The organism is Luteimonas colneyensis, assembly GCF_014836665.1.
In the GTDB taxonomy this organism is placed as follows: domain Bacteria; phylum Pseudomonadota; class Gammaproteobacteria; order Xanthomonadales; family Xanthomonadaceae; genus Luteimonas; species Luteimonas colneyensis.
The window spans coordinates 114,256-170,228 of the sequence record NZ_JACSQJ010000001.1 but is presented as its reverse complement, the minus strand read 5'-3'; the positions used below and the strand labels follow the sequence as shown (position 1 = coordinate 170,228).

Below are 55,973 nucleotides of genomic sequence, written 5' to 3'. Positions count from 1 at the left end.
TGGGCCGTCCGCGACGAGCAGCTGGCCGCGCCGGAGGAGCCGCCGATCCAGGTGGCGGCGCTGGCCGCGCGCCCCGACGGCCGCCTGCTCGGCGTCTACGGCACCCCCACGCACATCGAAGTCCGGATCCGCGACGCGAGCGGCCGCTGGAGCGATGCCACGGTGATCGACCCGGACAGCGATGCGCTCCTGTCGGGACCGATGCTGGCCACCGGCGAGGACGGCGTGGTGCACCTCGCCTACACCGACCGCCGCGGCAACGCCTGGTACCGGACCATCGGCCACGACGGCCGCCCCGGTCCGCGCCAGCACGTGGCCGACGGGCTCGGCCGCGCCGAAAGCGACGTCGGCTCCATCCTGCCGCTGGTGTACCTGCCCGACACCGACACGCTGATGGTCATCTACCGCCTGGCCAACGGGGCGCTGCATGAACGCCGCTCGGTCGGCGGCGCGCCGCTGGGCGAGGCGCGCGTGGTGACCGACCGCGTCGTCATCCAGGGCGCGGTGGACTCCGACCAGACCGCCGCCGACGCGATCGCGCTGGACGGCCGCGCGCAGGTGCTGTTCGTCGACGCCGACTCCGGCAGCCTGTTCCACGTCGCCACCGGTGCCGACGGCGAATGGGGGCCGGCCACGCTGCAGGTGGACGACATCGACGGCCAGTGGGTCCGCGGACGGCCGGTGCGGCGCGCCGACGGCAGCCTTGTCTACGGCTATGTGTATGACGCCGGCTCCAACGGCGGCTCGGGCCTGAACCGCTATGGCGAAGTGGAGCCGGGGGCGTCGCGGGCGGAGTGAAGGCCGCTGGGCGCGCGAGCGACCGCCGCCGCAGCGCCTCCGGCACCCGACCGGCAAGCACCGTCATACTGGTCCCCGCGGCCCTGCTGGCGCACCCTGCTTCACGCGCACCCCACGCATCCCAAGGAGACCCCCATGACGATCAAGGCCTACGGCGCCCACGCCGGCGACAAGCCGCTGGAGCCCATCGACATCACCCGCCGCGCCACGGGCGCGCACGACGTGCGGATCGACATCGCCTTCTGCGGCGTCTGTCATTCCGACCTGCACCAGGTCCGCGCGGAGTGGGCCGGCACCGTCTTCCCCTGCGTGCCGGGCCACGAGATCGTCGGCCGGGTGTCGGCGGTGGGCAGCGAAGTCTCCGCGTTCAAGGCCGGCGACCTGGTCGGCATCGGCTGCATCGTCGACAGCTGCCGCGGCTGCGACGAGTGCGCCGACGGGCTGGAGAACTACTGCGACGGCATGGTCGGCACCTACAACTCCCCCACGCCGGACCCGCCCGGCCACACGCTGGGCGGCTACTCGCAGCAGATCGTGGTGCACGAGCGCTACGTGCTGTGCATCCGCCACGCCGAGGACCAGCTGGCCGCGGTCGCGCCGCTGCTGTGCGCGGGCATCACCACCTGGTCGCCGCTGCGCCATTGGCAGGTCGGCCCGGGCAAGAAGGTCGGCGTGGTCGGCATCGGCGGGCTGGGTCACATGGGCATCAAGCTCGCGCACGCACTGGGCGCGCATGTGGTCGCGTTCACCACCTCGGAGTCCAAGCGCGAGGCGGCGCTGGCGCTGGGCGCGGACGAGGTGGTGGTCTCGCGCAACAAGGTGGAGATGGCCGCACACCGCAAGAGCCTGGACTTCATCCTCAACACGGTGGCCGCGCCGCACGACCTCGACGCGTTCCTGGCGCTGCTCAAGCGCGACGGCGCGATGACCCTGGTCGGCGCCCCGGCCACGCCGCACCCCTCGCCAAACGTCTTCAGCCTGATCATGAAGCGCCGCTCGCTGGCAGGCTCGCTGATCGGCGGCATCCCGGAAACCCAGGAGATGCTCGACTTCTGCGCCGAGCACGGGATCGTGGCCGACATCGAGATGATCCGCATGGACGAAATCAACGCCGCCTACGAACGCATGCTCAAGGGCGACGTGAAGTACCGCTTCGTGATCGACAACGCGTCGCTGGCCGGCGATGCGACGACGCGCACCGGCGACGAGCGCAGCTGAGGGCCACGCCCGCCCGATCGCCATGATCCCCGAGCCGCACGCCGCCCTCGAACTCCAGCGCAGCCTGGTGCTGGTGCTGGACCTCTGCGGCACCTTCGCGTTCGCGGTCAGCGGCGCGACGGCCGCGGTGCGCCGCCGCCTGGACATCTTCGGTGTGCTGGTGGTGTCGTTCGCGGCCTCGACCTTCGGCGGAATCAGCCGCGACCTGCTGATCGGGGCGACGCCGCCGGCGGCCATCCAGGACTGGCGTTACCTCGCGGTCGCGATCGCGGCGGGCGTGATCACGTTCTTCTGGTCGCAGCTGGTGGAGCGGCTCCGCAACCCGGTCCGGCTGCTCGATGCGGTCGGGCTGGCCTTCTTCGCGGTCGCCGGCACCGAGAAAGGGCTGGCGTTCGGGCTCAGTCCGCTGATGGCCGCGCTGATGGGCATGCTCACCGGCATCGGCGGCGGCATTGCGCGCGACGTCCTGGTGGCCGACGTGCCGGTGGTGCTGCGCGCCGAACTCTATGCGGTCGCGGCGCTGGTGGGCGCCGGCATCGTGGTCGGCGGGCATCTGCTGGGACTGCCGGTCGTGGCCACGGCGGTGGCGGGAGGGCTGGCCTGCTTCGCGCTGCGGCTGCTGGCCCTGCGCCGGGGGTGGCGACTGCCGGTGGCCGGCGGAGCGCCGCCGCCGGACGGGGATGCGTGACCGCCTGTTGATCCGGGACAGGTCGGGTACGGGCGCCAGGCGCTAGACTTGGCCACCATGCGCCTGTCCTCCCCTCTCCTGCGGATCCTGCTGGCCCTGGCCCTGGTCGTGAATGCGATCGGTGGCGCGGTGGCCGGCGTGGCCGGCAGCGCGGCCATCGGGCACGCGGAGGCGGCTTCCGTGGACGTCGCCACTGCGGCATCCCACTGCGGCGAAAGCCCGTCGGAACATCCCGTCGTGCCGGAGCGCCCCGTTTCCCCGGGCGGCCACCCTTGCCCGTCTTCCGGCGAGGACGACTGCAGTGACGACGCGCAGTGCCTGCAGGCCTGTACGCATGCGTGCGTGGCGCTCCCCCCGCGCTTCGCGATCGGCGTGCAGGTGAACGCGGCCAGCCCGCTGCATCCGTTCACCCGGGGACTTCCCTCGCCGCCCACGCGCAGCCCGATCCGACCTCCCATCGCCTGACCCCGGCGCCTTGCACGGCGCTTTCCGCGGCCGCCCCGTCGGGTCGGCCTTTCCATCGGACGTCGGGCCGCGCATGCCGCGGCGACGACGGGTGAACAGGAGATTCCATGCACCTTCCCCATTTTCCGGGCGATACGCCCGCCCCTGGCCGCCGCCGCTTCGTGCAGGGCCTGGCCGCCGGCGGCATCGCCGCGGCGCTTGGCCTCAGGCCCGGCGCCGGCCACGCCGCGCCACTGCCCACGCCGGTGCTGTCGGGTTCGACCTTCGACCTCGCCATCGGCCGCTCGCCGGTGGACTTCACCGGGCGCGCGCGGCTGGCGACCACGGTCAACGGCAGCCTGCCGGCGCCGATCCTCCGCTTCCGCGAGGGCGACACCGTCACCCTGCGCGTGGCCAACCGCCTGCGCGACGCCTGGAGTTCGATCCACTGGCACGGCCTGCTGCTGCCCGCGAACATGGACGGCGTGCCCGGGCTCAGCTTCGACGGCATCGCGCCGGGCGACACCTGGACCTACCGCTTCGACGTGCGCCAGTCGGGCACCTACTGGTACCACGGCCACTCGATGTTCCAGGAGCAGGCGGGCCTGTACGGCGCGCTGGTGATCGACCCGCTGGAACCGCCGCCTTACCACCACGACCGCGAGCACGTGGTGCTGCTGTCGGACTGGACGGACATGGATCCTGTCGCCCTGTTCCGGCGCATGAAGAAGGATGCCGCCTACGACAACTACTACCGGCTGACGGCGGCCGACTTCGTGCGCGACGCGCGCGAGCGCGGCGTCGCGGCGGCGTGGCGCGAGCGGGCGATGTGGGACCGGATGCGGATGACGCCCACCGACATCTCCGACATCAACGGCCACACCTACACCTATCTGCTAAACGGCACTGCGCCCGCGGGCAACTGGACCGGGCTGTTCCGGCCCGGCGAGAAGGTGCTGCTGCGCTTCATCAACGGCTCGGCGATGACCTACTTCGACGTGCGCATCCCCGGCCTGAAGCTGACCGTGGTGGCGGCCGACGGCCAGTACATCCACCCGGTCACGGTGGACGAGTTCCGGATCGCGGCGGCGGAGACCTTCGACGTGCTGGTCGAGCCGTCCGGCCAGGACGCCTACGCGATCTTCGCCCAGGACAGCGGCCGCACCGGCTATGCGCGCGGCACGCTGGCGGTGCGCCACGGCCTGGCGCCGCCGGTGCCGGCGCTGGATCCGCGGCCGCTGCTGACCATGGACGACATGGGCCACGGCGGGATGGACCACGGCGGCCACGCGGCGATGGGGCATGGCACGCCGGCGGCACCGGCAGCCATGGACCACTCGGCGCATGCGGGCCACGGTGGCATGGACCATTCGGCGCACGCGGGCCATGCGGCCGGCGCCGGTGGAATGGAGCACGGCAGCGGCGGCATGCAGACGCATCCGGCGAGCGAGGATGGCCATCCGCTGATCGACATGCAGGCCATGTCGGTGTCGCCGAAGCTGGACGATCCCGGCGTGGGCCTGCGCGGCAACGGCCGCACGGTCCTGACCTACGGTGCGATGCGCAGCCTGTTCGCCGATCCCGACGGTCGTGACCCGGGGCGCGAGGTCGAGCTGCACCTGACCGGCCACATGGAGAAGTTCGCCTGGTCCTTCAACGGCGAGAAGTTCATGGACGCGGCGCCGCTGCGCATGGTCTACGGCGAACGCCTGCGCGTGGTGCTGGTGAACGACACGATGATGTCGCACCCCATCCACCTGCACGGCATGTGGAGCGACGTCGAGGACGAACGCGGCGGCTTCCACCTGCGCAAGCACACCGTCGACATGCCGCCCGGCACCAGGCGCGCCTTCCGCGTGCGCGCCGACGCGCTGGGCCGATGGGCCTTCCACTGCCACCTGCTGTATCACATGGAAGCCGGGATGATGCGCGAAGTGCGCGTGGAGGAACGGGCATGAAGCGCACAGCCACCACGCACGCTGCAGCCGCCATCGCGGCTGCCCTGGCCTTCGGGATCACGGGCCCGGCGGCTGCGCAGGACCACGCCGGACATGCCGCGATGGACCATTCAAAGATGGACCATTCAAAGATGGACCATTCGAAGATGGACCACTCGGGAATGGACCATTCCGGGATGGGCGATCCGGCGACCGGACACCCTGCCAGCCATGCCGGGCCGCACGGCACCTCCTCCACGCCGATTCCGCCGCTCACCGACGCCGATCGCGCCGCCGCCTTCCCGACGCTCACCCGCCACATGCAGCACGCGCCCAAGGTCAACCGCTACCTGCTGTTCAACCGACTGGAAGCCTGGGACGAGGATCACGGCAGCGGCCAGGCCTGGGAGGCGCAGGGCTGGATCGGCACCGACACCGATCGGCTTTGGCTGCGCTCGGAAGGCGAACGCGAAGGCGGCGACACCCACGCGGCCGACCTGGAACTGCTCTATGGGCGCAGCGTGTCGCCCTGGTGGGACCTGGTCGCGGGCGTGCGCCACGACTTCGCCCCCGGCGACTCGCGGACCTGGGCCGCGTTCGGCGTGCAGGGGCTGGCGCCTTACCTGTTCGAGGTTGCCGTCACCGGCTATCTCGGCGAGTCAGGCCATGCCGCTCTGGCCGCCGAGGCCGAGTACGAACTGCTGCTCACCAACCGACTCATCCTGCAGCCGGTGCTCGAGGCGACCGTGCATGCGAAGGAGGACGTGGCGCGCGGCGTCGGCGCCGGCCTGTCGACGGTCGAGGCCGGGCTGCGCCTTCGCTACGAAGTGAACCGCCATGTCGCTCCGTATCTCGGCGTCAGTCACGAACGCGCCTTCGGTGACACGGCCCGCCTGCGCCGGGCCGGGGACGCGCCGTCGCGCGAGACCAGGCTCGTCGCCGGTGTAAGAATCTGGTTCTAAATCAATAAATTGGAGAATATTCATGACTCTTGACTTCACCAACGGCAGGACGATGATGACGCTGCTCCTGGGCGCGGCCACCGCGCTCGCCGCCTGCAGCGCGGGCAGCACGCCCCCGCCCTCCTCGTCGGCCGGAACGCCGTCGACACAGCCCGCCGCCCCCTCCACCGCGCCCCTGGCCAGCGCCCCGGCCCACAGCCCCCTCCCGGCGTCGGACGCCGACGCCATCGGTGCGCTGATGGTCGTGCACAAGCATCCGAGCTGCGGCTGCTGCGTGCTCTGGGTCGACCACATGCGCGATGCGGGCTTCTCCGTCGAGGTGCGCGACCACGAGGACATGGGCCCGATCAAGCAGGGCGCCGGCGTGCCCTACGCAAAGGGTTCCTGCCACACGGCGGAAATCGATGGCTACTTCATCGAAGGCCACGTGCCGGCCGCCGACGTGAAGCGCCTGCTCGCGGAACGGCCGGACGCGCGCGGCCTCACCGTGCCCGGCATGCCCGCGGGTTCGCCCGGGATGGAGATGCCCGACGGGACCGTCCACCCCTACTCCGTCGAGCTCGTGCACCGCGACGGCAGCACCAGCGAATACGCGCGCCACGGCGAGTGATCGTTCCGGCAGCGGCGGCTCAGCCCATGTGCTGGCCGCCGTTGACCGCGATGTCGGCGCCGGTCATGTAGGCCGCGCCTTCGCTGCAGAGGAAGCCGACCACCGCGGCGATCTCCTCCGGCCTGCCCAGGCGCCCCATCGGCACCTGGGCCACGATCGACTCCACGATCTCCGGCTTCATCGCCATCACCAGCGAGGTGCCGACGTAGCCGGGCGAGACGCTGTTGACGGTCACGCCCTTGCGCGCCAGCTCCTGCGCCAGCGCCTTGGTGAAGCCCTGCACGCCGGCCTTGGCCGCGGAATAGTTGGTCTGCCCGAACTGGCCCTTGGTGCCGTTGACCGAGGAGATGTTGACGATGCGGCCCCAGCCGCGCTCGGCCATGCCATCGGCGAAGGGCCTGGTGACGTTGAACATCGAGTCCAGGTTGGTGCGCAGCACCGCGTCCCACTTCGCCTTGTCCATCTTGCGGAACGTCGCGTCGCGGGTGATGCCGGCGTCGTTGACCAGGATGTCGATCGCGATGCCGGCCTCCTCCAGCCGCGCGGCCAGGGCCTGGCAGCTGTCGTAGTCGGCCACGTCCACGGGTTCGACGCGGACGTCGCGGCCGAGCGCAGACTGGGCGTCGCGCCAGGTGGCCGGGTCTTCGACGCCGTCGAAACAGGTCACGACGACGCGATGGCCGGCGTCGTGCAGCGCGATCGCGATGGCTTCGCCGATGCCGCTGGTCCCGCCGGTGACAAGCGCGGTGCGCGGGGTCGGGGTGTGGGACATTCGATGCTCCAGATGGACGGTCAAGCCGCCCAGTATCGCGCGCCGCGCGCGTCACCGAAATTTCTTTGCAGCAATGTGTTGACGACTCCCGAAAGCGTGCCTACAATTTGCGGCTCCCAACACGTGGGGCCATAGCTCAGCTGGGAGAGCGCCTGCATGGCATGCAGGAGGTCGGCGGTTCGATCCCGCCTGGCTCCACCACTCTTCGAACCAGGCCGTTCGAAAGGTGACCGGACAGATCCAAGTCCCCATCGTCTAGAGGCCTAGGACACCACCCTTTCACGGTGGACACCGGGGTTCGAATCCCCGTGGGGACGCCATACAGCAGAAAGCCCGCCGCAAGGCGGGCTTTCTGTTTGTGCGTCCGGTCACCGGACCCGCGTACTCAGCCGCCGCTGCCCTCGCGCGCCGCGATCTCGGCCCATTCGACCTCCACGCCCTTGCGGTGCCCCTTCTCCACCAGCTTCAGTCCGGCCGGGTCGATGGTGAGGGTGTAGGCCTTGTCGCCGATCTGCACTTCGCGCTTCAGCGGCTTGTCGAGCTTCGTCGTCATGGGTTCACCTTTGGCTGTCGAGGGACCTGCCGGCCGACGATAGCACCGGCGCGGGCCCGGGGCATGAAGGCTCCCGGTGCAGCGTGGCGACGCCATGGCCGCGCTCGGCCAGGTACTGCAGCCATTTGCCCAGGAAGGTGTTCATCCGCATGCGATGGCCGATGAGCGCCGCCGGCGGCGGGAACAGGCCGATCGCGTCCTGCCAGCGGCGGCCGACGTAGCAGTGCGTGGCCTCGACCTGGCGGGCGTCGCGATAGAAGCGCAGGTAGGCCGAAGGATCGGGCTCGCCGGTCACCGGATCCGGCAGCGCCACGTAGGCGAGCCGCAGTTCGCTGGTGTAGGCATGGCGCTCGATGACGTCCAGGCGCAGGTCGAGCCCGTCGCCGACGCTGGAGACGTAGATCCCGGGCGCGAGATCGCCGGGCTCGAACAGGCGCACCAGACGCGCGTGGTTCTCCGCGTACAGCGCCATCAGCCAGCCGAGGCGGCTGAGGCCGGGGAGTTTCGCGCGTCGGGCGAGGAGCTGCGACATGGCCCGATGCTACACGCTCAGAACATGCCGCGGCGGATGCCCAGGGTGCTCATCACCTTGCTCGAGATCTCCTCGATCGAGGTGTGCGTGGTGCTCAGCACCGGAATGCGCTCGGCACGGAACAGGGTCTCGGCCGCGGCCACTTCGCGCTTGCAGGTCTCGAGTTCGGCATAGCGCGAGTTCGGGCGCCGCTCCTGGCGGATCTGCTGCAGGCGCACGGGGTCGATGGTGAGCCCGAACAGCTTGGCGCGGTGCGCGCGCAGGCGCGGCGGCAGGCGGTCGTGCTCGAGATCCTCTTCGGTCAGCGGATAGTTGGCCGCGGCGATGCCGTGGTGCAGCGCCAGGTAGACGCAGGTCGGCGTCTTGCCCGCGCGCGACACCGCCACCAGGATCACGTCGGCGTCGTCGTAGTTGATCGACATGCCGTCGTCGTGGGTCAGCGCGTAGTTCATGGCGTTGATGCGCTTGTGGTAGGCGTCGAAGTCGACCATGCCGTGGGCCTGGCCCACGCGTGGCTGGCGGGTCTCGCCGAGCTCGGCCTCCAGCTGGCTCATGAACGGCTCCAGCACGTCGAGGACCAGCGCCCCGCTCGCCCGGATCGCGGTGGTCAGCTCGCCGTTGACGCAGGAGTTCACCACCACCGGGCGCAGGCCGCTGGCCTCCCCGGCCTCGCGGATGCGCGCCGCGATCTCGTGGGCGCGCTCGACGCTGTCCACGAACGGGATCCGCTCGGTGGCGAAGGCGCTGGCGCGGAACTGGGTGAGGAGGCTGTGACCGATCGTTTCGGCGGTGATTCCGGTGCCGTCGGAGACGTAGAAGACCGGGCGCGGGCTCGACATGCGTGATTTTCCTGCGTGGCCGCGGGCCCCGCGGCGGGATGGCTTGCTAAAATAGCCGTTCCCGCCGTCCGGCGCCGCAGGCCCGGACGGTGTCACCCCGCGACCCGCCTTCCCTCCGGAGCCCGCCTTGAGCGCCAACATCCTGTGGCTTGACGACCTTCGCCTCACCGACCTCGCGCAGGTCGGCGGCAAGAATTCCTCGCTTGGCGAGATGATCGGCAACCTGGCCCGGCTCGGTGTCTCCGTGCCCGGCGGCTTCGCCACCACCGCCGATGCCTTCAAGGATTTCGTCGCCCACAACGACCTGCACCAGCGCATCTTCGACCGCCTGGCCACGCTCGACGTGGAAGACGTGCCGGCCTTGAACCGGGCCGGCGCCGAGATCCGCGGCTGGGTCATCGACGCCCCGCTGCAGCCGGCGCTGGAAGCCGACATCCGCACCGCCTACGCCAAGCTCTGCGCCGACAACGGCGGCACCGACATCGCGGTCGCGGTGCGCTCCTCGGCCACCGCCGAGGACCTGCCCGACGCCTCGTTCGCGGGCCAGCAGGAGACCTTCCTCAACGTCACCGGCGCCGACGACGTGGTGGTGAAGGTGAAGGAGGTCTTCGCCAGCCTCTACAACGACCGCGCCATCGCCTACCGCGTCCACCACGGCTTCAAGCACGAGGACGTGTTCCTGTCGGCCGGCGTGCAGCTGATGGTGCGCTCGGACTGCGGTGCCTCCGGCGTGCTGTTCACCCTCGATACCGAGTCCGGTTTCCGCGAGGTGGTGTTCATCACCTCCAGCTACGGCCTGGGCGAGAACGTCGTGCAGGGGGCGGTGAACCCGGACGAGTTCTACGTCTACAAGCCGACCCTGCGCCAGGGCCGGCCCGCCATCCTGCGCCGCTCGCTCGGCGCCAAGCAGATCCGCATGGTCTATTCCGACCAGCCCGGCGAGCGCGTGCGCAACGAGGACACGCCGGCGGAGCTGCGCGCGAAGTTCTCGATCAGCGACGCCGACGTGCACGAGCTCGCCCGCCAGGCGCTGACCATCGAGCAGCACTACCAGCGCCCGATGGACATCGAGTGGGCGAAGGACGGCATCACCGGCAAGCTCTTCATCGTCCAGGCCCGCCCGGAAACGGTGAAGTCGCGCGCCAAGGCCACCCAGATCGAGCGCTTCATGCTCGGCAGCCGCGGCGACGTGGTCTGCGAGGGCCGCGCCATCGGCCAGAAGATCGGCAGCGGCGTGGCCCGCGTGGTGCGCTCGCTCGACGACATGAACCGCGTGCAGCCCGGCGACGTGCTGGTCGCCGACATGACCGACCCCGACTGGGAGCCGGTGATGAAGCGCGCCTCGGCCATCGTGACCAACCGCGGTGGCCGCACCTGCCACGCGGCGATCATCGCCCGCGAACTGGGCGTGCCGGCCGTCGTCGGTACCGGCAATGCGCTGGACGCGATCGAGGACGGCAAGGAAGTGACGGTCAGTTGCGCCGAGGGCGATACCGGCTTCATCTACGACGGCAGCCTGTCCTTCGAGCGCATCACCACCGACCTCACCTCGATGCCGGAGGCGCCGCTCAAGATCATGATGAACGTCGCCAACCCCGAGCGCGCGTTCGATTTCGGCCAGCTGCCCAATGCCGGCATCGGCCTGGCGCGCCTGGAGATGATCATCGCAGCGCACATCGGCGTGCATCCCAACGCGCTGCTCGAGTACGACAAGCAGGACGCCGAGACGAAGAAGAAGATCGACGAGCGCGCCGCCGGCTACGCCGACCCGGTGAGCTTCTACGTCGACCGCCTGGCCGAGGGCATCGCCACGCTGACCGCGTCGGTGGCACCGAACCCGGTGATCGTGCGCATGTCGGACTTCAAGTCCAACGAATACGCCAACCTGATCGGCGGCACCCGCTACGAGCCGGAGGAAGAGAACCCGATGATCGGCTTCCGCGGCGCCAGCCGCTATGTCGATCCCGCGTTCGAGAAGGCCTTCGCACTCGAGTGCCGCGCCGTGCTCAAGGTCCGCGAGACCATGGGCCTGGAGAACCTCTGGGTGATGATCCCGTTCGTGCGCACGCTCGACGAGGGCCGCCGCGTGCTCGAGGTGCTGGCCGCCAACGGCCTGCGCCGCGGCGTCAACGGCCTGAAGGTCATCATGATGTGCGAGGTCCCGTCCAACGCGCTGCTGGCCGACGAGTTCCTGGAGATGTTCGACGGCTTCTCGATCGGCTCCAACGACCTGACCCAGCTGACCCTGGGCCTGGACCGCGACTCCGCGGTCGTCGCGCATCTGTTCGACGAGCGCGATCCGGCTGTGAAGAAGCTGCTGTCGATGGCCATCCAGACCGCCAAGGCCAAGGGCAAGTACATCGGCATCTGCGGCCAGGGCCCGAGCGACCATCCCGACCTTGCCGAGTGGCTGATGCAGCAGGGCATCGAGTCCGTGTCGCTCAACCCCGACACCGTAGTCGACACCTGGCTGAAGCTGGCGAAGTCGAAGGCCGCGGGCTGAGGCCTGCCGCCGTCGCAAACATGAAAGGCCGGGCTTCGTGCCCGGCCTTTTTTTTTTGCCACGGATTTACGCGGATGACGCGGATTTACACCGATAGAGCAAAAGCTTTTTGCTGGGAGAACGATAACTGCGTCAGGCGGAGCGTGACCTCGCAGCCCCGCACCACCATTCCTGCTCCTGTTCTATCCGTGTAAATCCGCGTCATCCGCGTAAATCCGTGGCAAAGCTTTTGCTCTACCTACAGGTGCGCCCCAAAGGCCCCCATGCCGGTCCGGTAGTGGCGGAGTTCAGCGATCGAGTCGTGGACGTCGCTGAGCGCGGTGTGCGCGGCCTGCTTGCGGAGGCCGGCGTAGAGCTCCGGCGCCCAGCGTCGGGCCAGCTCCTTGACCGTGCTGACGTCGAGGTTGCGGTAGTGGAACCAGCGCTCCAGTGCGGGCATGCGGCGGTACAGGAAGCGGCGGTCCTGGCAGATCGAGTTGCCACACATCGGCGACTTGCCGGCAGGCACCCACTGCCCAAGGAATTCGAGGGTGCGGGCCTCGGCCTCGGCCATCGGCACGCCCTCCTCCAGCACCCGGCGCCAGAGGCCGGAGCGGCCGTGCTGGTTGCGGTTCCATTCGTCCATGGCCTCCAGCAGCGCCAGCGGCTGGGCGATGGCCAGTTCGGGGCCTTCGGCCAGCACGTTGAGTTCGGCGTCGGTGACCACGGTGGCGATCTCGAGGATGGTGTCGTTGTCGGTGTCGAGACCGGTCATCTCCAGGTCGATCCACACCAGCCGTTCTTCGTTGCCCACCCTCGCTCCTTCCTGTCCGCCAGTTGAAACGGGCATGGTACCGCGGCTCAGGCCGGCGGCAGGCCGCGCTTGGCGCGGAAATAGTTGCGCAGGCGCTGTCCCGCTTCTTCGCCCAGCACGCCGCCCATCACGTCCACCCGGTGGTTGTGGCGCGGATCGGCCAGCAGGTCGAAGACGCTGCCGGCGGCGCCGGTCTTGGGATCGCTCGCGCCGTAGACCACGCGCGCCACGCGCGCGTGCACCATCGCCATCGCGCACATCGCGCAGGGTTCGAGCGTGACGTACAGCGTGCAGCCGATCAGGCGGTGGTTGCCCAGCGCCCTCCCCGCTTCGCGCATGGCCACGATCTCGGCGTGGGCGCTGGGGTCGTGTTCGCCGATGTTGCGGTTCCAGCCTTCGCCCACCACCTGGCCGGTCGCGTCCAACACCACGGCACCGACCGGGATCTCGTCGAAGTCGCGCTCGGCGCGATCGGCCAGGGCGAGCGCGTGGCGCATCCAGGCCTCGTCGGTGCCGCGCGCGGTGGTGTCGGCGTGCTTCTGCATGCCACGCATTCTAGTCGGGATGGCGCACGGGCCGGCCACCGGACACCGCGGTCCGCCATCCGTCATCCGCCAGCGCGCCTGATCCGCATCAAGCGCCAAGCGGCAGCCACGGCCTAGAATCACCGGATGCACAGCAACCATGCGAACACCGGCGGACCCGGCCACGGAAGCGGCGCACTGCAGCCGATGCAGGTGGACGTGGTGTCCATCCAGTCGCAGGTCGTCTACGGCCAGGTCGGCAACACCATCGCCGTGCCTACGCTCCAGTCGCTGGGGCTGCGCGTGGCGGCGGTGCCGACCGTGGTGCTGAGCAACACGCCGCACCACCCCACCGTGCACGGCGGCGCCATTCCGGTCGAGTGGTTCCGCGGCTACCTGGATGACCTGGTCGCGCGCGACTGCCTGCGCCGGCTGCGCGCAGTGGTGGTCGGCTATCTGGGCGGCCCGCGGCAGGCGGAGATCCTGGCCTCATGGCTGGAAGATCGGCTGCGGGCGGATCCGGGCATCCGGGTGCTGATCGACCCGGTGATCGGCGACGAGGACGTCGGTGTCTACGTCGACCCGGGCATGGTCGACGCCTACCGGCGGCACCTGTTGCCGCTGGCCGACGGGCTGGTGCCCAACGCCTTCGAGGTCGGCCTGCTCACCGGCCTTCCGGTGGACGATCTCGACCAGGTCATCGCGGCCGCACGCGCCCTGATGGGCGGTCGTACGCAGTGGGTGGTGGCGACCAGCGCCGCGCCCGCGGGCTGGCCCGAAGGCGGCATGCAGGTCGCCGTGGTCACGCCCGACGCGGTGCAGACCATCGACCACCGCCGCCTGGCGACGACACCCAAAGGCACCGGCGACCTGTTCAGCGCCACCCTGGCCGCGCACCGGCTGGCCGGCCTGGCCGTGGTGGACGCGGCGCGGCGCGCCTGCGATCGGGTGCTGCAGGTGCTCGAGGCATCGCTGGCCGCTGGCAGCGCGGAGATGCTGGTCTTCCCCGACCCGCAGGACAGTCCTCCGCCCCCATCGCCCCCGACCAGTCCGACCCGCCGCCTGTAGGAGCAGCTATAGCTGCTCCTACAGGCGGCAGTCAGGTGTTCGTGCGGCTGCGCCGGTGCATCAGCACACCGGCGACGCTCACCCCCAGCGCCACCAGCACCACGATGATCGTGGCGAGCGCGTTGATCTCCGGCGTCACGCCCAGCTTCACCTTCGAATACACCACCATCGGCAGGGTGCTCGAGCCAGGCCCGGAGGTGAAGCTGGCGATCACCAGGTCGTCCAGGGACAGGGTGAAGGCCAGCAGCCAGCCGGCCAGCAGCGCCGGCGCGATCAGCGGCAGGGTGATCACGAAGAACACCCGCCAGGGCCGTGCGCCCAGGTCCATGGCGGCCTCCTCCAGGCTGTCGTCCATGCCGGCCATGCGCGAGCGCACGACGACGGTGACGTAGCAGGCGGTGAGCGTGATGTGCGCCAGGGTGATGGTCACCATGCCGCGGTCCGGCCAGCCGAAGGCCTGCTGCAGGGTCACGAACAGCAGCAGCGAACTCAGGCCCATCATCACGTCGGGCATGACCATCGGCGCGGAGTTCATCAGGCTCAGCAGGCCCCGGCCCGGGAACCTGCCGAAACGCGACAGCGCCAGCCCGCAGGCCGTCCCCAGGAACACCGCCGCGGTGGCGGTGAGCGCCGCGATCAGGAAGCTGCGCTGCACGGCGTCCAGCAGCTGCTGGTTCTCCAGCAGCGCCGAGTACCAGCGCGTCGAGAACCCGCCCCAGACCGTCGCCACCCGCGAGGCGTTGAACGAATACACCACCACCGACAGGATCGGGATGTAGAGGAAGGCGTAGCCCAGCGCCATCGCCGTGTACAGCAGCGTCGGGTTGCGCTTCATGCCTCGGCCTCGCGCTCGTTGCGGCGGTTCTCGAAGTACTCGAACACCAGCGTGGGCAGCACGATCAGCACCAGCATCGCGATGGTCACCGCGGCCGCCAGCGGCCAGTCGCGGTTGGTGAAGAACTCGATCCACAGCACGCGGCCGATGGTCAGCGCATCGGGCCCGCCGAGGATGTCGGGAATGACGAACTCGCCCACCGCCGGGATGAACACCAGCAGTGCGCCGGCGATGATCCCGGGCATCGACAGCGGCAGGGTCACGCGCGCGAACGCCTGCCAGGGCTTGGCGCCCAGGTCTTCCGCGGCTTCGAGCAGCGTGAAGTCGAGCCGCATCAGCGTGGCCGTCAGCGGCAGGATCATGAACGGCAGGTAGTTGTAGACGATGCCGATGTAGACGGCGATGTCGGTATGCAGCAGCGCGAAGTCGGGGCCGGCCAGGCCGACCGCGGACAACGCCTGCGCCAGCAGGCCATTCGCCTTGAGGATGCCGATCAGCGCGTAGGTGCGCAGCAGCGAGCTGGTCCAGAACGGCAGGATCACCAGGACCAGCAGCAGCAACCGCTTGACCGGCGACGCACGCGCGATTCCGTAGGCGATGGGATAGCCGAGCAGCAGGCAGAACAGGGTCGACACCGATGCGAACAGCAGCGACTTCAGGTACGCCGCCACGTACAGCGGGTCCGACAGCAGCATGGCGTAGTTGGATGTGTGCAGCCGCAGCGAGGCGGCGCCGTCGGCCGCGTGCTCGATCAGCGCGGTATACGGCGGCGCCTGCCCGAACACCGCCTGGGCGAAGCTGATCTTGAGCACGATCAGGAACGGCACCAGGAAGAACAGCCCCAGCCACAGCATCGGCAACGCCGTGACGAGGAACCGGCCGCGACGGGTGCGGAACTCCTGCCCGACGCTGCGGAACCAGCCGAACAGGTTCCGCACCACGTCGAACCAGAAGTCCCACAGGCCGGCGTTGCGCCCCGCGCTGTTCATGCCGTCAGCACCACCGCGCTGGCCGCTTCCCAGCTCAGCCACAGGGTGTCGTCCCAGTCGTAGTGCGGCTCGGAGCTGCGCGCGACATGGGTTTCCTGCACGCGCACGATGGCGCCGGCTTCGGTCTCGACCTGGTAGATCGAGACGTCCCCCAGATAGGCGATGTCGCGCACCTTGCCCACCACCACGTTCTCGGTGGCCACGGTGCCGCGCTGCGGCGGCGCTTCGTGCACGTCGATCTTCTCCGGGCGCACCGCGATGCTCACCGCGGTGCCCTCCGGCAACGGGTCGGTGTGGCGCGCGAGCAGCTCGGCGTCCAGCGGATCGCACTGGATGCGCACCTGCCCACTGCCCTCGTCGCTGTCCAGCACTCGGCCCTCGAACAGGTTGATGCCGCCGATGAACTCCGCCACGAAGCGCGTGGCCGGGTACTCGTACAGCACCGCCGGCGTCGACACCTGCACGATGCGGCCGGTGTCCATGACCGCGATGCGCGAGGACATCGTCATCGCCTCCTCCTGGTCATGCGTGACCATGATGAAGGTGGTGCCCACGCGCTCCTGGATGTTCACCAGCTCGAACTGGGTGTGCTCGCGCAGGCGCTTGTCGAGCGCGCCCAGCGGCTCGTCGAGCAGCAGCAGCTTGGGCTGCTTCGCGAGTGCACGCGCCAGCGCCACGCGCTGCCGCTGGCCGCCCGAAAGCTGGTGCGGCTTGCGGTTGCCGAGCTGCGGCATGCGCACCAGTTCCAGCATCGACTGCACGCGGTCGCGGATCTCGCTGGCCGGCAGCCGGTCCTGGCGCAGGCCGAAGGCGATGTTCTGGGCGACCGTCATGTGCGGGAACAGCGCGTAGCTCTGGAACATCATGTTCACCGGCCGCTGGTAAGGCGGCAGGTGGGTGACGTCGAGGCCATCGATCATGATCCGCCCCTGGTCGGGCGCTTCCAGCCCCGCCAGGATCCGCAGCAGCGTGCTCTTGCCCGAGCCCGACCCGCCCAGCAAGGCGAAGAACTCGCCGCGGTAGATGTCGAGCGTGACGTCGTCGCAGGCGTAGACCTTGCCGAAGGTCTTCGTGACCCCCTCGATGCGCACGAAGGGCTGGGTGGCGGGGTCGCGCCAGGGCTCCGCGACCGCGCCGCGCGTGGGGGTCGCCATCGCCTAGCGGCCGCTCTTGATGCCGGTCCAGGCGCGCACGCGCTGGCGCTGCACGTCTTCGGGCAGCGAGACCGGATCGACCAGCTTGGCGCGCACGTCCTCGGCCGGGTACACGCCGCCGTCGGCCGCGATCTCCGGATCGACCAGCGGCGTCGCCGCCAGGTTGGCGTTGGCGTAGGCGACGTGGTCGGTGACCGCGGCGATCACCTCGGGCTGCATCAGGTAGTCGACGAACGCATGCGCGTTGCCCGGATGGCGGGCGTCCTTCGGGATGGCGATGACGTCCATCCAGCGGATCGCGCCCTCCTTCGGGATCACGTAGCGGATGTCGGGCGCGGCCTTGCCAGTGGCCTCGGCGGCCTCGGCGGCGACGTCGCGGGCCTGGCCGATGTCACCGGAGTAGCCCATCACCAGGCAGGCGTCGCCATTGGCCAGCGCGTCCTTGTACTCGGCGTTGTTGAAGGTGCGGATGTGCGGGCGGATGGCGGCGTAGGCCTGCTTCACCGCTTCGATCTCGTCGGCGGCGCCGGCGTTGGGATCCCGGCCGAGCCAGATCAGGGCGGCGCCGAAGGCCTCCTGGTCGTCGTCGAGCACGTGGATGCCGCAGGAGGCGAGCTTCGCGGCGTTGGCCGGGTCGAACAGCAGGCTCCAGGAATCCAGCGGCGCGTCGGCGCCGAGCGCGGCGGTGACCTTGTCGACGTTGATGCCCAGGCCGGTGGTGCCCCACATGTAGGGCACGACGTGGGCGTTGCCGGGATCGATGTCGGTCAGCCCCTGCATGATCGCGGGATCCAGGTGCTGCAGGTTCGGCAGCTTCGCCTTGTCCAGCGGCGCATACAAGCCGGCGCGGATCTGGCGCTGGGCGAAGGGCCGCGCCGAGGGGAACACCACGTCGTAGCCGGAGCCGCCGGCAGTCAGCTTGGTCTCGAGCGTCTCGTTCTCGGCGTAGACGTCGTAGTTGACCTTGATGCCGGTGGCCGCCTCGAAGTTGGCGATGGTGTCGTCGGCGACGTAGTCCGACCAGTTGTAGACGTTGAGCACCTGCTCCTCGGCGCCGGCAGGCGCGCCGGAGGCATCGGAGCCGGTCTGGTTGCCCCCGCATGCGGCAAGGACCAGGGCACAGGCAAGCGGGGCAAGGCGCAGGGACACGGCAGTTCTCCAGGGGGATACGGTGGCAGCGGGCATGTTCCGAGCGCACCCCGGGGGTGTCAACGCGAATTTACCGCTTGGGCCCGGAAGTATATATTGGACGGTTTCCTCCATGAGACCCGCAATGAAGAAGTCCTCCCTGTGCGCCGTGCTCGCGGCCATGCTCGCCGCCACCGCCCTGCCCGCCCTGGCGCAGGATGACGCCGGCGGTCCGGCCTGGACCTTCGGCGGCGAGGTCACGGCGGCCAGCGATTACGTCTGGCGCGGCGTGTCGCAGACGATGGAGGACCCGGCGCTGCAGCTCGAGGCCTACGTCGAACATGCCAGCGGCTTCTACGTCGGCGGCTTCGCCTCCAACGTCGACTTCGGCGACAGCGAGGACGGCATCGACCACGAGGTCAACGCCTACATCGGCTGGGCCGGCGAGCTGGGCGCGGGCACCGAGCTCGACGTCTTCGTCTCGCGCGTGGCCTACCCCGGCCACAACGGCGCCGACTACGACATCGATTACACCGAGATCGAGGCCACGCTCGGCTTCGCCGAGCACTACCACGCCGGCGTCGCCTACTCCCCCGACATCTTCAACCTGGGTGGCAAGGGCTGGTACTACTACGCCGGTGCGGCCTTCCCGCTCGGCGACAGCGGCTTCACCCTTGGCGCGCAGGCGGGCCATTACGACCTGGACGACGCCGCTGGCGACAGCTACAGCGACTGGCTGGTCTCGCTCGACCGCGACTTCGGCCCGATCAACGCGAAGCTGCAGTACACCGACACCTCGGGCTACAGCGAGCTGGTGGCGGAGTCGGTGGGCGACGCCAGCCTGGCCGACGGCCGCGCTTCGCTGCTGCTCACCTGGGCGTTCTGACCCCGGCAAGCCGGCTGGAAAGAAAAAGCCCGCGGCGACGCGGGCTTTTTCGTATCACCTGGCAGGGCGCGTGGTCGCCCTACTCCCACTCGATCGTCGCCGGCGGCTTGCCGCTGATGTCGTAGACCACGCGCGACACGCCGCGCACCTCGTTGATGATCCGGTTCGAGACCCGGCCGAGGAAGTCGTACGGCAGGTGCGCCCAGTGCGCGGTCATGAAGTCGATGGTCTCGACCGCGCGCAGCGCGATCACCCACTCGTAGGCGCGTGCGTCGCCGACCACGCCCACCGATTTCACCGGCAGGAACACCGCGAAGGCCTGGCTGGTCTGGTCGTACAGGCCGGCCTTGCGCAGCTCGTCGATGAAGATCGCGTCCGCACGCGCGAGGATGTCGGCGTACTCCGGCTTCACCTCGCCGAGGATGCGCACGCCCAGGCCCGGACCCGGGAACGGATGGCGGTAGACCATCTCGTGCGGCAGGCCCAGGGCCACGCCGATGCGGCGCACCTCGTCCTTGAACAGCTCGCGCAGCGGCTCCACCAGGCCGAGCTTCATGTGCTCGGGCAGGCCGCCGACGTTGTGGTGGCTCTTGATGACGTGCGCCTTGCCGGTCTTGCTGCCGGCCGATTCGATCACGTCGGGGTAGATCGTGCCCTGCGCCAGCCACTTCGCGTTGGCCAGCTTGCCGGCCTCCTCGTCGAAGATCTCGACGAACAGGTTGCCGATGATCTTGCGCTTGGCCTCGGGGTCGGTGACGCCGGCCAGCGCCTTGAAGTAGCGCTCGCGCGCGTCGACGCGGATCACGCGGATGCCGAGGCCGTGCGCGTCGGAGGCGTCGGCGAAGGTCGCCATCACCTGCTCGCCTTCCTGCCAGCGCAGCAGGCCGGTGTCGACGAAGACGCAGGTCAGCTGGTCGCCGATCGCCCGATGCAGCAGGGCCGCGACGACGGAGGAATCGACGCCGCCGGACAGGCCCAGGATCACCTCGTCGCTGCCCACCTGCCCGCGCACGCGCGCGATCTGGTCCTCGATGATCTGCTCGGCCGTCCACAGCGTCTCGCAGCCGCAGATGTCCACCACGAAGCGCCGCAGCAGCGCCTGCCCCGACTTCGTGTGCGTGACCTCGGGGTGGAACTGGACGCCGTACCAGCGCCTGTCCTCGTTGGCGAAGGCCGCCACCGGCACGCGCTCGGTCTTCGCGGTCACGGTGAAGCCGGGCGGCGCCTTCGAGACGTGGTCGCCGTGGCTCATCCACACGTCCAGCCGCGGCGGCAGGCCGAGATGGTCACGCAGGTCGCCGAACAGGCGGTCGGCGGCCACGAGGGTGACTTCGGCGTGGCCGTACTCGCGGGCGTCCGCGGCCTCGGTCTCGCCGCCGAGCTGCTTGGCCATGGTCTGCATGCCGTAGCAGATGCCCAGCAGCGGCAGGCCGCTGTCGAACACCTCCTGCGGCGCGACCGGCGCGCCCTCGGCCGTCGTCGATTCCGGGCCACCGGACAGGATGATGCCGCGCGCCCCGTAGGCGGCGATCTCGGACGGATCGTGGTCCCAGGCCCAGATCTCGCAGTAGACGCCAAGCTCGCGCACGCGGCGCGCGATCAGCTGCGTGTACTGCGCGCCGAAGTCGAGGATCAGGATCTTGTCGCGGTGCAGGTCGGTCATGGCGTGGATTCAGGGGGCGACTGCTCGGGCAGCGCGAGGCGGAAGGTGCACTGCTCGAGCTCCGCGTTCCACTCGCCGCCGTTGCCGGTGCAGGAATCGCGCAGCTGCCAGCCGCGGTAGAAGGTGTAGCCGTACAGCGCGATCGCCACCAGCAGCGCGACGGCGATGCCACGCAGCAGGATGCGTCGTGCCGGCGACGGCGTCCGGCCGGAACGGCGGCGTGCCATCTCAGCCGGCCCGGTAGTTCGGCGGTTCCTTGGTGATCTGCACGTCGTGGACGTGGCTCTCGCGCTGGCCCGCGCCGGTGATCTTCACGAACTGCGGCTTCGTGCGCATCTCCTCGACCGTCGCGCAGCCGACGTAGCCCATGGTCGCGCGCAGGCCACCGATCAGCTGGTGGATCACGCCGGCCAGCGGGCCACGGTAAGGAACGCGACCCTCGATGCCTTCGGGCACCAGCTTGTCGGCCGCCGCGGCGTCCTGGAAATAGCGGTCGCTGGAGCCCTTCTCCATCGCCGCCAGGCTGCCCATGCCGCGATAGCTCTTGTAGCTGCGGCCCTGGTAGAGCTCGGTCTCGCCCGGGGTTTCCTCGGTGCCGGCGAACAGGCCGCCGATCATCACCGTGGACGCGCCGGCGGCCAGCGCCTTGCCGATGTCGCCGGAATAGCGGATGCCGCCGTCGGCGATCAGCGGGATGCGGTCCTGCAGCGCGGAGGCGACCATGTCGATGGCGGTGATCTGCGGCACGCCCACGCCCGCGACCACGCGCGTGGTGCAGATCGAACCCGGGCCCACGCCGACCTTGACCGCGTCGGCGCCGGCGTCCATCAGCGCCAGCGCGGCGTCGCCGGTGACGATGTTGCCGCCGACCACCTGCAGCTGCGGGAAGCGCTTCTTGGCCCAGGCGACGCGGTCGATCACGCCCTGCGAATGCCCGTGCGCGGTGTCGACGATGATCACGTCCACTCCCGCCGCCGCCAGGCGCTCGATGCGCTCCTCGGTGTCGCCGCCGACGCCGACCGCGGCGCCGACCAGCAGGCTTTCCGACGCGTCCTTGGCCGCGTTCGGGTTGTCCTGCGCCTTCTGGATGTCCTTGACGGTGATCAGGCCGCGCAGCTGGAAGTCGTCGTTGACCACCAGCACCTTCTCGATGCGGTGGCGGTGCAGCAGCTCCATGACCTCTTCGTCGCTGGCGCCTTCCTTCACCGTGACCAGCTTGTCCTTGCGGGTCATGATGTTGCGCACCGGATCGTCGAGCTTCTTCTCGAAGCGCATGTCGCGGCCGGTGACGATGCCGACCAGCTGGTCGCCGTCGACCACCGGAACGCCGGAGATGTTGCGCGCGCGGGTGAGCTTGAGCACCTCGCCGATCGAGGTCTGCGGGCCGACCGTGAACGGCTCGCGGATCACTCCGGCCTCGAAGTTCTTCACCTGCAGCACCTGCGCGGCCTGGCGTTCGGCCGACATGTTCTTGTGCACGATGCCGATGCCGCCGAGCTGGGCCATCGCGATGGCCAGGCGGGCCTCGGTGACGGTGTCCATGGCGGCGGACACGATCGGCATGTTCAGCCGGAGGTCGCGGGTGAGGCGGGTGGCGAGCGAGACGTCCTTGGGCAGGACGGTGGAATGCGCCGGGACGAGGGAGATGTCGTCGTAGGTCAGCGCGTCAGCCTGGATGCGCAGCATGGCGGTGCCAGTGGTGGTGAAGCACGCGATTGTACCGCGCCGCGGCAAGTCGCGGCGTGCCGCGGGGCAGGACGCCGCGTCCCGCTCAGCCCGCGCCGTCGCCCGTTTCCAGGGCCTCGGCAGCCTCGAGTGTGTTCTCCATCAGCGTGGCCACGGTCATCGGCCCCACCCCGCCCGGCACCGGCGTGATCCAGCTGGCGCGGCGGGCGGCCTCGGCGAACTGGACGTCGCCCACGAGGCGGCCGTCGTCGAGCCGGTTGATGCCGACGTCGATCACCACCGCGCCGGGCTTGATCCAGTCGCCCGGAATCATGCCCGGCTTGCCCACGGCCACCACCAGGATGTCGGCCTCGCCGACGTGGCGGCGCAGGACTTCGGGCGGGGTGAACTTGTGGCAGGCGGTGACCGTGCAGCCCGCGATCATCAGTTCCAGCACCATCGGCCGGCCCACGTGGTTGCTGACGCCCACGATCGTGGCGCTCTGCCCCCGCACCGGCCGGTCGGTCCAGGCCAGCAGCGTGGTGATGCCGCGCGGCGTGCACGGCCGCAGGCCGAACTGGCGCAGCGCCAGGTGGCCGACGTTCTCGGGGTGGAAGCCGTCGACGTCCTTGCGCGGGTCGATGCGGTGGATCAGGCGGGTGGCGTCGGGGATGCCCGGCAGCGGCAGCTGCACCAGGATGCCGTGCACCCTGGGATCGGCGTTGAGCCGGTCGATCAGCGCCAGCAGCTCCGCCTCGGTCGTGCCTTCCGGCAGGTCGAAGTCGAAGGCGCGGATGCCGACGATGCCGGCGGCGCGACGCTTGTTGCGCACGTAGGAACGCGAGGCCGGGTTGTCGCCGACCAGCACCACGGCCAGCCCCGGTGGCTCGTGGCCGGCGGCGACGCGCGCGTCGACCCGGACCCGCAGCGAGTCCAGCAGCTGGTCGGCGATGCCCTTGCCGTCGAGGATGCGGGCCGTGGATGGGGTCTCGGACATGCCTGCCTGGATGGTGCGCGGGAAGCGGGCATTGTCGCCCATCGAAGCCGCCGCGCGCGAACCCCGCCCGCCCACGTGGTCAACGCCCCGGTGCGGGAGTCCCGGCCGGGCAGCGCGGGACACCGGCGCCGACGACGCAGTGCACGCAGCACTGCGGGGCCACGGGCGAACTCGCCGGCCCCTGCAGCGGAGGCGGCGGGGCCAGCCGGGCGAGCTCGGCCTGCGGCCGCAGCTGCAGCAGCGCCGCCCAGTCCTGCCGATTCGCATTGCAGGCCTCGGGCGCGTCCGGGGTGCAGGCCGGGTCGCCCTCCAGTCGCATCGGCAGGTCCTGGAAGTGGCCGCCCGGACTCAGCGGCAGCAGCCGCATGGTCACGCCGTCGAGCACGTTGCCGCCCACCAGGCGCGCGAGGCGGTCGCCGCGCTCGCTGGCGGACACGACCACGTCGCAGTGCATGCCGAGGCCGCCGCCCTCGCTGCCCAGCAGCGTCGCCAGCCCGCCGAAGCCGTAGCTGCGATCGGCGACGCGCACGTAGCACAGGAGGTCGCCCGGCGCCGGCTTCGCCGCGCGCGGATCGGCGATCCGGTAGGCGCTGCCCTCGGGATCACGGTAGGCCGCGCGCACGTAGTCGACGTGGCTGGCCGAAGCGCCGAAGCCCGGCAGCGCCGCGCGCCGCATCACCCACGACACGAAGGCCGCCGACCAGGGCGTGTCGACGATGAAGCTGCGGCAGGCGGCCGCGGAGTGCTGCGCCGGTGGCTGCGCGCATTCGACGGCGCCCGGACGCTGCATGACCTGCCGGAGCAGGCCGCTGCCCCGCCAGTATTCGCCGACGCGCTGCCATGCCGGCTGTCCGTTGGCCAGCAGAGCCGCTTCCGCCTCGCGCACCACCGAGCCGGCCAGCCGGCCCTGCGCGTCGATGAAGGGACGATGCCAGGCCTGATGTTCCTCGCAGGCCGCGGCCGCGATGCGCGTGGCCGCGTCGGGCGCCGAATGCTGCGCCCTCAGCAGCGGGCATGGATCAGCGGCGGCGACCGCGGGCACCGGCAGGGCGCAGGCCAGGAGCGCCAGGAGCGCCAGGCGGATCCAGCCGCGCGGTGTCGTCGTCATGCCGTCTTCCTCTCCGATGGAGCGGAAAGACTAGCCGAGACCGTGGACCGTCCCGCTCACGCGCGGGACACACGCTCAGCCCGCGCAGAAGGCGGCGTAGTCGATGTAGCCGGGAAATTCCCGGCCGGGCGCGCAGAGTGGACAGGCGGGATCGGGCGTGAGCCGCGTTTCGCGGAAGTGCATGCCCAGGGCATCGAAATGCAGCAGGCGTCCACGCAGCGGCTCGCCCACGTGCAGCAGCAGCTTCAGCGCTTCGGTGGCCTGCAGCATGCCGACCACACCCGGCAGCACGCCCAGCACGCCGGCTTCGCTGCAGTTGGGCGCGGCCTCGGCCGGCGGCGGCTCGGGGAAGAGGCAGCGATAGCACGGCGCCTCGCCGCGGTGGCGACCGGCGTCGAACACGCTGACCTGGCCTTCGAAGCGGTGCACCGCGCCGTACACCAGGGGCACCGCATGGCGGATGCAGGCGTCGTTGAGCAGGTAGCGCACGGGGAAGTTGTCGGCGCCGTCGACCACCACGTCGACGCCGTCCATCAGCCGGTCGATGTTGGCCGACGTCACCCGTTCGGCCACTGCGTCGATCTTCAGCCGCGGGTTGAGCGCCGACAGCCGGACCTCGGCGGAATCGACCTTGCGCATGCCGATGTCGGCGTCGGCATGCAGGATCTGGCGCTGCAGGTTGCTGCGCTCGACCACATCGTCGTCGGCGATGCGCAGCTCGCCCACGCCGGCGGCGGCCAGGTAGAAGGCGGCCGGCGACCCGAGGCCGCCGGCGCCGAGCATGAGCACGCGCGAGGACTGCAGCCGCTTCTGCCCACGCATGCCGATCTCGGGCAGCAGCAGGTGGCGCGAGTAGCGCTGGTGGAAATCCTCGTCGCGCGCCGGCGCCGCGGGATCGGGACGGGCCATCGGCAGGCCGTCGGCGATCCAGCGCAGCGTGCCGCCGCGGACCGAGGCCACGTTGCGGTATCCCTGGCGCTGCAGCGCTTCCGCCGCCAGCATCGAGCGCCCGCCCGTCTGGCAGATCAGCACCAGCTCGCGATCGCGGTCGTGGAAATGGAAGCCGGGGTCGGCCTCGAGCTCGCCGCGCGCGATGCCGATCGCGCCCTCGGCCATGCCGCCGTCGCGTTCATGGTCCTCGCGCACGTCGACGAGGGTGGCGCCCATGGTCTCGAGCCGCCGCTGCGCGTCGCGCGGTGTGATTTCAGATGCAGGCATGCGGCGATTATCCGCCACCGCCACACTCCCGCCGACTGCGGCCAACCCGAGGTCCGCCTACCCTACGCCATGCCGTCCGCCCGCGCGGGTCCCGCCGCGGCACGCAGCGTTCATCCCGGCGTGCAGCCGGCGGCGGCGAGGTCGTCCGGTGTGTTGAGGTTGCCGAAGCGCAGGCCGGCAAAGCGCACGCCGACCATCCCGAGCCTTGCCTGCAGCGTACGGACCGCCAGGTCGCCCGACGCCAGCGCGGCCGGCAGCGCGGCGCGCAGGGGCTCGACGCGCCAGAGCGCCACCAGCGGCTGGCGGCCATCGTCGTCTTCGGCCCAGGCACCCTCGCCGCCCGCGGCGCGCAGGCTGCGCAGGAGGCAGTCGTTGACCGACACCAGGTCCACCGGAAGCGTGAGCAGCCACGGCGTCGCGCAGGCGTCGGCGAGGGCATCGAGTCCGCCCAGCGGCCCGAGGTCCGGATGCCGGTCGGCGACCGGAACCAGGTCATGGGCGGCATAGCGGCCGTGATCCCGGTTGGCGGAGACCAGCACCGCGTCGACCTCGCCGCGCACGCGCCCGGCCAGGCGGACCACCTGCGGCACGCCGCCGCGCTGCAGCCAGGCCTTGTCGAGGCCGCCCAGGCGCGTGGCCCGCCCGCCCGCCAGCAGCCCGAGCGTGGTGGCCGCGGGCTTCACTTGCCGCGCTTGGCGTGCCGGATCAGCCGCTTCTTCTTCGCCACCTGGCGCTCGGAGAGCACGTTCTTCTTGTCCTTGTAGGGATTCTCGCCCTCCTTGAACACGAAGCGCACCGGCGTGCCCACCAGCTTGAAGCGCTTGCGGAAGAAGTTCTCGAGGTAGCGCTTGTAGGAGTCCGACAGCGTGCGCAGGCGGGTGCCGTGGACGATGATCGTCGGCGGGCTCTCGCCGCCCGGATGCGCGAAGCGCAGCTTGGCGGCGTGGCCGCGCACCACCGGCGGCGGGCTGGCCTCGGCCGCGATCTCCACTGCGCGCGTGACCTCGGCGGTGCTGAAGCTGCGCGTGGCCGAAGCATGCGCGCGGTGGATCGCGCGGAACAGCTCGCGCAGGCCGGAGCCGTGCAGCGCACTGATGCGCACGGCCTCGGCCCAGGGCACGAAGGCCAGCTTGCGCGACAGCAGCGCTTCGACCTGCTCGCGCTGGTAGGTGTCCAGCCCATCCCACTTGTTGACCGCGATCACCAGCGCACGGCCGGCATCGAGCACGGCGCCGAGCACGCTGGCGTCCTGGTCGGTCACGCCCTCTCGGGCGTCGATCATCACCACCGCCACCTGGCAGTGCTCGATCGACTCGAGCGTCTTGATGATGGAGAAGGTCTCGACCGCCTCGTCCACGCGCGACTTGCGGCGGATGCCGGCGGTGTCGACCAGCCGGTACAGGCGGCCGTCGCGCTCGAGGTCGGCGGAGATCGAGTCGCGGGTGGTGCCGGCGACGTCGGAGGCGATCATCCGCTCCTCACCGAGGATGCGGTTGACCAGGGTCGACTTGCCCACGTTCGGGCGGCCGACGAAGGCGATGCGGATGCGGTCCGGATCGTTGTCGGGGACTTCGGTCGCGCCCTGCTCCGGCAGGCGCTCGTGGATCTCATCGACCAGGTCGTCGAGGCCCTGGCGGTGCGCGGACGATACCGCAAGGATGTCGCGGAAGCCGTAGCGCGCGAACTCCGCCAGCGCCGCGCGCGAGTCCAGGCCGTCGGTCTTGTTGACCACCAGGAACACCGGCTTGTCGGACTTGCGCAGCCACGCGAGGATCTCGTCGTCGACCGACGACGGTCCCTCGCGGCCATCGACCACGAAGAGCACCAGGTCGGCTTCGTCGGCGCCGGCACGGGCCTGGCGTGCGGTCGCGCCGGCCAGGTCGCCGGTGACGAGGTGCACGCCGCCATCGGCGATGCCGCCGGTGTCGACCAGCGCGAAGGGCCGCGCCTCGTCGAGCCGGCACACGCCGTAGTGGCGATCCCGGGTGACGCCCGGCTGGTCGTGCACGAGCGCGTCGCGCGTGCGCGTCAGGGCGTTGAAGAGCGTCGACTTGCCGACGTTGGGACGGCCCACCAGGGCGACCAGGGGAAGCATGAGATGTCGTGCCTTGGTTCGTGGATGCGGGAAACGCGCGGCCCCGGGCAGAGACTACCCGGGGCCGCGATGTCCCGCCAATTCGCGGGGTTCAGTCGATGCGCCAGGCGCTGAGGTCGCCGTCGACGTTCTGGACCACCATCACGCCGTCGGCCACCACCGGATGCGCCGCGATGGCGGAGCGGCCGGCGCGCGTCCGCGCGGCGAACTCACCGTCGGACAGCCGCATCCAGTGCAGGTAGCCCTCGAGATCGCCGACCACGGCATAGGCGCCGTGCACGACCGCCGGGCTCAGGCCGCGGCGCGCCAGCGCCGGCTGGCGCCAGTAGGACGTGCCGACGTACTTGTCGATGGCCCAGACGGTGCCGGCGGCATCGCTGACCACCACGCGGTCGCCGGCGACGCCGACGCTGCCCGCGCCGCCGCTCTCGGCGGCCCAGAGCGGTCGGCCGGACGGCCCTTCGAAGGCCATGGTGCGGTTCTTGTAGCTGCTGGCGATGACGGCCGGACCATCGACCACGGGCGCACCGTCGATGTCGGCCATGCGCTCGAGTTCGGTGCGGCCGTCAGGCAGGGCGACCGCCTGCTCCCACAGCTTGCGCCCGTCGACGAGCGACAGCGCGACCAGGTCGCCCTCGTCGGTGCCGACGAAGGCGTAGCCGGGCGCGAGCGCGACCGGCGCGTTTCCACGCACGGTCAGCGTGGGCATCTCCTCGATCCAGAACCAGCGACGCTCGCCGCTGGCGGCATCGAACGCAGTGACGCGCCCGTCGTTCGAGCGGACGACGACCAGGCCCTGGCCGACCGCCGGGCGCGCGATGACCTCGTTGGGCACCTTGGCGGTCCAGCGCGGCGCACCGGTGGCCGCGTCCAGTGCGACCACCTCGCCGTCGAGCGATCCGGCCACGACCAGGCCGTCGCCCGCGCCGGGACCACCTGACAGGCGCAGGTCCGACTCATGCCGCCAGAGGCTGTTGCCGCTCTGCAGGTCGAATGCGCGCACCCCGCCTTCCACCGAGGCGGCGTACACCACGCCATCGGCGATGAACGCGCCCTGGCGCACGCCGGTGCTGCCGTCGCCCTTGCCGGCGCTCGCCGTCCACAGCCGGCTGGGCGTCGCCAGCGACTGGAACTCGACCAGTTCGGCCGGCTCGGTCTGGACCTCGTCCTTGTCGCCGCTGGAGAACCAGCCGCGCACGGTGCTGCAGCCGGTGGCCATGCTCAGGCAGGCGAGCAGGAGCGCGGCGCGACCGGCAAGGCGCGCACCGCGATGGGTGGAATTCGAGATCTGTGCGCTCATCGGGCTTGCTCCCCGTCATCCGCGGCGGGGCTGCCGCCGGCATCGATCAGCTTGATCCGCACGAGGCCGCGCTGCGGGGCGGCCTCGTCGAGGGCCGCGAGCGCGGCGGCGTAGGCCTCGCGGGCCTGCTCCATCCTCCCGGCGGCCCGTTCGGCGTCGCCGCGGACTTCCAGGCTGCCGGCATCGCGGGCGTCGCCGAGCGCGGACAGCGCCTCGTCGGGGCGCCCGGCATCGATCAGCAGGACCGCCAGCCGGCGCGCGATGACCGGCGCCAGCGCCGGGTCGGCGCCACTGATGCCCGAGAGCGTTGCGATCGCCGCCTCGCTGTCGCCGGCGCCGACCTGGGCGGCCGCGAGGTCGAGCGGCACCAGGCTGGCGTACACGCCCTCGGAAAGACCCGCCGAAGCGGCGAGGCTGCGCGCCTGCTCCAGTTCGCCCGCCTCGACCGCCTCGTTGAAGGCGGAATAGGCTTCGCCCTTGGCGACGCGCTGGCCATGCAGGTGGTCCTGCCACTTGCCCCAGCCGTAGACCAGGACCAGCGCGACCGCGATGCCGCCGACGACCCCGATGGCGTTGTGCCGGATCCACTGGCGTACGCGTTCGCCCTGTTCGTGCTCGTCGAGCAACTCGTCTACTGCCATGTTCTTCCGATCATGCTGGGCGCCACGCCGCCGACGGGCGCGTGGACACCGGAAAGGGAACGGCCCGCGAGCGGGCCGCCGGTTTCATGCGCGGGGTCCCCGAGGGACCGTCGCAGCCGCTGCGCCGGGCTCAGTGGCCGACGGGCGCGAGCGAACCGTCAGAGGATACCGTAAAGCGGGCGACGTTCGCCCGCAGGTAGGGCGAGATGTCCTGGCGCACGCCGTTGGCGCGCACGTCCACCGCATCGGCCTTGCCGAGTACCACCGCGCCCACTTCGCCGGCCGCGAAGCCGCGGATCTCGCCGGCACGCAGCAGGGTCTGCTCGAGCACGCGCCCGTCGGGAGCGCTGATCTCGACCCAGCTGTCGTCGGACAGCTCGAACTCCAGCGCGGGTGCGGCGACGGCCACCGGCGCCTGCGGAGTGGTGCGCTGCGGGACCGGCGCCATCGAGGCCACCAGGGCGGTCGGGCCGCGGGAGGCGTCGGGCTCGCCCACCGCACCGACCTGGACGTCCAGCGACCCCGACACCGTGTCCTGCGGCGCCAGATGGGGCCTGGTCGCCAGCCACACCGGCAGCGCGATCGCGGCGGTGATCACCACATAGACCAGGCGACGCGCGGACTGCTCGGCGACGATGCGCATGCGCGGCACGTAGGTGCGGGGCTTGAGTTCCACCGGCCGGACCGGCTCGACCCCGGAGGCCGCGTGGACCGTCGAGGTGGCGAGTCCCAGCAGGCGTCCATAGCTGCGCAGCTGCCCGCGGATGAAGACCGGCGCGCCGAGGCGGCTCCAGTCCTCCGCTTCGAGCGACTCGACCACGCGCACCGGCATCTTCAGCCGGCTGGCGACGTCCTGGATGGAGAGGCCGGCGGCCTCGCGGGCGGTACGGAGGCGCTGGCCGCAGCCATGGCTGGCGTCGGTCGTGTTGTGGTCTGACGGCATCATCGTGAAGTGCTGTCCCCGGGCAGCCTTGCTGGCGCGTGCGGAAACTCCGACCGCAAGCGCTGAACATAACGAGCGGCGGCAGCCTTGTCGCCGAGCTTTTCCTCGATCTGTGACGCAAGTAGTAGCGCGGCCGGCGAAGCCTGTGCCGCATCGAGACGCCGTTGCGAGAACGCCCGTGCCTCGAAGTATTCCCCCAGCCCGTAAAGATGCCGCGCCAGCGCTTCGAGCGCAACGGCATTCACCGGATCCAGGCCGAGGGCGGCGCGCAGATCGCGCTCGGCCCGCCCGGGCTGGCCGCCCTCGACCGCACAGGCGCCGGCATTGGCCAGGGCCGAAGCCGGGTTGGCATAGGCCCGATCGGCCAGGGCACGGTCGAACCACGCCATCGCCTCGGGCGCGCGCCCGTTGAGGCACAGCCAGCCGCCGTAGTTGTTCAGCGCCGCGCCCGAGCCGGGCGCCAGCTCCGCGGCGCGCGCATAGTGCTCGCCCGCATCTCCGGCACGTCCCTGGCGGTCCAGCGAAAGCGCCAGCAGCGTATGGGCGAGTTCGCTGCGCTCGTCGATCCGCAGCGCCTTGCGGGCTTCGGCCTCGGCATCGTCCGCGCGCCCTTCGCGCAGCGCCTGCTCGCCGCGCAGCAGGTGGACGCGGGGGTTGTCGTCGGACCGGGCGCCGCCGCCCTTGCCGCTGACGTCGTAGACCGGCGCCACCTGTTCGGACCTGCCGCGCTCGGCGCTCGGCTTGATGAACGTCAGCCGCGTACAGCCGGCGATGGACGCCAGCACGGCCACCGCCACCGCGCAGGCAGCCAGCCTAGCGATGGACACGACCGCCCTCCCCGCCCGCCTCGAGGCTGCGCCGGAACTCGGCCTGGCGGCGGGTGCGGTCGGCGACCTGCCCCTTGAGCTGGCCGCAGGCTGCGTCGATGTCGTCGCCACGCGTGCGGCGCACCGGCGCGATCATGCCGGCGCTGTTGAGCAGCTTCTGGAAGGTGCGGATGGACGCGTCGTCCGGGCGCTCGTAGCGCGTGCCCGGGAAGGGATTGAAGGGGATCAGGTTGATCTTCGCGGCGTCCTTCATCTGCACCGCTCGGTCGAACGCCCGCAGCAGCTGCACCAGCTCGAACGCGTGCTCCGGCTGGTCGTTCACGTCCTTCATCAGGGTGTACTCGAAGGTCACCGACTCGCCCTTCTTGCGCAGCGCGTAGCGCACGCAGGCGTCCATCAGCTGGGCGATCGGGTACTTCCTGTTGAGCGGCACCAGCTTCGTGCGCAGCTCGTCGTTGGGCGCGTGCAGGGACACGGCGAGCGACACGTCGCTCTCTTCCGCCAGGCGATCGATCATCGGGACCATGCCGGCGGTCGACAGGGTCACGCGCTTGTTGGCCAGGCCGTAGCCGAGGTCGTCGCGCATCACGCTCATCGCACGCACGACGTTGTCGAAGTTCGCCAGCGGCTCGCCCATGCCCATCATCACCACGTTGGTCAGCTTGCGCTGCTTGTGGGGGATGTTGCCGAGGTGCTTCGCGGCCACCCAGACCTGGCCGATGATCTCGGCGGTCGACAGGTTGCGGTTGAAGCCCTGGGTGGCGGTCGAACAGAAGGTGCAGTTGAGCGCGCAGCCTACCTGCGAGGACACGCACAGCGTGCCGCGGCCCTTGTCGGGGATGTAGACGGTCTCGATGGCGTTCCTGCCATCCATGCCCAGCAACCACTTGTGGGTGCCGTCTTCGGATTCCTTGTCGAAGTGGACCTGGGGCACCACCACCTCGGCCCGCTCCTCGAGCTTGGCGCGCAGCGCCTTGCCCAGGTCGGTCATCTCCTCGAAGGAGGTGACGTGGCGATGGTGGATCCACTTCATCACCTGGTGCGCACGGAAGCGCTTCTCGCCGAGCTCGTCGGCGAAAAACGATTCCAGCCCCGCGCGATCGAGGTCCAGGAGATTCTGCTTGTGGGTCGCTTCGGTCACGGGATTACTTGAAGGGCGAAAGCGTTGCCACGGATGCACGCGGATCACGCAGATTCACGCGGATGGAACAACGGCAGGGAAGGGAAAAAGCTTCTCCCCACGTCCTGCCTTTGGCTTTATCCGTGTTCATCCGCGTCTATCCGCGTAATCCGTGGCAAGAAAAGATGCATCAGCGCGCGTAGACGTCCGTCGACGGGAAGAAGTACGCGATCTCGACCGCGGCGGTCTCGGCGGCGTCGGAGCCGTGGACGGCGTTGGCGTCGATCGAGTCGGCGAAGTCGGCGCGGATGGTGCCGGCGGCGGCTTCCTTCGGGTTGGTGGCACCCATCAGGTCGCGGTGCTTGAGGACGGCGTTCTCGCCTTCCAGCACCTGGATCATCACCGGACCGCTGATCATGAACTCGACCAGGGCGTTGAAGAACGGACGCTCGCGGTGCACGGCGTAGAAACCCTCGGCCTCGGCGCGCGACAGCTGCTTCATCTTCGAGGCGGCGATCCTGAGGCCGGCCTTCTCGAAGCGGGAATAGATTTCGCCAATGACGTTCTTGGCAACGGCATCGGGCTTGATGATGGACAGGGTGCGCTCGAGCGCCATGGGGAGGTCTCCGGGATGAGGTGCCGGCCTTCCAGGCCGACACACGGTAACATGGAAAAACCCACGCCGGGGCGCGGGTTTAGCCGACAAGGCTGGAGTAATTCTAGCGGATCGGATGCACCGCCTGCACGCGCCGGCCTGAACTTTTTCCATTTGACCGGCCGCCCGGGCCCGCCTAGTATCCAAACAAACGTTTGATTCAGCCAGGTCCCCTGCACGCCATGGCAAGCACCCAGTTCTCCACCAAGGACCGCATCCTCGGCGCCGCCGAGGAGCTGTTCGCCCAGCATGGTTTCATGGGCACCTCGCTGCGCCAGGTCACCAGCCGGGCCGACGTCAACATCGCCGCGGTGAACTACCACTTCGGCAGCAAGGAAAACCTCATCAACGAGGTGTTCCGCCGTCGCATGGACGAGATGAGCCGGCAGCGCCTCGGCCAGCTGGAGCAGGCATCGAAGGACCGCCCGGGGGAACTCGAAGCGGTGCTGGCCGCCTTCGTCGAGCCCGCCCTGGCCGTGGCCCGCGACCGCCAGGGCGGCGCCGCGTTCATCCGCGTGATCGCGCGCGCCTATGCGGAGAAGAATGACGGGCTGCGCCAGTTCCTGTCGGAGCAGTATGGCCATGTGCTGCGCGAGTTCGCCCGCGCGATCGCGCAGTGCGTGCCGGGGCTCGAAAAAGAGCAGCTGTACTGGCGCCTGGACTTCCTGTCCGGGGCGCTGACCTACGCCATGTCCGATTTCGGGCTGATCAAGCGCCCCGCCGGGGTCAGTGAGATCGCCCACCGCAAGCGCGCCGCGGACGAGCTGATCCGCTTCGCGGCCGCCGGAATCAAGAGTTGAACGATATTCCAATCAAGGAGTTGCCGAACATGTCTGAGAAACTGCTTGTGCGTCGCGCCGCCGTGCTCGGCGCCGGCGTGATGGGTGCGCAGATCGCCGCCCATCTCACCAACGCGGGCGTTGACACCGTGCTGTTCGACCTGCCCGCGAAGGAAGGCGACCCCAACGGCATCGTCACCCGGGCCATCGCCAACCTCGGCAAGCTGAGCCCTGCGCCGCTGGCCTCGAAGTCGCTGGCCGCGGCGATCACGCCCGCGAACTACGAGCTCGGCCTGCAGCGCCTGAAGGACTGCGACCTGATCATCGAGGCGATCGCCGAGCGCATGGACTGGAAGCAGGACCTGTACGAAAAGATCGCGCCCTTCGTGGCCGACCACGCCGTGCTGGCCAGCAACACCTCGGGCCTGGGCATCAACAAGCTGGCCGAGGCGCTGCCGGAGAAGCTGCGCCCGCGCTTCTGCGGCGTGCACTTCTTCAATCCGCCGCGCTACATGCACCTGGCCGAGCTGATCCCGGCGCGCACCACTGAAAAGTCCGTGCTGCAGGGCCTGGAGACCTTCCTGACCAGCACGCTCGGCAAAGGCGTGGTCTATGCCCGCGACACTCCCAACTTCATCGGCAACCGGATCGGCGTGTTCTCGATCCTGTCGACCATCCACCACACCCGGGAGAGCGGCCTGGGCTTCGACGAGGTCGATGCCCTGACCGGCCCGCTGGTCGGGCGCCCGAAGTCTGCGACCTATCGCACCTCCGACGTGGTGGGCCTCGACACCATGGGGCACGTCATCAGAACCATGGCCGACACCCTGCCCGACGACCCCTGGCACAAGTACTTCAAGTCGCCGAAGTGGCTGGCCGCGCTGGTCGAAAAGGGTGCGCTGGGCCAGAAGGCCGGCGCCGGCATCTTCCGCAAGGTCGGCAAGGACATCATGGTCCTTGACCTCGAGACGCAGGACTACCGCCCCGCCGACCGCACGGCGGCGCCGGAAGTCGTCGAGATCCTGAAGACGAAGGATCCGGTGGCGAAGTTCGCCGCCCTGCGCGCCAGCGAGCACCCGCAGGCGAAGTTCCTGTGGGGCGTGTTCCGCGACCTGTTCCACTACTCCGCCTACCACCTGGCCGACATCGCCGAGACCGCGCGCGACGTGGACCTGGCCATCCGCTGGGGCTACGGCTGGAGCCTGGGCCCGTTCGAGACCTGGCAGGCCGCCGGCTGGAAGCAGGTGGCGCAGTGGATCGCCGACGACATCGTGGCCGGCAAGGCCATGAGCGACGCGCCGCTGCCCGACTGGGTCTTCGACGGCCGCGACGGCGTGCATTCGGCCGAGGGCAGCTACAGCCCGGGCAAGAACGCCCGCCTGCCGCGCTCCGCCCTGCCGGTCTACAAGCGCCAGCGTTTCCCCGATCCGCTGCTGGGCGAGAACTTCGCCAAGGGCGAGACCGTGTTCGAGAACGACGGCATCCGCATGTGGAGCGACGGCGACGACATCGCCGTGGCCTCGTTCAAGACCAAGATGCATACCGTCTCCGACCAGGTGCTCGACGGCCTGCAGGAAGCCGTGGCGCGCGCCGAGCGCGATTTCGCCGGCCTGGTGATCTGGCAGCCGAAGGAGCCCTTCTCCGCCGGTGCCGACCTGGCCGGTGCGCTGGGCCTGCTGCAGGCCGGGAAGGTCGATGCCTTCGAGGCGATGGTCGCCAACTTCCAGGCCACCAGCCAGCGCATCAAGTATTCGCTGGTGCCGGTGGTGGCGGCGGTGCGCGGCCTCGCCCTGGGCGGCGGCTGCGAGTTCCAGATGCATTCGGCGCGCACCGTCGCGCACCTGGAGAGCTACATCGGCCTGGTCGAAGCCGGCGTCGGCCTGCTGCCGGCCGGTGGCGGGTTGAAGGAGTTCGCCGTACGCGCCTCCGACGCGGCCGGTGCCACCGGCGACGTGTTCGCGGAGCTCAAGGGCTGGTTCGAGTCAGTGGCCATGGCCAAGGTGTCGGCGTCGGCGATGGAGGCCAAGGAGCTTGGCCTGCTGCGCGCGCAGGACAAGGTGGCCTTCCACGCCCACGAGCTTCTGTACATCGCCAAGCAGGAGGCCCGCGGCCTGGCCGAGACCGGCTACCGCCCGCCCCTGCCCGCCCGCCGCGTGCGCGTGGCCGGCGACGTCGGCATCGCGACCTTCCGCATGCTGCTGGAGAACATGCTCGAGGGCCGCTTCATCAGCGAGTACGACTACGAGATCGCCACCCGCATCGCCACCGTGGTCAGCGGCGGCGAGGTCGACCGCAACGCAGTGGTCGACGAGGAGTGGCTGCTCCGCCTGGAGCGCCAGCACTTCGTGGAGCTGGCGCAGCAGGAAAAGACCCAGGCGCGAATCGCGCACATGCTCAAGACCGGCAAGCCGCTGCGCAACTGACGCGATCGACGACACAGGACAAAACACCATGAGCAAGCAGATCCAGGACGCCTACATCGTCGCCGCCACCCGCACCCCGGTGGGCAAGGCGCCCAAGGGCGTGTTCCGCAACACCCGCCCCGACGACATGCTGGCGCACGTGCTGAAGAGCGTGGTCGCGCAGGCGCCGGGCATCGACGTCAACCGCATCGACGACGCGATCATCGGCTGCGCGATGCCCGAGGGCGAGCAGGGCATGAACGTGGCGCGCATCGGCGTGCTGCTGGCCGGCCTGCCCGACAGCGTGGCCGCACAGACCATCAACCGCTTCTGCTCCTCGGGCCTGCAGGCCGTGGCGCTTGCGGCGGACCAGGTGCGCCTGGGCAACGCCGACCTGGTGCTGGCCGGCGGCACCGAGTCGATGAGCATGGTGCCGATGATGGGCAACAAGGTCGCGCTGTCGCCCAGCGTGTTCAAGGACGACCACGTGGCCATCGCCTACGGCATGGGCATCACCGCCGAGAAGGTCGCCGAGGAATGGAAGGTCTCGCGCGAGGACCAGGACGCCTTCGCGCTGGACTCGCACCGGAAGGCGCTGGCGGCGCAGAAGGCCGGTGAATTCAGCGACGAGATCTCCCCGCTGGAGATCGTGGCCCGGATGCCCGACCTCGGCGGCAACGCCGTGCGGGTGAAGAAGCTGCTGGTCGAGCAGGACGAAGGCCCGCGCCCGGACACGTCGCTTGAAGGCCTGGCGAAGCTGCGCCCGGTGTTTCGCAATGGCCAGTTCGGCGGCTCCGTCACCGCCGGCAACTCCTCGCAGATGAGCGACGGCGCCGGCGCGGTGCTGGTGGCCTCCGAGCAGGCGATCAAGGATTACGGCCTCATTCCCCTCGCCCGCTTCGTGTCCTTCTCGGTCGCCGGCGTGCGGCCCGAGGTGATGGGCATCGGCCCGATCGCGGCGATTCCGAAGGCGCTGAAGCAGGGCGGCCTGACGAAGGACCAGCTCGACTGGATCGAACTCAACGAGGCCTTCGCCGCGCAGGCGCTTGCCGTCATCCGCGATTCGGAGCTGGATCCGTCGAAGGTCAACCCGCTGGGCGGCGCGATCGCGCTGGGCCACCCGCTGGGCGCCACCGGTGCGGTGCGCACGGCGACCATCGTCCACGGCATGCGCCGCAGGAAGCAGAAGTACGGCATGGTGACGATGTGTATCGGCACCGGCATGGGGGCTGCGGGGATCTTCGAATCCCTGTGATCCTGGATGGAGAAGGGACGCCCCTGGCGTCCCTTCTTCCGTAGCGGCACGTTGGATCCGGCGGAGGCCGGAACCAGTCAGCGGCCGCGGCCGTAGATCTCGACCCGCATCGTGCCGTCCGGATTGCGGATACGCGAAACGACGGAGCTCGGCATCGCGCTCCCGACGCTCGCGGTGTAGAGCAGGATCCAGTCCTCGGCCTTGCCGGCGTCTTCGAACTGGCCGTCGATGCGGCACATGCTGCTGCGACAGTCGATGCTGAGGTTGCTGGGTTGCGCCCCGGCGACCTCGAAAGCCGGGTCGGCCGCGATGCCGTTCAGCTCGGTGATCTTCCCCGGCGCCCAGGCCGGATCCACCTGCTCGCTGGCATACCGCTGCGCGGATTGCTCCTTGAGCGCCGCGGTCCGCGCCAGGTGCTCTTCGCGCCTGCGCGCGCGCTGGTCGAGCTGCTCGATCATGGCCTCGTTGGTGGCGGGCCTGCCCGCGCCTGCCGGCGCGGGGCGCGCGGCCGCCGGCGAGGCGACCACAGGCGACGGCGCGGAATCCTGCGTGGCCACGACGGCATCGGGAACAGCTGCGGGGGGCGTGCGCCCTCCCCGCAGGAAGAACGTACCGGCCACGACCGCCACGACGATGGCGGCGGCGGCGATGAGGGGAAGCCTGTTGCCTGGTTTCATGAATGCGTCGAGCCTGCTGCTGCAAAGGGTGCAGTGTGTGCGATCGCGCGCGCAGGAAAAAGGGGTGCCGGTTGCCCGGCACCCCTCCTCTGCTCGCTTCGTGCTGGCGAAGCTTACTCGGTCGCCCAGTACACGTAGGTGTCGTTGATGCCGACGCCGCCGGGCAGGCGGCAGCTGAACGCCACCAGGCCGGACGCCATGGCACCCGTTTCGAAATCGGTGTCCGCGACGAAGATGTTGCCGTCCTCGCCACCACCGCCCGCCGGGATCTCCACGCTCAGGCTGATGTTCTCGGTATCACCACCTTCCCAGCCACCAACGGCGGTGCAGGTCACGGTGGCCGGCTCCGAGGTCGTGTTGGTGAAGTAGGTGTCGACCAGGAGGGCCGAGTTTTCGATCGCCGCGCCGGCATCGAACTCGAAGCCGCAGGTCACGAACATCGGCGCGGTGCCGACGTTCTGCACGGCGAGCGGCCGCTTCCGCAGGCCGACTTCGAAGTTTGGCAGTGCGCCCTGGCACCGGGCAGCAGGCTGTGCGGCATTCGCATGGATGGTCTGCGAGATGGCCGGCGCACTGTAGGCGGCGGCAATGGCGAGCGTCAGGCCCGCGAAGGTTGTTGCAAGCTTCATGAAGCGGTCTCTCCCTGGTTGATGTGCTGTCAAGCGATCATGAGGCCTCTCACCCCACTCCTGACCGCTTGAATATAACCCTGCCTTCCGCAAGATGTCACCCGGCTTCCCGCAGTCATCAGGAGTCGACGACCCCCAGCTCGACCAGCGCCTCCCGCATGAAGCCCTGGGCGGCCTCGCTGAGTTTTTCATGGTCCAGCGCATGGCGGATGGTGGCCTCGATGAGGCCGATATGCGTCCCGCAGTCGAAGCGGGTGCCCTGGAAGTGATAGGCCAGCACGCTCTCCTCCGCCAGGAGGGCCGAAATGGCGTCGGTGAGCTGGATCTCGCCGCCCGCGCCCGGGCGGGTGGCCTCCAGCAGGTCGAAGATCCGCGGTGACAGCACGTAGCGCCCGACCACGGCCAGGTCGCTGGGCGCGTCGGCAGGCCTGGGCTTCTCCACGATGGCCGTGATCCGGCCGCGCCGGTTGCTGAATTCATCCGTCGCCACGATCCCGTAGCTGGACACCTGCTCCGCCGGCACCGACTGGGTCGCGATGACGCTCGATCCGCTGGCTTCGGCCACGTCGGCCATCTGGGCGAGCGCGCCCGGACCGCGGTTCCAGATCAGGTCGTCGGGGAGGATGACCGCGAAGGGCTCGTCGCCGACCACCGGCCTGGCGCAGAGCACGGCATGCCCAAGCCCCAGGGCCTCGGCCTGCGTGACGAACACCGCGCGCACGCCCTTTGGCAATACGTTGCGCACCAGCTCCAACTGCGTCGTCTTGCCGGCGCGCTCGAGCTTCTGCTCCAGCTCATAGGCCTTGTCGAAGTAGTCCGCGACCGCGTGCTTGTAGCGGTTGGTGACGAACACCATGGTGTCGCATCCGGCCTCGACCGCTTCGTCGACCGCATACTGGATCAGGGGCCGATCGACGATCGGCAACATTTCCTTGGGAACCGTCTTGGTGGCCGGGAGGAACCGGGTGCCGAGGCCGGCCACGGGAAAAACCGCCTTGCGGATGCGTCGGGTCATGTGCGTCTTGCGTTCCTTGCGGGAAAGGCGACCACCGTCGCGGCCGCGGGCTCTTCATCGTGGACCAGGGGCGCGAACTCCGGAACCGCCTCGCGCAGGGCCTGGTCAAGGGCCTCGAGATCGTAGCTGGCGACCGCGTCGCGCAGGCGCGACATGGCCGGGCCGATCCGCTCCGAAGACACGACGCGCGCTTCCGCCTGCAGGATCTTGGGATGCGCCGTGGGCCGGTAGCGCTCGTCGGCGTGGAACAGCGTCTCGTGCAGCTTTTCGCCCGGACGCAGGCCCGTGTAGACGATCGCGATGTCGCGGCCGGGCTGCTTGCCGGCGAGCGTGATCATCTGCTCGGCCAGCAGGCGGATCGACACCGGCTCGCCCATGTCGAGGGTATACACCGCCTGCCTCGACCCGATCGCCACGGCCTGCAGGATCAGCTGGCAGGCCTCGGGGATGGTCATGAAGTAGCGCGTGACCTCCGGATCGGTCACCGTCACCGGCCCGCCGCTGCGGATCTGCGCACGGAACAGCGGCACCACGCTGCCGGCCGAGTCGAGCACGTTGCCGAAGCGCACCGTCACGAAGCGCGTGCCGTCAAGGCTGTTCATCGCCTGGCAGACCATTTCCGCCAGGCGCTTGCTGGCGCCCAGCACGTTGACCGGGTCCACCGCCTTGTCGGTGGAAATCAGCACGAAGGTGCCGACCCCGGCCGCCTGCGCCTCGTGCGCCACTGTCGCCGTGGCCAGCACGTTGTTGCGCACGGCTTCGCGGAGCTGCGATTCCAGCACCGGCACCTGCTTGTACGCGGCGGCGTGGAAGACCGCCTCCGGCTGCGACAGCGACAGTGCGTGGCGGATCACCGCCGGATCGCCGCAGTCGCCCAGCACGGGCAGGCACTCGATCTGGGGGAAGTCCCGGCGCAGCTCGTTCTGAACGGTCAGCAGCGCCAGTTCGTCGATCTCGATCAGCGTGATCTGGCGGGCGCCGTGGCGCGCGCACTGACGGCAGAGTTCGGCTCCGATCGAGCCACCAGCGCCGGTGACCAGCACGCTGCGGCCTCCGAGCCAGCCGCGGATGGCCTTCCAGTCCGGCGTGACCGGCTTTCGGCCGAGCAGGTCCTCGATCGCGACTTCCTTCAGCTCACCCGGCAGCGACCGCCCCTCGAGCAGGTCGTTGAGCCGCGGAACGGTGCGGAACGGCAGGCCCGTTCGTTCGCAGGCGGCAACCACCCGGCGCATGGCGGTCGCGTCCAGCGACGGCATCGCGATCACCAGCAGGCGCGCAGCGGTCTCCGGCGCGATCTGGCCCACGTCGTCGATCCTGCCCAGCACCGGAAGTCCCTGCACGTGGCTTCCGCGGAGCCTCGCCGCGTCGTCGAGAAAGCCCACGGGCTGATAGGCTCCCACGCGGCGCAGGTCGCGCACCAGCGCCTCGCCCGCCTGCCCCGCGCCGAGGATCAGCACCCGCAGCGCCGCCTTGTCGGTGCGCTCGTTGCCGTGGTCCTTCCATGCGCGGTACAGCAGTCGTGGCATGCCCAGCAGCGCCGACAGCACGACCGGATAGGCCAGCATGACCGTGCGCGGCACCTGGCCCGCGCGGTCGAAGACGAAGAACAGCAGCGGCAGGATCGCCAGCAGGCCGAACAGGCTCGCCTTCACGATGTTGACCAGGTCGGGGATGCTCGCGAACCGCCACACGCCGCGATAAAGGCCGACCTGCCAGAAGATGAGGCCCTGAACGATCAGGATCAGCAGCATCTCCGGCGACAGCAGCGGCGCGGCAGCGACCTGGTCGATGGCCGACTGGCGGAAATGGTTGAGACCGGCCCAGGTGAGCCAGACCATGGCCAGGTCGTGCGCGACCACCGACAGCCGCGGCAGGCCGTTCCGGATCCGGTCACTCAGGCTGGTCATCGTCGGGCGTCTCCTCATGCGTTCGTGCATCCGTACCGGTGGAGGCGCGCCATACCAGGATTCCAGCGGCAATGAAGCCCGCACAGACCGCCAGTTTAACGATGAAGCCGCTCCCTGAGGCAGCGAGCGCCGCCAGAACGGCGACGGCCGTCCATCCGGCGTACGCGAATGCCACCGGAACATGCGAACCCGTGCGCCTCGCCAGGCGCTGGTAGGCATGGCCGACGTGGGCCGTCCACCACTGTTCGCGACTGACGATGCGCCAGCCGAGCGTCAAGGTCGCGTCAATCAGGAAGGCCGAGAGCGGCAGGCACGCGAGGACGAGCAGCCCCGCTCCCTGCCCCGGCGCCGCATCGGACAGCAGCAGGACCACCAGGACCGCCAGCGCGATACCGAGGGTTCCGCTGCCGACGTCGCCCAGGAAGATCCGCGCCCTCGGGAAGTTGGACGGCAGGAACCCGAGGCAGGCGGCGGACAGCAGCAGCGCGGGAAGCGCCGCCCGCACCCCTTCCTCCCCATGCGACGCGATGCCCAGCGCGGCGATCCCCAGCGCGGCCAGCGCGGCCTGGCTGGTCGCGATCCCGTCGATGCCATCCATGAAGTTCCAGACGTTGACCATGACCGGCACGGCCACGAAGGCCAGCAGCGCCAGCCACGCCGCTCCGCCGGCGAAGGACACACCCGCGGCGAGCACCAGGCCGGCCACGACGTGCGCGAGCAGCCGCCACCAGGCCGACAGCGGGCGGTGGTCGTCGATGTAACCCGCCACCGCCACCAGCAGGCTGCCGCAGCCCGCCGCCAGGGCCAGTTCCCGCGGCATCCAGCCCGCCCCCCCGGACAGCACGCAGGCCAGGACCCAGGCCACGGCGATGCCGATGCCCCCGCCACGCGGCGTGGGGACCTGGTGGCTGCGCCGCTCCCCGGGCAGGTCGAGCAGCCCGTGGCGCAGCGCGTGCGCGCGTGCCAGCCAGGCTCCGGCGGCGCCGAGGGCCGCCGCTGCGGCCAGCCATGGCAGCGCGTGGATCCAGTCCAGGCGATCCACTCCTCTCAGACCACGGCGTAGTTGAGCAGCGGCTTGATGCTGCCCCACTCCTTGCAGGACGGGCACTGCCAATGGTGGCTGCGCGCGCCGAACCCGCAGCGGTTGCAGCGGTACGCAGGATTGCGCACCAGCAGCTGGTCGGTGATGTGCCGGAGTTCCTGCAGGGTGGCCGCCTCGTTCCCGCCTTCGGCCAGGGTGAGCTCGATCAGCGCTGCCTCGCCGCGCACCGAGGGCCGGTCCTTGAGCTGCTGGGCGAGGAAACGGCGTGCCGCGGGCACGCCCTCCTCCGCTTCGACCAGATGCGTCAGCGCCAGCACCGGCGCCACCCCGCGGTAGTGCTCGCTCATCTCGGTGAGGAAGGCGCGCGCGCCGGGCAGGTCGCCGACGCGGTCGTAGGCCAAGCGCAGCGGCGGCAGGATTTCCGGAAGGAAGTCGGGGTCGTGCCGGGCGGCGCGCTCATAAGCGCGGATCGCCGCGGCGTCGTTGCCGGCGTCCAGCTCCAGACGGCCCTCGAGCATGCCGGCGCGCACCGAACTGGAGTCCGCGGCATAGGCGCGCGCCACCGCCGCCTGCGCACCCTCGCGGTCACCGGCGGCGCGCAGGCGCTCGGCGAGCTCGCACTCGAACTGGCCAATCAGCTTGCCCATGGGTTCGCCGGTCACTTCTTCGTAGCGGGTCGCGTTCTCGATTGCCTTGGGCCAGTCGCGCTCGGCCTGGTAGATGCCGATCAGGTGCCTGAGCGCCTGCGGCGCACGCTGGTCGAGCGCGGCGAGCTCGGTGAACACGGTCTCGGCACGGTCGAGCAGGCCCGAACGCATGTAGTCCTCGCCCAGCGCCAGCAGGGCCTGCACCTTCTGCGGATCGCTGAGGTCCGGACGCTGGACCAGGCCCTGGTGCAGGCGGATCGCGCGGTCGACTTCGCCGCGGCGGCGGAACAGGTGCCCGAGCGCGATCTGGGTCTCGAAGGTGTCCTTGTCGAGTTCGGCGATGTGCAGGAACAGCTCGATGGCCTTGTCCGGCTCCTCGCTGAGCAGGTAGTTGAGGCCGCGGAAATAGGTGGTGGACAGCTTGCTGACCTGGCTGTCGCTGTGGCGCTCGCCGCCGCGGCGGCCGATCACCCAGCCCGAGAGCGCCGCGATCGGCAGCAGCAGGAAGAACCAGAACCACTCGGTGACGAAAGCCATCAGTCGGCGTCCAATGCGTTGGGGGTGGGCGTCCGGGCGCGCCGGCGCAGCGGCAGCACGATCGACGCCATCGTCGCCAGTCCGCCGGCTAGCGCGCCCAACAGCAGCGTGGCAAGCAGCGCGAGGCCGAGCGTCGGATGGAACACGGCCAAGCCGAGGTCGAGTTCGACCACCTGTGGATTGAGTGCACCGACCGCGACGCCTGTGGCCAGGCACAGCATGCCGATGAGGATGCGGATCGGGCGCATGGGCGGCTAGCTTAGCCGGCCCGGGCCACGCAGTCAGCCGCGGATGGCGGCGACGTCAGTCTTCGGCCGGAAGGGGCATGACCTCGCTAACGCGTTCGCGCAGCTCCTTGCCCGGCTTGAAATGGGGAACGTGCTTGCCCGGCAGCGCGACGGCCTCGCCGGTCTTGGGGTTGCGGCCCGTGCGGGGCGGACGGTAATGCAGGGAGAAACTGCCGAAACCGCGGACTTCGATGCGCTCGCCGTTGGCCAGCGCGCCACCCATCATCTCCAGCAGAGACTTCACCGCGAGGTCGACGTCGTCGGCCTTCAGGTGCCCCTGGCGCTGGGCGAGGATCTCGATGAGTTCGGACTTGGTCATGTGCCCCCTGGCGACCCTGTACAAGCCAACGGCGGGCCCCCGCCCCCCCCCCCGCCGGATGCTGCGGTATTACTCGGACTTGCTGTCCAGCTGCTCGCGCAGCAGCGCGCCCAGCTTGGTGGTGCCGCTGGAGGCTTCCGCCGCCGCGCGGTTGTACTCGGCCAGGGTCTCGGCCACCTCGGCCTCGTCCTTCGCCTTGATCGACAGCTGCAGGCTGCGGCCCTTGCGATCCATGCCGATGAACTTGGCTTCGATCGAGTCACCGACCTTCAGGTGCTGGCTGGCGTCGTCGACGCGCTCGTCGGCGATGTCGCGGGCGGCCACGTAGCCTTCCACGCCATCGGCCACTTCGATCACGGCGCCCTTGGCGTCGACTTCCTTGACGGTGCCGGTGACCTTGGAGCCGCGCGGGTGGTTGGCCATGAACTGGCCGAACGGATCCTGCTCGAGCTGCTTGACGCCGAGGCTGATGCGCTCGCGCTCCGGGTCCACCGCCAGCACCACGGCCTCGAGGGTGTCACCCTTCTTCAGCTCGCGGGCCACGTCCTCGCCGCTGGTGTTCCAGCTCATGTCGGACAGGTGGATCAGGCCGTCGATGCCGCCGTCCAGGCCGATGAAGATGCCGAAGTCGGTGATCGACTTGATCTGGCCCTCGACCTTGTCGCCCTTCTTGTGGATGGCCGCGAAGGTCTCCCACGGGTTGGACGTGACCTGCTTGATGCCCAGCGAGATGCGGCGACGCTCTTCGTCCACGTCCAGCACCATGACCTCGAGCTCGTCGCCGACCTGCACCACCTTGGCCGGGTTGACGTTCTTGTTGGTCCAGTCCATCTCGGACACGTGCACCAGGCCCTCGACGCCCGGCTCGATCTCGACGAACGCGCCGTAGTCGGTGACGTTGGAGACCTTGCCGAACACGCGGGTGTTGGACGGGTAGCGGCGGGCGATGTTGTCCCACGGATCCTCGCCCAGCTGCTTGAGGCCGAGGCTGACGCGGTTGCGCTCGCGGTCGTACTTGAGCACGCGGACGTCGAGCTCCTGGCCCACTTCCACCACCTCGGACGGATGGCGCACGCGCTTCCAGGCCATGTCGGTGATGTGCAGCAGGCCGTCGATGCCGCCGAGGTCGACGAACGCGCCGTAGTCGGTGAGGTTCTTGACCACGCCCTTCAGCACGGCGCCCTCGACCAGCTTCTCCATCAGCTGCTCGCGCTCTTCCGAGTGCTCGCTCTCGACCACCGCGCGGCGGGAGACGACCACGTTGTTGCGCTTGCGGTCGAGCTTGATGAGCTTGAACTCCAGCTCCTTGCCCTCGAGGTACACCGGGTCGCGGACCGGGCGCACGTCGACCAACGAGCCGGGCAGGAACGCGCGGACGTCCTTGATGTCGACGGTGAAGCCGCCCTTGACCTTGCCGCTGATGCGGCCGGTGACGGTCTCGTTCTTCTCGAGGGCTTCCTCGAGCTCGTCCCACACCATGGCGCGCTTGGCCTTCTCGCGCGACAGCACGGTCTCGCCGAAGCCGTTCTCGAGGGAGTCGAGCGCGACCTTGACGACGTCGCCCTCGGCGACGTCGATCTCGCCGGCGTCGTTACGGAACTGTTCGATCGGAACGATGCCTTCGGACTTGAGGCCGGCGTTGATGACGACGACGTCGGTGCGCACCTGGACCACGGTGCCGGTGACGATCGCGCCGGGCTTCAGCTTGGCGAGGTTCGCCTGGCTGGCTTCGAACAGTTCTGCGAATGATTCGGTCATTGGAAAGTTACTCTGTTGATGAAACAGACCGGACGGCGCACGCATGGCGCTTGCAGCCGGTCCACCCGTTGTCGGCGTGCGCGGGATTGCGCCTTGCCGTGAGTGCTGGTTGGAAACGAGGAATCCGCGCGGCGGCTGCCACGCGGGGCTGTCTGCGGCGGGGCTTCAGCCCGCGCGCCCGGGCACCAGGGCCAGGACGCGTTCGACGACCGCCTCGATGCCCTGGCCGGTGGTGTCGATCCGCACGGCGTCTTCGGCCGGGCGGAGCGGTGCCACCGCGCGGCTGGCATCGCGCGCGTCGCGGGCCAGAATCTCCCGCAGCAGACCGTCCAATGTAACGGAAACCCCCTTGTCCTTCAACTGCTTATAACGCCTTTCGGCGCGCTCCTCGGCACTCGCGGTGAGGAAGACCTTCCACCCGGCGTCCGGGAAGATCACGGTGCCCATGTCGCGGCCGTCCGCGACCAGGCCCGGGGCCTGGCGGAAGGCGCGCTGGCGCTCCTTGAGCGCGGAGCGCACCTCCGGGATGGCGGCGATGGCGGAGGCCGCGGCGCCGGCGGTCTCGGTGCGCAGCTCGTCGGTGGCGTCATGGCCGTTGACGAGCACACGCGGCTCGCCCCCGGCGTCGTCGCGGAAGCCCACGACGGTGTCGAAGGCGCAGCGGACCAGCGCGCCGGCATCGTCCAGGTCCAGGTCCGCCCAGCCCGCGGCCACCCCGACCGCCCGGTAGAGCGCGCCCGAATCCAGGTAGTGCCAGCCCAGCCGCGCGGCCACGGCGCGACTGATCGTGCCCTTGCCGGAGCCCGAGGGGCCGTCGATGGTCAGTACCGGGATGTTGGATTCGGGCATGGCGGTCTCCGTGGGGGGCGGATATTCTAGACCGTGCCGCGCCGCACCCCGCGCAAGTACTTGATCCGGGCCCGCGGATCCAGCTAGAATTGCCGGCTTGTTTGCCCCAACCATTTTCAGAGGTTCGTCATGAAGGTCCTGTCCTCCCTGAAGTCGGCGAAGGCCCGTCACCGCGACTGCAAGGTCGTTCGTCGCCGTGGCAAGATCTTCGTCATCTGCAAATCCAACCCGCGTTTCAAGGCCCGCCAGCGCTGAGCCGGCTGCCCGGCGGCGGCGCATGCACGAGCATGCGGCAGCCGCGCGCGACATCCGGAAGGCCGCAGCGATGCGGCCTTTCGCGTTTCCGGCGTCCGCCTGCCCCGTGACGGCGCGCCCGGTTCCGGGCGAGGCACGCACCGTCAAGGGCGTGATCTGTTAAAACGCTGCGGCTGCAAGCGATGCAGCCACCGGGGAGAACATGAGATGCGCCTGTCCATTGCACTGACCACCGCCGCCCTGATCGCCGCGTCCGGCGCCGCCAGCGCCGATACCCTGCTCATCGAGCGCGTCCAGCACGAAACCGTGGCCATGCCCGCGCGCGGCACGAGCATGTCGCAGGTCGAGGCCCGCTTCGGCGCACCGGCCGAACGCATGGATCCGCGTGGCGGCCAGAAGCGCCAGTGGCCCACGATCCACCGCTGGGTCTACCCCGCGTTCACCGTGTACTTCGAGAACAGCCGCGTGATCGACGCGGTCGCCAACCAGGCCACGCCCGGCGAGACCGGTCCGAAGCCGCCGATCCGCTGAGCAGATGACCAGCCAGACCCTGCGTTTCCCCGCGGAGTGGGAGCCCCAGTCCGCGATCCTGCTCGCATGGCCGCACGCCGGCACCGACTGGGCCGAGCGCTTGGGCGAGGTCGAGGAGACCTACATCGCCCACGTCGCGGCGATCACCCGCTTCCAGCCGGTGCTGGTGTGCGTGGCCGACGATGACGTCGAGGCCTATGCGCGTGCGCGCCTGGCCTCGAACCGCATCGACATGGCGCGGGTCGGGTTCATCACTCTGCCCTACGACGACACCTGGCTGCGTGACACCGGGCCGATCTCGCTCACGGGGGCAGAGGGCTTCGAGCTGCTCGATTTCCGCTTCACCGGCTGGGGCGGGAAGTTCGAGGCAAGCGAGGACGACCGCCTGGTGCAGCGCCTCCACAAAGCTGGAATCTTCCGCAACAGTTCCGTGCAATCGATTGATTTTGCTCTGGAAGGCGGAGCCATCGAAACCGATGGCGCGGGCAGCCTGCTGACCACCTGGCGCTGCCTGCACGAGCGCCATCCCGACGCCAGCCGCGAACAGCTCGACCAGCGCCTGCGTGGCTGGCTGCGCCAGGACCGCGTGCTCTGGCTCGACCACGGCTATCTGGAAGGCGACGACACCGACGCCCACGTCGACACGCTGGCCCGGTTCGCGCCGGACGACGCCATCGTGTTCCAGGCCTGCGACGACCCGGCCGACCCGCATCATGCCGAACTCTCGGCGATGGCCGCCGACATCGCCGCGCTGCGCACGAGCGACGGCAGGCCCTACCGGCTGTTCCCGCTGCCGTGGCCGAAGCCGATCCTCGACGAAGGCCGGCGGCTGGCCGCCAGCTACGCCAACTACCTGGTCATCAACGGCGCGGTGCTGATGCCCGCCTACGGCGACCCGGCCGACGACGCGGCCGCCGCCGTGCTTGCCGAGGCGCATCCGGGCCGCGAGATCGTGCAGGTGCCCTGCCGCGCCCTGATCTGGCAGAACGGCAGCCTGCACTGCATCTCGATGCAGCTGCCCGCCGGCCTCACCTGAGGGACAGCATGGCCGGCCTACAATGGCCGGCTCGCATGCACCGCCGCCACAGGGGCCCCAACATGACCAGGAAGACCCTTCCCGTCGCGCTCGTCCAGGAGCGCAACCACGGCAGCGCCGCGGACAACCTCGAAGTGATCGAGGGTCGCGTCGCCGAGGCCGCGCGCCAGGGCGCGAAGCTGGTGCTGCTGCAGGAACTGCACAACGGCCCCTATTTCTGCCAGCACGAGTGCGTGGACGAGTTCGACCTCGCCGAGACCATCCCCGGCCCCAGCACCGAACGCCTCGGCGCGCTCGCGAAGCGGCACGGCGTGGTCCTGGTCAGCTCGCTGTTCGAGAAGCGCGCCACCGGCCTGTACCACAACACCGCGGTGGTCTTCGATGCCGACGGCAGCACGGCCGGCAAGTACCGCAAGATGCACATCCCCGACGACCCGGGCTTCTACGAGAAGTTCTACTTCACCCCGGGCGACCTCGGCTTCGAGCCCATCGACACTTCGGTCGGCCGCCTGGGCGTGCTGGTGTGCTGGGACCAGTGGTATCCGGAAGCCGCTCGCCTGATGGCGCTGGCCGGCGCCGAGCTGCTGCTCTACCCCACCGCCATCGGCTGGGACCCGGACGACGACCAGGCCGAGAAGAACCGCCAGCGCGACGCCTGGATCCTGAGCCATCGCGGCCACGCGGTCGCCAACGGCCTGCCGGTCCTCAGCTGCAACCGCGTCGGCCACGAAGCCTCGCCGATCGGCGCCTCCGGCATCGACTTCTGGGGCAACAGCCACGTGCTCGGGCCGCAGGGCGAGTTCATCGCCGAGGCCGGCGGCGACGCCACCATCCTCGCCTGCGAGGTCGACCTCGGCCGCAGCGAGCACGTGCGCCGCATCTGGCCCTTCCTGCGCGACCGCCGCATCGACGCCTACGGCGACCTGCTGCGCCGCTACCGCGACTGAAGCGCCCGCGGGCGCACGACTCCGGATTGCCATGACCGAGACTCCCGCAGGGCCCGACGCGGACCCCGTGACCGCCCTCCCCGCCACGGATCCTGCGGGCCTGCACCGCGACGCATCCGCCAACGCTGCCGGCCCGGCGTTCGACCTGACCGCCCAGCCGCACGCCATCGTCGAACGCGACGGCGTGCGCTACACCCTGCTCGGCACCGCGCATGTCTCGCGCGCGAGCGTGGATGCGGTGCGCGCCGCCATCGCCACCGGCGCGTACGACACCGTCGCGGTCGAACTGGACGAACAGCGCCTGCAGGCCATGATCGATCCCGAGGCGCTCGGGCGCATGGACCTGGTCAAGGTGCTGCGCGAGGGCAAGACGCCGCTGTTCGCCGCCAACCTGGCGCTGGCGGCCTACCAGCGCCGCCTGGCCGAGCAGATGGGCGTCGAACCGGGCGCTGAACTGAAGGCCGCCGCCGCCGATGCCGGCGCGCGTGGCCTGCCCCTGCAGCTCATCGACCGCAACGTCGGCCTGACCTTCAGGCGCGCGATGCAGCGCTTGGGCTGGTGGGGACGCGCGAAGGTCAGCGCGAGCCTGCTGATGGGCCTGCTCTCGAGCGACGAGGTCGGCGAGGACGAGATCGAGCGGCTCAAGCAGGGCGACGTGCTGGAGTCCAGCTTCAGCGAGTTCGCGGGCGAGACGCCGGAGCTCTACGAGACCATCATCGCCGAGCGCGACCGCTACATGGCCGCGCGACTGCGCGAGGCTCCGGCCGGCGCGCGCGAGGTGCTGGCGGTGGTGGGCGCGGGCCACCTCAAGGGCCTGGCCGCCCACCTGCGCGATGACACCACGCCACCGGCCGAGGTGCTCGAATCGCTGGAGCAGGTGAAGCCGAAGTCACGCGTGCCCTGGATGGAGCTCGTCATCGGCACCGTGGTCATCGGTGGATTCGCCTGGGGCTTCTGGCAGGGCGGCGTCGACGTCGGCGCGGATCTCGTGCTGCAGTGGGTGCTGGTCACCGGCATCCTCGGCGCCCTGGGCTGCGCGATCGCCGGCGGGCATCCGCTGAGCATCCTGTCGGCCTTCATCGCGTCGCCGCTGACCCCGCTGCACCCCGCGCTCGCCTCGGGCACGGTCAGCGCCGTGGTCGAGGCCATGCTGCGCAAGCCGACCTATGCCGACTTCATGGCCCTACGCGAGGACGTCAACAGCGCGCGCGGCTGGTGGCGCAACCGCGTCGCGCGCGTGCTGCTGAACTTCTTCCTCACCAGCCTCGGCACCGCGATCGGCGTGTGGACCGGCGGGCTGAGGATTCTGGGCACGCTCTTCGGTTGAGGGCGGGCCGGGTCGCAGCTGTAGCTGCTCCTACCGCACGGCATACCCGCACGCCACGCCCCAGACCCCACGCCACGCACGCCCATCCGCACGCACGCACGCACGCAATAACTGTAGGAGCAGCTACAGCTGCGACCCACGCCCCCTGACTGCCACGGCCAACACGGCAATCAGGCCATCGCGGCGGCCCCCTCTCCGCCACGCCCGCGCGCCCGCCTGAGCAGGCGCGCGGTGCCGTTGGCAAGGTCGTCGAGAATCGCGTAGATCGTGGGCAGGAACAGCAGGCTCACGCCGGTCGAGAACGCCAGCCCGCCGGCCACCGCGCGCGCCATCGGCGAATAGGCCAGGCCGCCCAGCACCACCGTTTCGCTCAGCGAGATCGGCACCATCGCCAGGATCGCCGTGCCCATGGTCATCAGGATCGGGCGCAGGCGCTCGCGACTGCCTTCCACCAGCGCGTCGGTGCGCGACAGGCCGCGCCGGCGCAGGTTGTTGATGTGCTCCACCATCACGATGCCGTTGTTCACCACCACGCCCATCAGCACCAGGATGCCGATGAAGGCCATGATCGTGAACGAGGTGCCGGTGAGCCAGAACAGCCAGAACACGCCCAGGATCGAGAACAGCACGCAGCTCATGATCGCCGAGGGGAACAGCAGCGACTCGAACACCGCGGCCATCACCACGTAGATCATCACCAACGCCAGCACGAAGTTGAACAGCATCTGGTTCATCGCCTGCTGGCTTTCCTCGAAGCCACTGCCCGAGAACGAATGGCCGTAGCCCGGCGGCAGCGACACCGCGCCGAGCACGCCCTCCATCGCCTTGCGCGCCTCCTCCATGGTCGCCTCGCCCTCGAGGTTGGCCTGGATGCCCAGCGCGGTCTGGCGATCGTGGCGCGTGATCTGGGTGGCCGAGGGCGTCACCTGCAGGTCGACCATCGCCGACAGCGGCACCTGGCGTCCGTCCGGCGAACGCACCATGAAGCCGGCGATGTCGCCCGGGCCGTACTCCTGCGCACCGCTGAAACGCACCCAGACCGGCACCTCGGTATCGTCGCGCCGGTACTCGCGCAGCTGGGTGCCGCGCAGCGCCATCGACACGAACGACGACACCTGCTGGGCGCTGAAGCCGAACGCCGCCGCGCGCTCGCGGTCGACGCGCACCGCCAGCTCGTCGGTGCTGGTGCCGCCGTCGATGCGCACGTCGCGCAGTTCGGGGCGCGCCTCCAGCATCGGCACCAGTTCCGCGGCCAGCTCGCGCAGCACCGGGGCGCTGTCGCCGACCAGCTGCACGCTGACGTTCTGGCCCATGCCGCCAGCGCCACCGCCGCCCTGCCCGCCGGGCCCGGACACGCCGATCTCCGCGCGCGCCGACTTCGGCAGGCCCTTGCTGATCGCCTCCGACAGCGGGCTCAGGTCGGCGATGCCCTCCTCGAAAGTGATCATGGTGCCGGCATCGTTGCCCTCGCTGAAGTACGAGTACACCTGGGTGATGCGGAAGCGCTCGCGGTTGCCGTCGAGGAAGGCCTCGACCCGCGCGACCTCCTCGGACATCTGCGGCAGCGTGTAGCCGCCGTTCCACTTGTAATAGAGCTGGATCTCGCCCTGCTCGCCGCCACCGAACATGTCGAAGGTGGTGCCCTTGATCGGCACCAGGCTCAGCGCGACCACCAGCACGATGCCGGCCACGCTCCAGCCGCGGTGCGCCAGGGTCCAGCGCAGCAGGCGCGCGTAGCGGTCCTGCAGGCGCCGGATCACCCCGCCCTTCTCCACCAGCGCCGGCGGCGTGCGCATGCGCGCCGACAGCATCGGGATCAGGCTGACCGCGACCAGCCAGGAGGCCAGCAGCGACACCGAGATCGTGATCGCGATCTGCGCCATGAAGATGCTGATGTCGTTGACCTCGCCCAGCAGGTTGGGCAGGAACACGATGCAGTGGCACAGCGTCCCCGCCGACAGCGCGATCGCCACGTGCTTCGTGCCCGCCAGCGACGCCCGCACCGGATTGCCGGGGTCGCGCTCGCGCTCCTGGTAGATGCTCTCCACCACCACCACGGCGTTGTCGACCAGCATGCCGACGGCCAGCAGCAGGCCCATCAGGCTCAGCACGTTGAGCGTCACGCCGAAGAAGTGCATGAAGCCCAGCGTCATGATGAAACAGATCGGGATCGCCAGCGTCACCATCAGCGTCGACGGCCAGTGGCGCAGGAAGAAGAACAGCACCGCGATCGAGAGCAGCAGGCCGACCGCGCCGGCCTCCGCGAGTTCGATGAGCGAGCCGGTGACCTCCTTGCCCATGTCGTGCATCACCTTGAACTCGATGCCTTCCAGGCCGGGCTCGCGGCCGGCGGCGTCCAGCTCGGCCATCGCCGCGCGCGAGACCTCGACCAGGTTGGCGTCGCGCTCCTTGAACACTTCCAGGCCGACGGCCTGGCGCCCGTCCAGACGGCGGGCGAAGTCGATGCGCGCGGGCTTCAGGCGCACCTCGGCGATGTCGCCCAGGCGCAGCCCGCTGGTGTCGATGACCAGTCCACGCAGCTGGTCGAGGGACGCGATCTCGCCCTGCGGCTGCACGCGCAGACGCACGCCGCCGTCCTCGAGCATGCCCGCGGACACCGAGAAGTTGACGGTCCGAAGGCGCTCGGCGAGCGTGTTCAGGGCGACGCCGTGCGCGTTGAGCCGGTCCGGGTCGATCGCGATCTCGACCTCGTTGGCCGGCGCGCCGTTGATCTCGACGCGGGCCACGCCGGGCACGCGCTCGATCCGGCGCTTCAGCAGCCGGTCGAGCAGGTCGTACGACGCCGACAGGTCGACGTCGCCCGCCAGGCGCACGCGCAGGATCGCCTGGTCGCCGCTCGACCACTTGAAGACGAAGTAGCGGCGGAAGTCGTCGGGCAGGTCGTCGCGGATCGCATCCAGCCGCTCGCGGGCCTCGGACGCGGTGATCGCGATGTCCCGGTTCCAGTCGCGGAACTCGAGGAAGATGCCGGCGCCGTTGGCGTCCGCCTGTCCGCGCATGCGCTTGATGCCGGTCATCGTCGCCAGCGCCTCCTCTGCGGGACGCAGCAGGTTGCGCTCGACCTCCTCCGGCGACGAGCCCTCGTAGGGCAGCTGCACGAACAGGAACGGCGCCGACACGTCGGGCAGCGCCTCCAGCGGCAGCCGGAAGGCCGCGATCAGGCCGACCACCACCAGGGACACGAACAGCATCACCGTGGTGACCGGCCGCCGCAGGCTGAATTCCGCGACGGTCATGCCGGCAGCCCCTCCCGGCCATGATCGTCGTCGCCTTCGTCGCCGGCCGCGATGCGCGCACGGCGGCCGCGCTCGAGGTACCAGGCGTCGCCGCGGCGGTCGAGCAGGTCGTACACCACCGGGATGACCAGCAGCGTCAGCAGGGTCGACACCAGCAGGCCGCCGATCACCGTGATCGCCATCGGCGAGCGCACCTCTGCGCCCTCGCCCAGGGCCAGCGCCAGCGGCATGAAGCCGAACAGGGTCGACAGCGTGGTCATCACGATCGGGCGCAGGCGCGAACGCGCGCCCTCCACCAGCGCCTCGCGCTTCGGCGTCCCGGCCTCGCGGAGCTGGTTGACCTTGTCGATCAGGATGATCGCGTTCTTCACCACCAGGCCGACCATCAGGATCAGGCCGATGAAGACCACCACCGAGATCGTGTTGCCGGTCAGCAGCAGGCCGAGCACCGCGCCCACCATCGCCAGCGGGATGGTGAACAGGATCACGAACGGGTGCAGCAGCGACTCGAACTGCGAGGCCATCACCAGGTAGACCATGAAGATCGCCAGGCCGAAGGCGAACAGCAGCGAGGACATGGACTCCGCGAGCTCCTCGCCCTGTCCGCCGATATGCATGCCGATGCCGGCGCCCAGCGGATTGGCGGCCACCAGGGCCTCGACGTCCTGCACCGCGGCGCCCAGGTCGATGTCGCGCAGGTTGGCCGAGACCACCGCCACGCGCCCGAGGTCGGCGCGGTGGATTTCGCTCGGCCCGGTGGTCGCGACCACCTCGGCTACGGTCGCCAGCCGCACCGGCCGCGCCGCGCCCGGGTTCACGATCAGGTCGCGGATCGCCTGCACCGAGTCGCGCTCGGATTCGCGGGCGCGCACCAGCACGTCGATCTTGCGGTCGCGGAAGTCGTAGCGCGTCGCCACTTCGCCGCGCACCGAGTTCACCACGGCATCGGCGACCTGGCGCGTGGTCAGGCCCATCGCGCCGGCCCGCTCCTGGTCGAAGACGATGCGGATCTCGGGCGCGCCCTGCTCCACGGTCGACTTGACGTCGGCGTA

54 protein-coding genes and 2 tRNA genes (2 of these 56 only partly in view) are annotated in these 55,973 nt (G+C 70.0%); 20 read left to right on the top strand and 36 right to left on the bottom strand.

Going from position 1 to position 55,973, the window contains the following annotated elements; translation table 11 throughout:
* The 7 genes from H9645_RS00770 to H9645_RS14095 form a co-directional block, all read left to right on the top strand.
* Positions 1-798, top strand: partial view of a sialidase family protein gene (locus H9645_RS00770; protein WP_191727837.1) — the final stretch only. The gene continues 822 nt to the left of window position 1, outside the view; only the last 798 of its 1,620 coding nucleotides appear in the window; its start codon lies off the left edge, out of view; it ends in the stop codon at positions 796-798.
* Between the two features lie 135 nt (positions 799-933).
* Positions 934-2,016, top strand: coding sequence for an NAD(P)-dependent alcohol dehydrogenase (locus tag H9645_RS00765; protein WP_191727836.1), 1,083 nt, complete (start codon positions 934-936; stop codon positions 2,014-2,016).
* A gap of 22 nt (positions 2,017-2,038) precedes the next feature.
* Positions 2,039-2,704, top strand: a complete 666-nt coding sequence (locus H9645_RS00760) for a trimeric intracellular cation channel family protein (protein ID WP_191727835.1) — start codon at positions 2,039-2,041, stop codon at positions 2,702-2,704.
* A gap of 57 nt (positions 2,705-2,761) precedes the next feature.
* Positions 2,762-3,169 carry a CopL family metal-binding regulatory protein gene (locus tag H9645_RS00755; protein ID WP_225217951.1) on the top strand — a complete coding sequence of 136 codons (408 nt, stop codon included), beginning with the start codon at positions 2,762-2,764 and terminating at the stop codon, positions 3,167-3,169.
* A gap of 107 nt (positions 3,170-3,276) precedes the next feature.
* Positions 3,277-5,106, top strand: a complete 1,830-nt coding sequence (locus H9645_RS00750) for a copper resistance system multicopper oxidase (RefSeq protein WP_191727833.1) — start codon at positions 3,277-3,279, stop codon at positions 5,104-5,106.
* A complete protein-coding gene (locus H9645_RS00745) occupies positions 5,103-6,047 on the top strand; it encodes a copper resistance protein B (protein ID WP_191727832.1) in 945 nt (314 codons plus the stop codon). Before H9645_RS00750 ends, H9645_RS00745 begins: the two co-directional genes overlap by 4 nt.
* A 22-nt stretch (positions 6,048-6,069) precedes the next feature.
* Complete coding sequence (locus H9645_RS14095; protein WP_225217898.1) at positions 6,070-6,657, top strand: DUF411 domain-containing protein; 588 nt, start codon at positions 6,070-6,072, stop codon at positions 6,655-6,657.
* A gap of 19 nt (positions 6,658-6,676) precedes the next feature.
* On the opposite strand, the gene phbB is transcribed toward H9645_RS14095, so the two are convergent.
* The gene (phbB, locus tag H9645_RS00735; protein WP_191727831.1) at positions 6,677-7,429 is read right to left on the bottom strand and encodes an acetoacetyl-CoA reductase; all 753 of its coding nucleotides are present in this window, start codon (positions 7,427-7,429) and stop codon (positions 6,677-6,679) included.
* Positions 7,430-7,554: 125 nt separating this feature from the next.
* Between phbB and H9645_RS00730 the strand changes: the two genes are divergently transcribed.
* Positions 7,555-7,630, top strand: a tRNA-Ala gene (locus H9645_RS00730).
* A 43-nt stretch (positions 7,631-7,673) separates the two neighbouring features.
* Positions 7,674-7,749 (top strand) — tRNA-Glu (locus H9645_RS00725).
* A 65-nt stretch (positions 7,750-7,814) separates the two neighbouring features.
* On the opposite strand, the gene H9645_RS00720 is transcribed toward H9645_RS00725, so the two are convergent.
* From H9645_RS00720 to ppsR, 3 genes are read right to left on the bottom strand one after another with little or no spacing between them, the layout of a single operon-like run.
* Positions 7,815-7,982, bottom strand: coding sequence for a hypothetical protein (locus H9645_RS00720; protein ID WP_191727830.1), 168 nt, complete (start codon positions 7,980-7,982; stop codon positions 7,815-7,817).
* A 4-nt stretch (positions 7,983-7,986) separates the two neighbouring features.
* On the bottom strand, positions 7,987-8,514 hold the full coding sequence (locus H9645_RS00715) for a DUF1249 domain-containing protein (protein WP_191727829.1): 528 nt from the start codon (positions 8,512-8,514) through the stop codon (positions 7,987-7,989).
* 17 nt (positions 8,515-8,531) lie between these two features.
* Entirely contained in the window at positions 8,532-9,353 is an 822-nt protein-coding gene (gene ppsR / locus H9645_RS00710; protein ID WP_191727828.1) for a posphoenolpyruvate synthetase regulatory kinase/phosphorylase PpsR, read from the bottom strand.
* A gap of 127 nt (positions 9,354-9,480) precedes the next feature.
* On the opposite strand from ppsR, the gene ppsA reads away from it, so the two are divergent.
* Positions 9,481-11,856, top strand: a complete 2,376-nt coding sequence (gene ppsA, locus H9645_RS00705; RefSeq protein WP_191727827.1) for a phosphoenolpyruvate synthase — start codon at positions 9,481-9,483, stop codon at positions 11,854-11,856.
* 238 nt (positions 11,857-12,094) lie between these two features.
* Here the strand turns inward: ppsA and orn are convergent, their stop codons facing one another.
* Positions 12,095-12,685: an oligoribonuclease gene (gene orn, locus H9645_RS00700; RefSeq protein ID WP_191727826.1), complete on the bottom strand. Its 591-nt coding sequence runs from the start codon at positions 12,683-12,685 to the stop codon at positions 12,095-12,097.
* Between the two features lie 11 nt (positions 12,686-12,696).
* Positions 12,697-13,194, bottom strand: coding sequence for a tRNA adenosine(34) deaminase TadA (gene tadA / locus H9645_RS00695; RefSeq protein WP_191727825.1), 498 nt, complete (start codon positions 13,192-13,194; stop codon positions 12,697-12,699).
* A 126-nt stretch (positions 13,195-13,320) separates the two neighbouring features.
* Here tadA and pdxK point away from each other — a divergent pair, with 126 nt between their 5' ends.
* A complete protein-coding gene (pdxK, locus tag H9645_RS00690) occupies positions 13,321-14,241 on the top strand; it encodes a pyridoxine/pyridoxal/pyridoxamine kinase (protein WP_191727824.1) in 921 nt (306 codons plus the stop codon).
* A 31-nt stretch (positions 14,242-14,272) separates the two neighbouring features.
* On the opposite strand, the gene H9645_RS00685 is transcribed toward pdxK, so the two are convergent.
* From H9645_RS00685 to H9645_RS00670, 4 genes are all read right to left on the bottom strand, one after another.
* Entirely contained in the window at positions 14,273-15,076 is an 804-nt protein-coding gene (locus tag H9645_RS00685; RefSeq protein WP_191727823.1) for an ABC transporter permease subunit, read from the bottom strand.
* The gene (locus H9645_RS00680) at positions 15,073-15,930 is read right to left on the bottom strand and encodes an ABC transporter permease subunit (protein WP_225217949.1); all 858 of its coding nucleotides are present in this window, start codon (positions 15,928-15,930) and stop codon (positions 15,073-15,075) included. The genes H9645_RS00685 and H9645_RS00680 overlap by 4 nt, the downstream gene beginning before the upstream one ends.
* 131 nt (positions 15,931-16,061) lie before the next feature.
* A complete protein-coding gene (locus H9645_RS00675) occupies positions 16,062-17,219 on the bottom strand; it encodes an ABC transporter ATP-binding protein (RefSeq protein ID WP_191727821.1) in 1,158 nt (385 codons plus the stop codon).
* Positions 17,220-17,222: 3 nt separating this feature from the next.
* Complete coding sequence (locus H9645_RS00670; RefSeq protein WP_318240464.1) at positions 17,223-18,368, bottom strand: polyamine ABC transporter substrate-binding protein; 1,146 nt, start codon at positions 18,366-18,368, stop codon at positions 17,223-17,225.
* A 124-nt stretch (positions 18,369-18,492) separates the two neighbouring features.
* On the opposite strand from H9645_RS00670, the gene H9645_RS00665 reads away from it, so the two are divergent.
* The gene (locus H9645_RS00665; RefSeq protein WP_191727819.1) at positions 18,493-19,233 is read left to right on the top strand and encodes a TorF family putative porin; all 741 of its coding nucleotides are present in this window, start codon (positions 18,493-18,495) and stop codon (positions 19,231-19,233) included.
* A 79-nt stretch (positions 19,234-19,312) separates the two neighbouring features.
* On the opposite strand, the gene guaA is transcribed toward H9645_RS00665, so the two are convergent.
* From guaA to ndk, 14 genes are all read right to left on the bottom strand, one after another.
* Complete coding sequence (guaA, locus tag H9645_RS00660; protein ID WP_191727818.1) at positions 19,313-20,896, bottom strand: glutamine-hydrolyzing GMP synthase; 1,584 nt, start codon at positions 20,894-20,896, stop codon at positions 19,313-19,315.
* Positions 20,893-21,123, bottom strand: a complete 231-nt coding sequence (locus H9645_RS00655; protein ID WP_191727817.1) for a hypothetical protein — start codon at positions 21,121-21,123, stop codon at positions 20,893-20,895. Before H9645_RS00655 ends, guaA begins: the two co-directional genes overlap by 4 nt.
* A 1-nt stretch (position 21,124) precedes the next feature.
* Positions 21,125-22,582, bottom strand: coding sequence for an IMP dehydrogenase (gene guaB / locus H9645_RS00650; protein ID WP_191727816.1), 1,458 nt, complete (start codon positions 22,580-22,582; stop codon positions 21,125-21,127).
* A gap of 85 nt (positions 22,583-22,667) precedes the next feature.
* Complete coding sequence (gene folD, locus H9645_RS00645) at positions 22,668-23,558, bottom strand: bifunctional methylenetetrahydrofolate dehydrogenase/methenyltetrahydrofolate cyclohydrolase FolD (RefSeq protein ID WP_191728429.1); 891 nt, start codon at positions 23,556-23,558, stop codon at positions 22,668-22,670.
* 79 nt (positions 23,559-23,637) lie between these two features.
* Positions 23,638-24,666 carry a DUF2272 domain-containing protein gene (locus H9645_RS00640; protein WP_191727815.1) on the bottom strand — a complete coding sequence of 343 codons (1,029 nt, stop codon included), beginning with the start codon at positions 24,664-24,666 and terminating at the stop codon, positions 23,638-23,640.
* A gap of 75 nt (positions 24,667-24,741) precedes the next feature.
* Positions 24,742-25,884 (bottom strand): molybdopterin-synthase adenylyltransferase MoeB, encoded by a 1,143-nt coding sequence (moeB, locus tag H9645_RS00635; protein ID WP_191727814.1) that lies wholly within the window; start codon positions 25,882-25,884, stop codon positions 24,742-24,744.
* 110 nt (positions 25,885-25,994) lie between these two features.
* Positions 25,995-26,567, bottom strand: a complete 573-nt coding sequence (gene mobA, locus H9645_RS00630) for a molybdenum cofactor guanylyltransferase (protein WP_191727813.1) — start codon at positions 26,565-26,567, stop codon at positions 25,995-25,997.
* A complete protein-coding gene (gene der, locus H9645_RS00625; protein ID WP_191727812.1) occupies positions 26,564-27,979 on the bottom strand; it encodes a ribosome biogenesis GTPase Der in 1,416 nt (471 codons plus the stop codon). Before der ends, mobA begins: the two co-directional genes overlap by 4 nt.
* Before the next feature lie 91 nt (positions 27,980-28,070).
* Positions 28,071-29,279 (bottom strand): outer membrane protein assembly factor BamB, encoded by a 1,209-nt coding sequence (gene bamB / locus H9645_RS00620; protein WP_191727811.1) that lies wholly within the window; start codon positions 29,277-29,279, stop codon positions 28,071-28,073.
* Positions 29,276-29,920, bottom strand: a complete 645-nt coding sequence (locus H9645_RS00615) for a YfgM family protein (protein WP_191727810.1) — start codon at positions 29,918-29,920, stop codon at positions 29,276-29,278. Before H9645_RS00615 ends, bamB begins: the two co-directional genes overlap by 4 nt.
* A gap of 130 nt (positions 29,921-30,050) precedes the next feature.
* Positions 30,051-30,866: a helix-turn-helix domain-containing protein gene (locus H9645_RS00610; RefSeq protein WP_191727809.1), complete on the bottom strand. Its 816-nt coding sequence runs from the start codon at positions 30,864-30,866 to the stop codon at positions 30,051-30,053.
* Positions 30,863-31,648 (bottom strand): tetratricopeptide repeat protein, encoded by a 786-nt coding sequence (locus H9645_RS00605; RefSeq protein ID WP_318240463.1) that lies wholly within the window; start codon positions 31,646-31,648, stop codon positions 30,863-30,865. Before H9645_RS00605 ends, H9645_RS00610 begins: the two co-directional genes overlap by 4 nt.
* 28 nt (positions 31,649-31,676) lie before the next feature.
* Entirely contained in the window at positions 31,677-32,870 is a 1,194-nt protein-coding gene (rlmN, locus tag H9645_RS00600) for a dual-specificity RNA methyltransferase RlmN (protein WP_318240462.1), read from the bottom strand.
* 130 nt (positions 32,871-33,000) lie between these two features.
* Positions 33,001-33,426 carry a nucleoside-diphosphate kinase gene (gene ndk / locus H9645_RS00595; protein WP_191727807.1) on the bottom strand — a complete coding sequence of 142 codons (426 nt, stop codon included), beginning with the start codon at positions 33,424-33,426 and terminating at the stop codon, positions 33,001-33,003.
* A gap of 221 nt (positions 33,427-33,647) precedes the next feature.
* Here ndk and H9645_RS00590 point away from each other — a divergent pair, with 221 nt between their 5' ends.
* Genes H9645_RS00590 through H9645_RS00580 form a run of 3 tightly spaced genes read left to right on the top strand, consistent with a single transcriptional unit; the run spans position 33,648 to position 37,901 of the window.
* Complete coding sequence (locus H9645_RS00590; RefSeq protein WP_191727806.1) at positions 33,648-34,265, top strand: TetR/AcrR family transcriptional regulator; 618 nt, start codon at positions 33,648-33,650, stop codon at positions 34,263-34,265.
* Between the two features lie 29 nt (positions 34,266-34,294).
* Entirely contained in the window at positions 34,295-36,667 is a 2,373-nt protein-coding gene (locus H9645_RS00585) for a 3-hydroxyacyl-CoA dehydrogenase/enoyl-CoA hydratase family protein (RefSeq protein WP_191727805.1), read from the top strand.
* A 28-nt stretch (positions 36,668-36,695) separates the two neighbouring features.
* A complete protein-coding gene (locus H9645_RS00580; protein ID WP_191727804.1) occupies positions 36,696-37,901 on the top strand; it encodes an acetyl-CoA C-acyltransferase in 1,206 nt (401 codons plus the stop codon).
* Between the two features lie 77 nt (positions 37,902-37,978).
* Here the strand turns inward: H9645_RS00580 and H9645_RS00575 are convergent, their stop codons facing one another.
* The 10 genes from H9645_RS00575 to cmk form a co-directional block, all read right to left on the bottom strand.
* A complete protein-coding gene (locus H9645_RS00575; RefSeq protein WP_191727803.1) occupies positions 37,979-38,578 on the bottom strand; it encodes a hypothetical protein in 600 nt (199 codons plus the stop codon).
* Positions 38,579-38,691: 113 nt separating this feature from the next.
* Positions 38,692-39,207: a hypothetical protein gene (locus H9645_RS00570; RefSeq protein WP_191727802.1), complete on the bottom strand. Its 516-nt coding sequence runs from the start codon at positions 39,205-39,207 to the stop codon at positions 38,692-38,694.
* A 118-nt stretch (positions 39,208-39,325) separates the two neighbouring features.
* A complete protein-coding gene (galU, locus tag H9645_RS00565) occupies positions 39,326-40,222 on the bottom strand; it encodes a UTP--glucose-1-phosphate uridylyltransferase GalU (protein ID WP_191727801.1) in 897 nt (298 codons plus the stop codon).
* Positions 40,219-42,129: a polysaccharide biosynthesis protein gene (locus tag H9645_RS00560; RefSeq protein ID WP_191727800.1), complete on the bottom strand. Its 1,911-nt coding sequence runs from the start codon at positions 42,127-42,129 to the stop codon at positions 40,219-40,221. The genes galU and H9645_RS00560 overlap by 4 nt, the downstream gene beginning before the upstream one ends.
* Positions 42,113-43,237, bottom strand: coding sequence for an MraY family glycosyltransferase (locus H9645_RS00555; protein WP_318240487.1), 1,125 nt, complete (start codon positions 43,235-43,237; stop codon positions 42,113-42,115). Before H9645_RS00555 ends, H9645_RS00560 begins: the two co-directional genes overlap by 17 nt.
* Positions 43,177-44,355: a lipopolysaccharide assembly protein LapB gene (gene lapB, locus H9645_RS00550; protein ID WP_191727798.1), complete on the bottom strand. Its 1,179-nt coding sequence runs from the start codon at positions 44,353-44,355 to the stop codon at positions 43,177-43,179. Before lapB ends, H9645_RS00555 begins: the two co-directional genes overlap by 61 nt.
* Positions 44,355-44,603: a lipopolysaccharide assembly protein LapA domain-containing protein gene (locus H9645_RS00545; RefSeq protein WP_191727797.1), complete on the bottom strand. Its 249-nt coding sequence runs from the start codon at positions 44,601-44,603 to the stop codon at positions 44,355-44,357. Before H9645_RS00545 ends, lapB begins: the two co-directional genes overlap by 1 nt.
* A gap of 55 nt (positions 44,604-44,658) precedes the next feature.
* Positions 44,659-44,985: an integration host factor subunit beta gene (locus H9645_RS00540; protein WP_263598369.1), complete on the bottom strand. Its 327-nt coding sequence runs from the start codon at positions 44,983-44,985 to the stop codon at positions 44,659-44,661.
* Between the two features lie 45 nt (positions 44,986-45,030).
* Positions 45,031-46,719 carry a 30S ribosomal protein S1 gene (rpsA, locus tag H9645_RS00535; protein ID WP_191727796.1) on the bottom strand — a complete coding sequence of 563 codons (1,689 nt, stop codon included), beginning with the start codon at positions 46,717-46,719 and terminating at the stop codon, positions 45,031-45,033.
* A 165-nt stretch (positions 46,720-46,884) separates the two neighbouring features.
* Positions 46,885-47,568 (bottom strand): (d)CMP kinase, encoded by a 684-nt coding sequence (gene cmk, locus H9645_RS00530; RefSeq protein ID WP_191727795.1) that lies wholly within the window; start codon positions 47,566-47,568, stop codon positions 46,885-46,887.
* Between the two features lie 129 nt (positions 47,569-47,697).
* Between cmk and ykgO the strand changes: the two genes are divergently transcribed.
* The 5 genes from ykgO (at position 47,698) to H9645_RS00505 (ending at position 51,664) form a co-directional block, all read left to right on the top strand.
* Positions 47,698-47,823: a type B 50S ribosomal protein L36 gene (gene ykgO / locus H9645_RS00525; protein ID WP_005409283.1), complete on the top strand. Its 126-nt coding sequence runs from the start codon at positions 47,698-47,700 to the stop codon at positions 47,821-47,823.
* 207 nt (positions 47,824-48,030) lie between these two features.
* The gene (locus H9645_RS00520) at positions 48,031-48,354 is read left to right on the top strand and encodes a hypothetical protein (protein ID WP_191727794.1); all 324 of its coding nucleotides are present in this window, start codon (positions 48,031-48,033) and stop codon (positions 48,352-48,354) included.
* A 4-nt stretch (positions 48,355-48,358) separates the two neighbouring features.
* Positions 48,359-49,390, top strand: a complete 1,032-nt coding sequence (locus H9645_RS00515) for an agmatine deiminase family protein (RefSeq protein WP_191727793.1) — start codon at positions 48,359-48,361, stop codon at positions 49,388-49,390.
* A gap of 62 nt (positions 49,391-49,452) precedes the next feature.
* The gene (locus tag H9645_RS00510) at positions 49,453-50,337 is read left to right on the top strand and encodes a carbon-nitrogen hydrolase (RefSeq protein ID WP_191727792.1); all 885 of its coding nucleotides are present in this window, start codon (positions 49,453-49,455) and stop codon (positions 50,335-50,337) included.
* 31 nt (positions 50,338-50,368) lie between these two features.
* Positions 50,369-51,664: a TraB/GumN family protein gene (locus H9645_RS00505; protein WP_191727791.1), complete on the top strand. Its 1,296-nt coding sequence runs from the start codon at positions 50,369-50,371 to the stop codon at positions 51,662-51,664.
* Positions 51,665-51,834: 170 nt separating this feature from the next.
* Here H9645_RS00505 and H9645_RS00500 read toward each other — a convergent pair whose 3' ends face one another.
* Complete coding sequence (locus H9645_RS00500; RefSeq protein WP_191727790.1) at positions 51,835-54,921, bottom strand: efflux RND transporter permease subunit; 3,087 nt, start codon at positions 54,919-54,921, stop codon at positions 51,835-51,837.
* Positions 54,918-55,973: the 3' portion of an efflux RND transporter permease subunit gene (locus tag H9645_RS00495; protein ID WP_225217944.1), read on the bottom strand. Its footprint extends 2,424 nt past the window's final position; the window shows 1,056 of its 3,480 coding nt (coding positions 2,425-3,480); the start codon falls outside the window, past its right edge — the gene reads right to left on this strand; it ends in the stop codon at positions 54,918-54,920. The genes H9645_RS00500 and H9645_RS00495 overlap by 4 nt, the downstream gene beginning before the upstream one ends.

Coding starts and splice junctions, on each gene's coding strand:
- H9645_RS00765 (WP_191727836.1), top strand. CDS start 934: ATGACGATCAAGGCCTACGGCGCCCACGCCGGCGACAAGCCGCTGGAG.
- H9645_RS00760 (WP_191727835.1), top strand. CDS start 2,039: ATGATCCCCGAGCCGCACGCCGCCCTCGAACTCCAGCGCAGCCTGGTG.
- H9645_RS00755 (WP_225217951.1), top strand. CDS start 2,762: ATGCGCCTGTCCTCCCCTCTCCTGCGGATCCTGCTGGCCCTGGCCCTG.
- H9645_RS00750 (WP_191727833.1), top strand. CDS start 3,277: ATGCACCTTCCCCATTTTCCGGGCGATACGCCCGCCCCTGGCCGCCGC.
- H9645_RS00745 (WP_191727832.1), top strand. CDS start 5,103: ATGAAGCGCACAGCCACCACGCACGCTGCAGCCGCCATCGCGGCTGCC.
- H9645_RS14095 (WP_225217898.1), top strand. CDS start 6,070: ATGACTCTTGACTTCACCAACGGCAGGACGATGATGACGCTGCTCCTG.
- phbB (WP_191727831.1), bottom strand. CDS start 7,429: ATGTCCCACACCCCGACCCCGCGCACCGCGCTTGTCACCGGCGGGACC.
- H9645_RS00720 (WP_191727830.1), bottom strand. CDS start 7,982: ATGACGACGAAGCTCGACAAGCCGCTGAAGCGCGAAGTGCAGATCGGC.
- H9645_RS00715 (WP_191727829.1), bottom strand. CDS start 8,514: ATGTCGCAGCTCCTCGCCCGACGCGCGAAACTCCCCGGCCTCAGCCGC.
- ppsR (WP_191727828.1), bottom strand. CDS start 9,353: ATGTCGAGCCCGCGCCCGGTCTTCTACGTCTCCGACGGCACCGGAATC.
- orn (WP_191727826.1), bottom strand. CDS start 12,685: ATGCCCGTTTCAACTGGCGGACAGGAAGGAGCGAGGGTGGGCAACGAA.
- tadA (WP_191727825.1), bottom strand. CDS start 13,194: ATGCAGAAGCACGCCGACACCACCGCGCGCGGCACCGACGAGGCCTGG.
- pdxK (WP_191727824.1), top strand. CDS start 13,321: ATGCACAGCAACCATGCGAACACCGGCGGACCCGGCCACGGAAGCGGC.
- H9645_RS00685 (WP_191727823.1), bottom strand. CDS start 15,076: ATGAAGCGCAACCCGACGCTGCTGTACACGGCGATGGCGCTGGGCTAC.
- H9645_RS00680 (WP_225217949.1), bottom strand. CDS start 15,930: ATGCTGTGGCTGGGGCTGTTCTTCCTGGTGCCGTTCCTGATCGTGCTC.
- H9645_RS00675 (WP_191727821.1), bottom strand. CDS start 17,219: ATGGCGACCCCCACGCGCGGCGCGGTCGCGGAGCCCTGGCGCGACCCC.
- H9645_RS00665 (WP_191727819.1), top strand. CDS start 18,493: ATGAAGAAGTCCTCCCTGTGCGCCGTGCTCGCGGCCATGCTCGCCGCC.
- guaA (WP_191727818.1), bottom strand. CDS start 20,896: ATGACCGACCTGCACCGCGACAAGATCCTGATCCTCGACTTCGGCGCG.
- H9645_RS00655 (WP_191727817.1), bottom strand. CDS start 21,123: ATGGCACGCCGCCGTTCCGGCCGGACGCCGTCGCCGGCACGACGCATC.
- guaB (WP_191727816.1), bottom strand. CDS start 22,582: ATGCTGCGCATCCAGGCTGACGCGCTGACCTACGACGACATCTCCCTC.
- folD (WP_191728429.1), bottom strand. CDS start 23,558: ATGTCCGAGACCCCATCCACGGCCCGCATCCTCGACGGCAAGGGCATC.
- H9645_RS00640 (WP_191727815.1), bottom strand. CDS start 24,666: ATGACGACGACACCGCGCGGCTGGATCCGCCTGGCGCTCCTGGCGCTC.
- moeB (WP_191727814.1), bottom strand. CDS start 25,884: ATGCCTGCATCTGAAATCACACCGCGCGACGCGCAGCGGCGGCTCGAG.
- der (WP_191727812.1), bottom strand. CDS start 27,979: ATGCTTCCCCTGGTCGCCCTGGTGGGCCGTCCCAACGTCGGCAAGTCG.
- bamB (WP_191727811.1), bottom strand. CDS start 29,279: ATGAGCGCACAGATCTCGAATTCCACCCATCGCGGTGCGCGCCTTGCC.
- H9645_RS00615 (WP_191727810.1), bottom strand. CDS start 29,920: ATGGCAGTAGACGAGTTGCTCGACGAGCACGAACAGGGCGAACGCGTA.
- H9645_RS00610 (WP_191727809.1), bottom strand. CDS start 30,866: ATGATGCCGTCAGACCACAACACGACCGACGCCAGCCATGGCTGCGGC.
- ndk (WP_191727807.1), bottom strand. CDS start 33,426: ATGGCGCTCGAGCGCACCCTGTCCATCATCAAGCCCGATGCCGTTGCC.
- H9645_RS00590 (WP_191727806.1), top strand. CDS start 33,648: ATGGCAAGCACCCAGTTCTCCACCAAGGACCGCATCCTCGGCGCCGCC.
- H9645_RS00585 (WP_191727805.1), top strand. CDS start 34,295: ATGTCTGAGAAACTGCTTGTGCGTCGCGCCGCCGTGCTCGGCGCCGGC.
- H9645_RS00580 (WP_191727804.1), top strand. CDS start 36,696: ATGAGCAAGCAGATCCAGGACGCCTACATCGTCGCCGCCACCCGCACC.
- H9645_RS00575 (WP_191727803.1), bottom strand. CDS start 38,578: ATGAAACCAGGCAACAGGCTTCCCCTCATCGCCGCCGCCGCCATCGTC.
- H9645_RS00570 (WP_191727802.1), bottom strand. CDS start 39,207: ATGAAGCTTGCAACAACCTTCGCGGGCCTGACGCTCGCCATTGCCGCC.
- galU (WP_191727801.1), bottom strand. CDS start 40,222: ATGACCCGACGCATCCGCAAGGCGGTTTTTCCCGTGGCCGGCCTCGGC.
- H9645_RS00560 (WP_191727800.1), bottom strand. CDS start 42,129: ATGACCAGCCTGAGTGACCGGATCCGGAACGGCCTGCCGCGGCTGTCG.
- lapB (WP_191727798.1), bottom strand. CDS start 44,355: ATGGCTTTCGTCACCGAGTGGTTCTGGTTCTTCCTGCTGCTGCCGATC.
- H9645_RS00545 (WP_191727797.1), bottom strand. CDS start 44,603: ATGCGCCCGATCCGCATCCTCATCGGCATGCTGTGCCTGGCCACAGGC.
- rpsA (WP_191727796.1), bottom strand. CDS start 46,719: ATGACCGAATCATTCGCAGAACTGTTCGAAGCCAGCCAGGCGAACCTC.
- cmk (WP_191727795.1), bottom strand. CDS start 47,568: ATGCCCGAATCCAACATCCCGGTACTGACCATCGACGGCCCCTCGGGC.
- ykgO (WP_005409283.1), top strand. CDS start 47,698: ATGAAGGTCCTGTCCTCCCTGAAGTCGGCGAAGGCCCGTCACCGCGAC.
- H9645_RS00520 (WP_191727794.1), top strand. CDS start 48,031: ATGCGCCTGTCCATTGCACTGACCACCGCCGCCCTGATCGCCGCGTCC.
- H9645_RS00515 (WP_191727793.1), top strand. CDS start 48,359: ATGACCAGCCAGACCCTGCGTTTCCCCGCGGAGTGGGAGCCCCAGTCC.
- H9645_RS00510 (WP_191727792.1), top strand. CDS start 49,453: ATGACCAGGAAGACCCTTCCCGTCGCGCTCGTCCAGGAGCGCAACCAC.
- H9645_RS00505 (WP_191727791.1), top strand. CDS start 50,369: ATGACCGAGACTCCCGCAGGGCCCGACGCGGACCCCGTGACCGCCCTC.
- H9645_RS00500 (WP_191727790.1), bottom strand. CDS start 54,921: ATGACCGTCGCGGAATTCAGCCTGCGGCGGCCGGTCACCACGGTGATG.